We start from the raw sequence: 48,730 nt of genomic DNA, 5'->3' as shown, positions 1-48,730 counted from the left end.
CAAGGAGAGGGGTTGGGGGTGAGGTTCTGTATTTTATTAAATCCACATTCCTTAGTCATTATTCCTCCGTGAAGTTGGGATTTTTCACCATAGCATCATGTCTGTCAGGACAGTTTACTCTACAGCACAATTGACAATCAAATATGTCAAAGCATCGATCAAGCGATCGCTCTCCATTGGCATAATCTCTTTACCATGCATAATCTCTTGCGTAATCACAAAATGCACTAACGACCCAATGAGAATCCTCGCTGTTGCTTCTGGGTCAGGTATCTTCAATTCAGGACAAGAAGCTAAATATTTACTGATAGTCTCAATCGCTGGTTTGGCAATGCTGTAAATAAACACCTGCGCTAATTCCGGAAATCGCGCCGACTCTCCCATTAACAACCGTTCAAATGACTGATATTCCCGGTCATTGACCATCTGATCCAACGCCGTTGCTGCTAACCGTCGCAGGACAATATAGGGTTCTCCCTTCAGGGGTTGTGTCCCCAAAATTGAGTGAAATCGCTTTCTAGCCAGTTTTTCTATCAGTTCCTTAAAAAGTCTTTCTTTATCTTGAAAATGGCTATATACCGTTGCCTTAGAAACCCCCGCCGCTTCCGCAACCCGATCCATACTAGTAGCAGCATAGCCATTAGATAAAAACTCCTGCATTGCTCCTTGCAAAATCTGTTCCATTTTATCTGCTGAACTTGAGCGGTCGATTTCCCCAGCTTTTGAGCGTGCCATTTTCAAATCATCCTTATTTTTTATTCATTGGTCGTGGGGAAAATAATTTCACTCCATCTCCCAATATCACCACTTTCCACCGATCACTTGACTAAACTACTCGGTTTAGTATAATTCTATTATAGAACTATACAGTTTAGTTTTGTAGTCTACCGATCATTCTGTTGAGCATCTTAAAAGTAGCTGTAGCAATCACTTCTAATTAATTACGTATTTTCGCAACATCAGCCTTTAAATGTAAATGAAAAATCACGTTGCGATACTTACAATTAGTTCCCCATGCATCTACTCACAACCCATGATTATGTCTAAAATTCAGGACAATCATGAGATTTTTTTCTCTTTTGAGTGATAAAAGAGAGTTAGGCGGGACATTTACCAAAATTCAATTTTTGTTTCATTTAAATCAGCGTATTTGGAATTGCTTCAAAGGTATGCTATCGTGCAAAACTCAAAGCTAGACAGATCAATATCTCCGCAATCAATACTGCGTCCGCCCTTTTTTATCGCTGTCATTGTATCTTTGACTGTTGTTGGCAGTAGTGTTTATACCGTTTTAAAATTTCAAAATACAGCTAACCAACAGGCACAAGCACCAGCAGCACTCATCCCTGAGCTAAAAACGGTAACAGCCCTAGGTCGGATTGAGCCAAAGGGGAAAGTAATTAAACTTTCTGCTACCGCCTCTTCTGAAGGTAGCCGTGTCGAGCAACTTTTGGTGAGGGAGGGAGATAAAGTCAAAGCAGGACAGGTAATAGCAATTCTCGACAGCCGCAGCAGTGGGGAAGCCGCCTTCCAAGAGGCTCAAGAACAAGTGAAAGTGGAGCAGGCAAATCTCAACCGTATTCAAGCAGGCGCGCAACGGGGAGAAATTGCTGCACAACAAGCCACAATTGCGCGTTTAGAAGCAGAACGTCAAGGTGATATAGCTGCCCAGGAGGCAACTGTTGACCGATTACAAGCCGAAGTGCGTAACGCCCAAGCAGAAGATGAACGCTATCAGGTGTTGTATCAAGCAGGAGCCATATCTGCCTCCCAAAGAGACAGCAAGCGCTTAACTCTAGAAACAACCAGGAAAAATCTTCAAGAGGCACAAGCCCAGTTAAATCGTATCCAGACAAGCGGCCAGCAACAAATTAACGAAGCTAGAGCCACACTTGAGCGGATTTCTGAGGTACCGCAAGTTGATGTAGAAGCTGCCAAAGCCGAAATCAATCGAGCGATCGCCGCCATGAAACGGACACAAGTCAATTTGCAACAAGCTTATGTGCGATCGCCTCAAGATGGTCAGGTTTTTGAAATCCATACCCGTCCAGGAGAATTAATCTCTAATGATGGGATTGCTGATATTGGTCAAACCGACGAAATGTATGTCATTGCCGAGGTTTACGAAAGCGATATTAACAAAGTATCTCCAGGGCAGAAAGTGCAAATATTTGGTGATTTTCTCCCCATTGAATTGCAAGGTACAGTAGAGCGCAAAGCCTTACAAGTGCGTCGGCAGAATGTCATTAACACTGACCCTGCCAGCAATATTGATAACAGAGTAGTCGAGGTGAATATTCGACTAGATGAAATTTCCAGCCAGAAAGCTGCCAACTTAACGAATATGCAAGTCAAGACAGTCATTCAACTGTAGACGAAATCTCAATTCAGTGACATTTATGTTTTCTCTGGTGCTGACGGTGGCGAGGGCATCAAATTTCTGGGTGCAAATCTGCAATTTACTTTTACACTTACCGAACACTTAGCACTACGTATGATGGGTCTAATCAAACAACTGCGACGGCGAACACCTCTAGGATGGCTACAGCTAAGTCACGAAAAAAGTCGTTTGCTGGTGGCAATTTCCGGAATTGCTTTTGCGGATGTTTTGATGTTTATGCAGATAGGTTTTCAAACTGCATTATACGACAGTAACACTAGACTGCATCGCAGTTTGCAAGCAGATATTGTTCTGACAAGTCCCCAAGCTCGTAGCCTCCAAAATATGCCCACGTTTTCCCGTCGGCGACTGTATCAGGCAATGGATATTCCGGGGGTGAACTCAGCAGAGGCAATGTATGTTAATAACATCATCTGGAAAAATCCCCAAACGCGCCGCCAAACATCTGTGCAAGTAATCGGCTTCAATCCAGATAAGCCAGTTTTTGATCTACCGGATGTTAACCAACAATTACAGTCCATCAAACTGCCAGATACCGTCTTATTTGACCGTAGTGCTAGAGGCGAATATCACAAGGCCATCGCCCAAATAGATCAAGGCAAAAAACTGACCACCGAAATCGAAGGACGCACCATTACCATTAGTGGTTTATTCACCGTTGGCGCTTCTTTTGGTTCTGATGGTAGTTTGATGACCAGTGATCAGAACTTTTTAAGACTATTTCCCCGACGCCCCTCCAGTAGTATTAGTCTAGGTTTAATCAAAGTAAAACCAGGCCATGACCCCAAAAAGGTAGCGATCGCCCTCCAAGCCTACCTGCGAGATGATGTCAAAGTCATGACCCACGCAGAATTTATTGAATTTGAAAACAATTTTTGGCGCACCAACTCACCCATTGGGTTCATTTTCAGCCTTGGTGTATCGATGGGGTTTGCTGTGGGAGTCATTCTCGTGTATCAAGTTCTCTCCACCGATGTCAATGCCCATGTCAGAGAATATGCCACCTTCAAAGCCTTGGGATATCGCAATTATTATATGTTAAGTGTGGTCTTTGAACAAGCATTGATTTTGGCGGCATTGGGCTTTATTCCCGGCGTAGCAGTATCTTTGGGACTTTACCAAATGACACGCACTGCCACAAATTTGCCGATGTATATGACAGTATTACGGGGATTACAGGTATTAGTTTTAACTATTATCATGTGTTCTATTTCTGGAGCGATCGCTACTCGTAAACTGCGATCGGCTGACCCTGCTGATATGTTTTAGACCATGGGGCATCTGCGAAATTTAAAATCTCACATCTAAAATTTAAAATTGCAATGGTTCCAGTTATTTCCATTCAAAATCTCGACCACTACTTTGGGCAAGGTTCACTGCGTAGGCAAGTTTTATTTAACATTAACCTGGAGATTCGATCTGGCGAAATTATTATTTTGACTGGGCCTTCTGGTTCTGGGAAAACTACCCTACTGACTTTAGTGGGTGCTTTGCGTTCTCCTCAATCTGGTAGTTTGCGCGTTTTGACAAGAGAATTTTGCGGAGCTAGTACAGAGCAACTAGTACAGGCACGCAAACGTAACGGTTATATTTTTCAAGCACATAATCTGCATGGTAGTTTGACAGCACTGCAAAATGTCAGAATGGGCTTAGAACTGCATCAGCATATTGGCTTACGAGAAATGCAAGCTCGTTCAGCCTTGATGTTAGAGCAAGTAGGCTTAGGAAATCATCTCCATTATTATCCTGACAATCTTTCCGGCGGACAAAAACAACGAGTAGCGATCGCCCGCGCTTTAGTTAGTCATCCTCCCATTGTCTTAGCAGATGAACCTACCGCCGCCCTTGACAGTCAGTCAGGTCGTGATGTGGTCAACTTAATGCACAAACTAGCTCAAGAACAAGGTTGCACCATCCTCATGGTGACTCATGATTATCGCATTTTGGACATTGCTGACCGAATTGTGCAAATGGAAGATGGCAAACTCGTCGATACTGCTCCCGTAAAAGCACAAATCTAAAAAGCATAAATAATTAACGGTTTGTAGTGAGGACTTTAGTCCTCTCTATCTCCTGTAGGTACCGCCTAAAAAAAAGCACTAAAGCCGCTAACTAGAAAATAATTTGACATTGCTTAACATAAGTTGATTTATTCCCCCTGACTGACTTACCCCGTACCTGAAAAAATCAATAGATCATCAAAACCTACCACCCATAGACTTTTAACCCTTTTCCCTTTTCCTGAGGCGCGTTTCCACCTATGAATTTTTATTGCGGCTCAGTAATTTATTTTTTGACTTTTTGATACAAATTTTAAAGTTTGCGGTTTGAAACTTGGAGTACCAAGATGTATCGGTTAAGCTAAGAGGCAAATAATCTTACCATTATTTCTTTAATGGCACAATTGACCAAAATATGCTTTGCATCTGCTCTAATTGTTCAGATACGATAATTCCCCTTGGCCATTTTCTAGATTAAATTTAGTATGGTTTGGTCACCAGAATATTGCTTGACAATACTTAGTATCATTTCCTGTATTCAAAAACATCTGCTGCGGTTGGGAAACATCACTTTACATAAACTAGTCTGTTTGTCACCAGAAGCAAGGCCTTGATTTATAGCTCTATGACTATCGAGAATCACACCAGAAATCTTCCTCAACAGTTGCCTTCTTTGGGTTTCCAAGCCCCAAAGCACTTTCGCTCAATAACCTACTTATTCATTGGTATATTGGTATCGGTCTTGGTTGTCGTTTTGAATTTGCCTGCAAATGCTTTGCAAGCGCAGGTAACTCCCAGTAATCCTCAATTGGGGGATACACTGTCTGTGGTCATTAATGTTGATAATCCAGACAATGTTGGTACTCCCTCTGTGGCTATTGGTGACCAAACTTATCCGGCATTCCCCGTTGCCCCTAATAGATATCGGGCGTTAATACCAACGACTCCACTTGATAAACCGGGAACTAAAACCCTGAAAATTTCCGGTGGAGGTCAAGCGCAAAACTTGGCAGTAAATTTGCGTAATCGCACGTTTCCTTTACAACGCATTAATTTACCTCCAGGACGAGCCGGGGTGAAAGCAACTGAACATGAACTCCAGCGGGTAGCAGCTTTTAAAGAGTTACAAACACCGCAAAAGTATTGGAATGGTTCATTCCTGAAACCCAATGGCGGCAGAATTACTACCATCTATGGTGTACGTCGCTACTATAATGGTAAATTTGCAGAGAACTACTTCCATCGTGGCGTTGACTACGCTGGTGCTGCGGGTTCACCCGTAGTTGCCCCGGCTGCTGGTACAGTTGCCTTAGTTGGTAGGGTATCCGATGGTTTCCGGGTTCACGGCAACACAGTTGGTATTGACCACGGACAAGGAGTAACCAGTATTTTGCTGCACCTGAGAGACATTAAAGTCAAAGAAGGTGATGTCGTCAAAGCTGGTCAATTAGTTGGCACAGTTGGTTCCACAGGTGCCTCAACAGGGCCTCATTTACACTGGGGCTTGTATGTTAACGGACAAAGTGTTGATCCAGTACCCTGGAGATTTAGTGCATTGAATTAGTAGAGACGGCATTAATTGTCTCTGTGCATAACTTGTATTTTTTTGTCTGCTTATTAAGCAAAGTGAATTGAATTGTTACCGTCCCTACCTTGCTAGGCTAGTGTAAAGATAATGAGCCTTATGAGTATTGAAAAAATTGTAGAACAAGCCCTCCAGGATGGTTATCTGACACCAGTAATGGAAGCAGAAGTTGGTCGAATTTGCGATAATGCATCAGAACTCTCAATTGAGGAGTACATGGCGCTAGATCGATTGATGGGGGCATTATTGACCGGTGAGGTTGTGGCGGTACCTCGTAAACAATTCATTAACGTCATGGAAGAATTGGTATTAACTGAGGCGATCGCCAGAGTAGCAGAAATTGAAGCTACTAGTGAAAGCTCTCTGGATGTCGGGGATATAGCGGCTTATGCCCTCAACCGTTTGCCGCCTTTGTATGCCACTACAGAAGAAGGTGCTAGTTACCAGCGCTTACGTGCCAAGGCAGAATTGCAAGAATTAATTTCGCAGCAAATTAGCGAGTCTATCGGACGTAACCTCGACCAACCCAACGATAATAGAACACCCGTAGTAGGTAAAAGCACTGGCAATGAAGTGTTGCGTCAAGTAAGTACCCTACTCCAAGTCTATGCACCTAGCTTTGAGCAAAAGTTTTAATTTAATGACTACTAGGAACTCAAGTTTCCTGCCTAAATAATCTAGCGTAGAGACGGAGCATTGCTGCGTCTCTACAAATTTTTAGTCACGCACTGACACAAGTGTGCCAACTCCCACCTGTTCATACAATAAGCGGACATCTTCATTACGCATTCTCAAACAGCCATGAGAGATAGCAGCGCCCAAGAGGTGCGTATCTGGTGTGCCGTGAAAGCCAATTTCATTGCGACCATCTGACCAAAAACCAATCCAGCGTTCTCCTAAAGGACTATCAGCACCAGATGGAAATATTTTGCCAGTAATGGGATGACGCCAAATGGGATCGTGTTGCATATTCGTCACCCGGAAAGAACCAGTAGGAGTTTCCCAGCCTGTTTTGCCTATAGCAATAGGATAGCTGGCTATAACTTGATCTCTCTGATAAACATAAGTGCGGCGATCGCTTAAATTTACCACCACTTCTATGGGAGAAGTTTGGGAATTTTGTCTTAGTCCGGGAATAACTGAGCGTATTTTGGGCAATAACTCAGAAGATCCTGGATTTTGGCTGGCTGTGGCCGACAGGTTAGGGGTAGTGTTGTTCGAGGTAGTTTTATTAAAAGTTGATTTACTGGGTGTAGACGCGCCAAGAGAAGTTGCTTCTAGATTCTCATCAATTCCCTCATAGCGGTTTCCTGCGGCAGCAGCAGGCTGCTCAAATTGTCCTTGGGTTGCAGTAATGCGCCAATGGACAGCTAGCGAGAAAAGGGCTGTACCAAAGCAGAGAAACATGACCATCCGCGCTACAGATTCATTTCTTACCATTGCCATCGCCTATTATTTATCCCTGAAATTCCCAGCGGAATAATTGAATAATGAGTACATGCAAATTATCAAGAATTTATAATTACTTATCTGTTCCCTTATAACTCTGTTGATGATCCTGGGCAAACTAAGATTGTCAGGACATTTCGGCAACAAAATTCCTGGGACAACAAAATTTTATTTACAGGAACACTCCTAGGGCAACAATCCATCATTAACGGTGTGGGTGAGAGAAAAGTTATGTTTGAAAAATTATTGCTAGCAGTCACAATTACATTTTCCCTAAATTTCTTTGTTCAAGTCCGTGTACTTAATACAAGTGATGCTGGTGTTCATAATCCGCAAGAGACAGAAAATTCAACGACAATTTTAGTTAAAAAACCGGAAAAATAACCTTTTTCATGGCTACATCTGCCTATATTAACAAGAAGTAGAATTTTAGCCACTCTCGGCAAGACCCCTACGCATCTACAAAAATACAGCGGTTTGCCACACATTTCACCAATTCACCATTCAAAACTAAAGTCGAAAACATCGGTTGTCTGTCTCTCAGAAGACTGATATTTAGCCAATACCACGGCCAATAAAGGAGTTTCTCAGTTTGAGAATTGGTGTGGCAGTCCATACAAGCGTAAAATGTCTGTTGTCTGTCGAGAAAATTTAATACCTGATGACCACATATTCTTGTTTTTGTCAATAGTAAGTGTTCAGTTAGTGTTAGTTGTACAAACATCCGTAATATTGCTAAGTTACAGCCAGGAAAAATAATGGCTAAAAAGACTGCTAAATAATGAATTACGCCAAAAAAGACCTTAGTATTAGTTATTCATGTTTACCACTTTGATACCTCAATGTACCAGTCATGAATCCGGCACTACTCCAGGAACATTGTGTCTATTAGGATGTCTAATAGAAAGGGAGAAATTAAAGTTCAGTACGATCTATGAGCCAATCGATTACTGTATCCTGGTCAACGGTTGATGCAAGTTACCCAGAAGCATCGGTGCAAGTTGACAAACTCTCAAACCACGATCTAATTCTGCGCTGTCAAGTAGGACTGCGCCCGGAACGTGCTGCGTTTGCCGAGCTATTGCGCCGCTATCAATCTCAAGTTGATCGAGTTTTATACCACCTAGCTCCAGATTGGCCCGACAGAGCCGATTTGGCTCAAGAAGTTTGGATTCGCGTGTATCGGAATATTAATCGATTACAAGAACCACCCAAATTTCGCGGTTGGTTAAGCCGGATTGCTACCAACTTGTTTTATGACGAGTTGCGTAAACGTAAGCGGGTAGCCAGTCCCCTATCACTGGATGCTCCCCGTGCGGTAGAAGATGGCGAGATGGATTGGGAAATTGCAGGCGATACTCCCGGCCCTGAGGAAGAACTGACAACTAGAGAATTTTACGAGCAATTGCGAGAAGCGATCGCGGATTTACCAGAAGTGTTTCGGACTACCATCGTCCTTAGAGAAATCGAAGGTATGGCATACGAAGAAATTGCCGAAATTACCGGGGTTTCCTTGGGGACGGTCAAATCCAGAATCGCCAGGGCTAGATCGAGATTGCAAACTCAGTTGCAAAATTATCTAGATTCCTAATTGACAGCATCTTCACTCTGCCCTATGGCAGAATTTCCCCATTGATTAAAAATTTTGATGTCAGATTTAGAGTTCTGCTACAGTCAGGAAAAATTTGATAGACTTATTCAGGTCAGAATTTCTCGCTGTGTTTACCCGCGTATGAATTGGTAATAATGCTAAAATGAATACTGATTCTCCATTTTATGACCGTTCCTCTTTAGACAATCAGCCAGATTCGTTAGATGGAACAGGCCAGCATACCAAAGAATTAACGGGTGCTATAGATATGGTGAAGCGCGATCGCTTCGAGTTACTCAGTGCTTACCTCGATGGAGAGGTCACAGCCGCCGAAAGTAGACAAGTAGAAGAATGGCTGGCAAATGATGCCTCAGTGCAACGTTTGTATAATCGGCTGTTAAAGCTACGGCAAGGCTTGCGGACTTTCCCAGTACCCGCAGCCCCAGAGCCGCCAGAAGTGACAGCGCAGCAAGTATTTAAACGTATGCGTCGTCGTTCCCGACCGATTTGGGCTATGGGAGGCGTATCAGTGGCAGCCTTGGTGATCGGTGCCGTCTCTGGCCTATTGCCAGGAGGGGGATTCAGAGCGCAAATGGCACAACAACCAGTAAATGCTCCCCCAAGCATGACGACGCCTGTAGTCACAAATTCACCTTTAATGGTGGCCTTAAATAACCCGGTAATAGAAATTCCTAAAGCGAAAATAGTCTCTCCGGAACAATCAATCAATCTGGAGCAGCTGTTCCCAGGGGAAATTGAACCGAACATCAATTAATCGCCATTGCTCCAACAGCCATCTAGTAGGGCGACACCTTTTAGCTGGGAAACGCGCTCTAAAGACATAAAATAAGCCCAAGCTTTACCAAGTGATAGCTCTTGCAAATCAGATATCTCAACCTGCTGGCGATAGTATAAGTTTGCTGACATTTGTCTAGCAGGTTGGTAGTCTTCCAAATCGTCCAAGGCATCTAAAATCCCTAAGTCGGCAAAAGACAGTAGATATCCGTGAACAGAGTCCCCTCCAGGCGTCATGGCAGGATAACCCATTGGTAGAGCGAATAATTTACCTAATGTAACGGCTCTTTTGACATCCGTCACTTGGCCCGCACAATATTTTTGATAATTAGCTTCACCTGGTTTGAGCGTACCATACACAAAAACCCGTACTAAACCAGGAAATTTTGTATTTGATTTAATCATTACCATTTTTCACCAACCTAATTAGAGTGCCTAGCATCTACAATATGGAGGCAGACACGATTACAGTCCAGTAGGAGCATTCTCGGTGGATTCCCGATATAACCCAGCAGAAATTGAGGAAAAATGGCAAAAAACATGGTCAGAACTTGGCTTAGATAAAACCCCTGTAAATAGTAACAAGCCTAAATTCTACGCTCTTTCCATGTTCCCTTACCCGTCAGGCAGCCTGCATATGGGTCACGTCCGTAATTACACAATTACCGATGTGATTGCTCGCCTTAAGCGAATGCAAGGGTATAGGGTGCTGCACCCAATGGGTTGGGATGCCTTTGGTTTGCCAGCAGAAAATGCCGCCATTGACCGAGGAGTTCCTCCTGCAAAGTGGACTTATCAAAACATTGCCCAAATGCGGCAGCAGTTGCAACGTCTGGGTTTATCCATTGACTGGGACAGCGAAGTTGCCACCTGTTCACCAGATTATTACAAGTGGACACAATGGATTTTTTTGCAATTTTGGCAAGCGGGGTTGGCTTACCAAAAAGAAGCAGCAGTCAACTGGGACCCTATTGACCAAACTGTACTAGCCAACGAGCAAGTTGATAACGAAGGATGTTCTTGGCGTAGTGGGGCCAAAGTTGAGCGTAAACTATTGCGGCAGTGGTTTTTAAAGATTACTGACTATGCCGAAGAATTGCTCAATGACCTAGAAAAATTAACAGGTTGGCCAGAACGAGTCAAATTAATGCAGGCTAATTGGATTGGTAAATCCACAGGCGCGTATTTAGAATTTCCCATTGTGGGGATGGATGAAAAAATTGCTGTGTATACTACACGCCCCGATACAGTTTATGGCGTCAGCTATGTAGTATTAGCACCAGAACATCCCTTAACTAAGCTTGTTACCACCAAAGCCCAAACAACACCAGTAGAAGCCTTTATTCAAGAAGTTTCCCAACAAAGTGAGTTGGAACGTACCGCCGAAGATAAACCGAAGCGGGGTATCCCTACAGGTGGCAAAGTCATCAACCCATTTACAGGGGAAGAAGTGCCAATTTGGATTGCCGACTATGTACTGTATGAATATGGTACTGGGGCAGTCATGGGTGTACCTGCTCATGATGTGCGGGATTTTAAATTTGCCCAGGTTTATGATTTACCCATTGAGTTTGTCATTGCTTCTCCAGATGATGTGGCAGATTTTGATCTAACGCCAGCATCAGAAATTGATGAAATCACCACAGTTATTCAAGTTGACTACAACGAGGCATACACTGAACCAGGAATTTTGATTAATTCTGGGCCTTTTACGGGTATGACTTCCACAGATGCCAAAGAAGCCATAGTTAAATATGCCGAAGAACAAAGTTTTGGCAAACTGCGAATCCAGTATCGCTTGCGGGATTGGTTGATTTCTCGACAACGTTATTGGGGCGCACCCATACCAGTAATTCACTGTCCTAACTGTGGCATAGTACCAGTCCCAGACCAAGATTTGCCAGTTGAGTTACCAGAAGAAATAGAACTAAGCGGCCGTGGTGGTTCACCCTTGTCTCAGTTAGAAAGCTGGGTAAATGTACCTTGTCCCACTTGTGGCACTCCCGCCCAACGGGAAACCGATACAATGGATACCTTTATTGATTCCTCGTGGTATTTCTTGCGGTATCCTGACGCCCAAAATGAGCAACAAGTATTCGACCCCAGCAAAACTAATGACTGGATGCCTGTAGATCAGTATGTGGGTGGTATTGAACATGCGATTTTACACCTGCTGTATTCGCGGTTCTTTACTAAAGTTCTGCGGGATAGAGGCTTATTAAACTTTGATGAACCCTTTGAACGCCTGTTAACTCAAGGTATGGTACAGGGTTTAACTTACATGAACCCCAATAAGGGCGGTAAAGATAAATGGGTGCCTTCTAATTTGGTTAACCCAGCCGATCCCCGTGACCCCCAAACGGGTGAACCGCTACAACGCCTTTACGCCACCATGTCTAAATCTAAAGGCAATGGTGTGGCCCCAGAAGATGTTATTAGTAAATACGGCGTAGACACAGCGCGGATGTTCATCTTATTCAAAGCCCCCCCAGAAAAAGATTTGGAGTGGGATGAAGCCGATGTAGAAGGGCAATTCCGCTTTTTGAATCGGGTATGGCGCTTGGTGACAGATTATGCAGCTGCTGGGGTATCACGTAAACAAGCCCAACTTGCTGATTTAAGTAAGTCCGAAAAAGAATTACGGCGGGCAATTCACACGGCTATTCAAGCGGTGACAGAAGACTTAGAAGACGAATATCAATTCAATACAGCGGTTTCGGAATTGATGAAGTTAAGTAACGCCCTCACTGATGCTGACTGTAAAAATTCACCGATTTATGCTGAAGGTATTCAAACTTTAGTCATCATGCTGGCTCCTTTTGCACCACATATTGCTGATGAATTGTGGCATTCTTTAGGTAACAAGGACTCAATTCATACTCAAACTTGGCCATCTTTTGATTCGGCGGCTTTGGTAGCTGATGAAATTACCTTGGTAATTCAAATTAACGGCAAAAAGCGTGCTGATATTCCGGTTCCCGCACAAGCAGATAAAGCCGAGTTGGAAAAGTACGCCCGTGAATCTGAAGTAGTCCAGCGCTACATTCAGGATAAGGAGATTAAAAAGGTGATTGTGGTTCCTGGGAAGTTGGTGAATTTTGTAGTTGCACCTTAGCTTTCAGGCGTTGTGGCAAAGGTTTTAACGACCACTGAATTAGCCACAACGCGCGCCGCTAATTTTTCATCACGGCATCTAACAAGACGCCAGCACCAAAGCGCACAGGATCGATGCAAGGTAATCCTGTTTCGGCTGTAGTTTGAGCGATCGCCTCTTGGGCAGCAAATTCATCTAAATGGGCTGTGTTCAAAGCTATACCCACCACTGGCACATCACCAAAGGCTCCACCTGCACTAGCGACAGCTTCATACATTCTGATGACTTTTGGTAAAGACGGAATTACTACATGGGGATGATTCCGTACATGAATTTGTCCAGCCCGATGTACCAAAATGAGTTGGGTGGGTTGGGAACCACGGATTAAGGGTAAGGTGGCTGTTGAACCAGGATGCAGCAGTGAACCTTGTCCTTCTACGTGAAGAATGTCGTAGTTTTTACCATAACGCATGACTATCTGTTCCACAGCACCGGCGGCAAAATCTACTCGCACTGCATCTAAAGCTACGCCATCTCCTTCTAACATCACACCAGTTTGACCTGTAGCCAAAAATTTAGAACGCCAGCCCCGCAGTTTTGATGCCCAATGTAGTTCTAGACTAGTTGACATTTTACCGATGGCCATATCAGTTCCCACAGTCAGCACCCGCCGACAGGGGAGGGTACGGGCCATCCCACTAGCAATTTCTAAATTGCCTGGTTCTTTTCGCACATCCCAAATTAATTGTCCTGGTTTCAGCAATGCATTTAACTCTGACTTATTTGCCAATGGCGTGTGTAAACCATTTACCAAAGACATCCCAGCATCTAAAGCATTTTTAATTTCCAGCCAGTAATCATCAGGTACAGCACCACCTTTGGGCGCAATGCCAATTACCAAAACTTCAGGTTTATACTCCAGTGCTGCTGCTAACGATGCCACAATTGGCACATCACGCTTAATTCCAGTTATTTCTGATAGAGATTTGCCAGCGGATTCACGATCAATTACTGCTACTATCGGAGCCTCACTGTATCGTAAAAGTGATAGACCCGTTTTGCCCTGAGTCCCACTAATTCCTTCATGTAACAGAATTACTACTCTTTGATTAAGTGGCAAACGCACTGTGTTGTACCCCCAAGCCCGGTAAATCGTTTGGTAAAACTCGTCCTTCTTGTACTAATGCACCCGTGAAGGGGTCATCAATTAAGTTCAGGTGACTGTCTAAATCTAAATAATCAGCTAATGGCGCGAGTTGTGCTGCGGCTGTATTCGCTAGCGCACTGTCAGAATAACAACCAAACATGACTTGCAATCCATAGGCTCGCGCCGTATGTACCATCCGCATGGCTTCGGTTAGTCCCCCTGATTTCATGAGTTTGATATTAATCCCATCCACGTAATTAGCCAACTGGGGAATATCAAAGCTATTAAAACAACTTTCATCCACAAATATCGGCAGAGGCGATCGCTCTTTAAGTTGAGCTAAACTCTTTTCTTGCCCTCGTGGTAATGGCTGTTCTACATACTTTATACCTAAATCGGCTAGCCAATTACACATATATACAGCATCTTCCTCACTCCAACCGCCGTTGGCATCCACAAATAAGTCTAAATTTGGTGCTTCTTCTCGAACCGCTAACAGCATTTTTTGATCTGCATCTATGCCATCGGGATTTCCTAATTTCACTTTAAATAAGCGAACATCCATAAATTGTAACCAGTCTCGCGCCCTAGCTTTCGCTCCTGCTGGTGAATTAATGCCAATTGTCACTGAAGTCGGCACTATTATCTGGTGATTAAGTCCCCAAATTTGCCAAATAGGTAATCCTACACGCTTACCTAGCCAGTCATACATTGCCATATCTAGAGCAGCCCTGACAGCTGAAGGAATTTGCTGTTTTGTGAAAATTTCCTCAATTTGCTGGCGCTGTAACGGGTGAAATGGTTCTAAAACTGATGCGAGTTGCTGTAAGTGAGTTGTGGTTGTATCAGTTGATTGGGAAGTATTGCCTACACCAAATGGTGATGCTTCACCCCAGCCCTCAATCCCATCTTGTAAGATTTTTACCCACACATTTGTCGTCTGTGCTGTTGTCCCACGACTAATTGTTAAGGGAAATCGTTTGTTGACAGTAAATAACTTTACTTTTAATTGCATAAGTATGCTCAATGTTTCGTTAGAGCAAAAACAGTGTAAGTGCAAATTTTAGATTATTTGAGGTATCTGTTATACTTTTTTACATTCATAACTTTTTCGCCTAAGTTTTTATCTGATTTTATTTATGAGTAGCATCAAAAAATGGAATATATTAACCTCTAAAATGGTTTTAAATAATTTCTGGTGTCAAGTCAGGCAAGATGAAATAGAATTGCCTAATGGGGAAATCATCGATGATTTTTTTGTAATTGTTCGACCAGAAATTGCTTTAGTCTTACCAATTACAGTTAATCAAGAAATTATTTTTGTACGTCAATACAGGCATGGAGTCAGTGAAATTCTGTTAGAACTGCCTGCGGGGAGTTTCGACGCAACTAAAGAAGATGCTGAAACAGCAGCAATCAGAGAGCTGAAAGAAGAAACTGGTTATATATCTCAGAAAGTTATTAAATTAGCTACTTTATATGATAATCCGGTTAAAGATACTAACCAAATACATTTATTTTTAGCTGAAAATGTAAAAAAGGATGGAGAGCAAACATTAGATATTACAGAAGATATTGAAATTGTCTTAATTCCTATAGAATCAGTTTTAGATAAAATTTATCAAGGTGAAATCACTGTAACAGGAAGTATTGCGGCTATTTTTTTAGGTTTAAATTATCTCAATTCTATATAAGAGTTTTCTTGAATTTTTGTTGTACTAACCTGCGCTATAGGCTTAAAAATTAGAATAAAATTAAGAGTGATCGCATTTCATTTGGCGCCAATATCTTGCAAAATTAATAAAAATAGCATATCTAAGATTGGGATATGACCAATGCAATTGCTTTCTCGGCAAACATGATTAAAATAAATACGCAAATCGCGCTTTTATAGGAGTATTTAGCTGTGCAGCCGGACTTAATGGGTTTGGAAATTAGCAAAGGTGAATTGAGACGGTTAACAGGATTCGACCCTGATGATGTTTTCCGACCTTCTATGATCAAAAACAGCGAGAAGCGATTAGGGCTTTTGGTTAATGAACTGTTGGTAGCTTTGGCTTTAACTCCCATAGTGGTTGGCTTTATTTATACCTTAATTATTCTGCCAACTATTGGTTCTTCAATTACACTAGGAGTCCTGTTACTAATTTTAGTCCCAACTGTAATATTTGTAGGGCGATCGCTATGGCAATATTTGACCTGTCCCCACGGACTGACAGTACTTTTAGATGAAGTCGATAAGTATCATACTGTTGTCCAAGCTATAGACATTAATGACCAATTGGCAACATTGGGTAATTCTCAAAGTAGTCTCAATGACCGAGATAATGTGATTGCGGCACTCAAACTGATTAGAGAAGATTTAGTAGTAGCACTCAAAAGCGAACGTATTTTGCGAGATAATAAAAAACTACTGGCAAATAACCAAGATTTATTTATCAATAATTTAGCTCATTTACAAGCATTGCAACTTAGTAGTCAGACCAGTGAATATGCTCAACTTCTCAATCAATCTTTACAGATTGCTTTGGATGTGCAAGCAGAAATGAAAAAATTGCAGAAAATTTGAGACAGATTTTTCGATACGACAGTCGTCACCGTTGATTTATGAGCAATAAACCCAAAATTATTGTCCTAGATGATGATCCGACAGGATCACAAACAGTTCATAGCTGCTTGTTGTTAATGCACTGGGATGTAGAAACTTTACGCATCGGCTTGCGAGATGATTCACCCATTTTCTTTGTGCTGACAAATACTAGGTCTTTACCTCCAGAGTCAGCAACATCGGTGACTAGAGAAGTTTGCCAAAATTTAAAACAGGCATTAGCCGCTGAAAATATTACTGATTTCTTAATTGTCAGTCGTTCTGATTCTACATTACGGGGACATTACCCCATTGAAACCGATGCGATCGCCCAAGAACTGGGGCCATTTGATGCTCATTTTTTATTACCGGCATTTTTTGAGGGTGGACGTATCACCATTGACAGTGTGCATTACTTGATCATCGATGGTGTACCTACCCCAGTACATGAAACCGAATTTGCCCGCGATTCAGTGTTCGGCTACCATCACAGTTATTTACCTAAGTATGTCAATGAAAAAACTCAAGGGCGTATTAGTACAGAATCAGTAGTCAGATTTGTCCTTGATGATATCCGTGGGGGTAGTTTAGAACGGTTATTACAACTTAGTGGAAATCAGTGTGCAGTGGTAGATGGTGAAACCCAAGCTGATCTCAACTTGTTTGCAGTAGATGTACTCACAGCCGCCAGTCAAGGAAAACGCTTTTTATTTCGTAGTGCTGCTAGTATTTTAACGGCTTTGGCTGCCTTACCTCCCCAGCCCATCGCTGCCGAAAACATGGCAGAATATGTGCGTCAAGGTAAACCTGGTGCGTTCATTGTGGGTTCCCATGTCAAGAAAACGACTCAGCAATTAGAGGCGCTATTACAAGTAGAAGGGACGACGGGGATCGAAATAGATGTGGCGCGCTTACTAGATGATCCAGTCAATCAACCCGCTAAATTGTTAACCGAAATCACAGAAAAGACACAGGCGGCACATCAAGCCGGGAAAACACCCGTAGTTTATACTAGCCGTCAGGAACTAACTTTTAAGGATGTCAAGACACGATTAGATTTTGGGGTGAAAGTTTCCCATTTATTAATGGATATTGTGCGAAGTTTGCCCAATGATATCGGATTTTTGATTAGCAAAGGTGGAATTACGTCAAACGATGTCTTAAGTACAGGACTGGCTTTAAATTCGGCACGATTACTCGGTCAAATATTAGCTGGTTGTTCAATGGTAATCACAACTCCCGAACATCCCCAGTTTCCTAATTTGCCAGTGGTGCTGTTTCCTGGTAATGTTGGCGATGCTGATGCATTGGTGACTGTTTACAAAAGACTAACTAAAAATACATAGTAGAAATATGTGGTTGCTTTGGCAACTCATCGAATATTAGTAATTACTCAGAGTATCTGTTGTATTTTGGCTGGTGCTGCATGACTTCTGATTCTAATATTCCCGATCTAGAGTCAAATTCTGCACTCCCCGATGCAGGGTCAATCTCTCACACTGCGGATGTAGAGCAAAAATCTACCGTTTATGATCATATGGAGCAAAATTTTGCTATTTCTGATACAGAATCTAATGATATTATTCCGGATGCAGAGCTAAATTCTGTTCTTCTTTATTTACAATCAAATTCTCCCCCTGATAATGCCGAGTCGAATGCAGTGATCCCCAATGTAGAGTCAAATTCTGTGCCTACGGTTCCAGAGTCCACACATCTGGTTGAGGGTTTAGAATCAAGTTCTCATCTTTTAGATATTAATTCTACTGAGTTAATCAAAGCCGACAATAAAATAAAAAACCATATTCAAGTCCAGTTTAAAAATGAGGCAGGTAGACTGTTAGTAATTTTACCAACAGAGTCTCAATTACCAGCCTCAGAACTCGCTTGGTCTGATATGTGGCAACAATTGAAGTTTCGCTTAAGAGCAGGCGATCGCTTACGTGTAGATAATACACCAGTACATTTGCTGGCCCAAGACCGTTTGTTGGATAGCAGACAACTACAAGAATTTGCCGAAGCCTTTAGCGAAGTGCAACTGCAATTAAAATCTGTGGCTACTAGCCGCCGACAAACTGCCATCGCCGCTGTCACATCTGGCTATTCTGTAGAACAACTACAACCCATAACCTCCCTAAGTTCACAGATCCCAGCAGCCGCTTCCACCCAAGCAGAAGCCCTGTATCTGGAAATGACAGTACGTTCTGGAGTAGAAATTCGCCATCCCGGTACAGTAATTCTTTTAGGAGATTTAAATCCAGGTGGTATCGTAGTGGCAGAAGGAGATATTCTAGTATGGGGTCGCTTACGTGGAATTGCCCATGCGGGTGCCGGGGGCAATAGCGAGTGTCTGATTATGGCCTTGCAAATGGAACCAACCCAGTTGCGGATCGCAGATGCTGTAGCTAGGGCACCAGAGAAATCACCGTTGCAGTTTTTTCCAGAGGTGGCGCATATTACGCCCCAAGGAATTCGCATCGCTAGGGCTACTGATTTTTCCCGAAATCTTTTACCCAGGATCAATCAGGCGCCATAAGTATTTATTATAATTTCCTGAACCCTAATCGAGCGCAACTCTTATCATGACTCGCATTATTGTGATTACCTCCGGGAAAGGAGGGGTGGGAAAAACCACAGTTTCGGCAAATTTAGGCATGACTTTAGCCAAAATTGGGCGTCAAGTTGCCTTAGTTGATGCGGATTTTGGTCTAAGAAATTTGGATTTGCTGCTAGGTCTAGAAAACCGCATCGTTTATACTGCGGTGGAAGTCCTAGCAAGGGAGTGCCGATTAGAACAGGCCTTGGTAAAAGATAAGCGACAACCTAACCTTGTACTCTTGCCAGCAGCCCAAAACCGCTCTAAAGATGCCGTCACTCCTGAACAAATGAAGTTGCTGGTGAATGCCCTGGCACAAAAATATCAGTATGTGATTATTGATAGTCCCGCTGGTATTGAAAATGGCTTTAAAAATGCGATCGCGCCAGCCAAAGAAGCCCTGATTGTCACCACACCAGAAATTTCCGCAGTTCGTGACGCTGACCGAGTAGTAGGTTTACTAGAAGCACAGGGGATTAAGCGTGCTCATTTAATCATTAACCGTATCAGACCTGCAATGGTTCGGGCAAATGATATGATGTCTGTGCAAGATGTTCAAGAACTTCTAGCAATACCTCTAATTGGGGTAATCCCCGATGACGAGCGTGTTATTGTTTCTACCAATCGCGGCGAACCTTTAGTATTAGGGGACACTCCCTCTTTAGCTGCCATAGCCTTTGATAATATTGCCCGTAGATTGGAAGGAGAAAAGGTCGAATTTTTAGACCTTGACTCACCCCATGACAGCATCTTCGCCCGTCTGCGAAGGTTGTTGTGGACAAAGATTGTTTAACTTATGTTCCAGTCTCCGCACACCTATTGGCAATGATCCTTGAACTTATAGAACGAATTTTCTTGCGTAGTCCAGACAACAGTCGCAATCAAGTAAAACGTCGTCTGCAACTGGTGATTGCCCACGACCGCGCTGATTTAGACCCTCAAAGGCTAGAAAAGATGCGGAAAGAAATTCTCGAAGTTGTCTGTCGCTATGTAGAAATAGATACAGAAGGTTTAGAGTTTTCTCTAGAAAGCAATCAAAGAACTACGGCATTAATTGCTAATTTGCCCATCCGTCGGATCAAAGAAACTACACCGGAATTAGAAAGTAGCGAACAACCATAGTAACGTTAGTAACTGGTAAATATTTGGCGGAAATATTATTGGAAACTAAAGATTTAACAGTTAAATAATTAAAACATTGGTTTAATTAAACTCTTGTGGCGCGGGCATCTTGCCCGCATCTTACTGGTGACCTGCGTACATTGGTTTCAAATGGTCTGTTTATTTACGCCACAGAATACTAATTGAAATCAATGAAAAGCCTATAAAATAAGCTTTTTGACTTTTGACTTCCGACTTGCGGTATTAGTGCCTCTGATGACAAAAAATCCCGTTGTTTTTGGATTTGACAACGGGAGTTGATAATATTTTCAGTACACTAGCGATAAGCAACTTGTGGATCTGCCCAAATATCTTTAACTTTTTGACCGAAAGTAATAGGCTGATCTGCATCTGTTGTATCTAAAGACTTACCATCACTAGCAACTTGCACTAAAGGCCAGTTTTCTTCTCCAATTTCGCCAGCCCGGAACAGTGCATGATCTGGTCGGTTCTTACTCCAACCTAGCAACACAGCTATCTTTTCATGCTCATGCTCTTCACGAGGAGGCGCAACGGTATTAATGTGATCTCTTTGTCGATCCCAAATCACTGCATGATCTGTGGAATCGCCCGTATTAAACTTGCCTCCAAACTTGCGTGCTAAGAAGCGATCGCTTTTTTGCGACCAGCTAACAGGAACTAAAACCCCTATGTTGCCATCCTGAATGTTATTAACTGGTTCTGCTGGAGAAGTGTATCTATTTAACAGAGGATCACTTAGGGGAGCAGTGGTCGCCATTACCCGCAACTTCCTAGTTTGTGTATCTTCAACAAACATTACACTAGTGACTGTGCTGTTATACATTTCAGGTCTTACTTCTAGTTGCACCCGACTATAAACTACATACCTACCATCAGGAGAAGTCACAGGTAAGCTGCGATAATGACGCACTCCCGAACCCCCATTAGCACTAATAGCCTCCTGAGTTGCCATAATCCATTGCCAGGGAATAGGATGAGGGCTACCTATGGGATCTACTTGTGCTATTAGCGCTTCATCTGGTTGTTCAACAACTGGTACTTCTTGAGTTAACCGGGGTTGTAATTTTCTAGGAGTTGCTGCCAATGATTTAGCTGTAGACTCTTCTTGTGAGAGCAAATTCTCTTCTTGTGTCCACGACTGATTATTAGCAGTTTTAAATTTTTGCCCTAAATTTAAATTACTCCCATGTACATCTGGAATTGGTGCGAGTTCCACTGCTGCTAATAAATCATTAGCCACTTTATCGCTGCTTGAGAGATAATCATCTGCGACTAAAGAGTCAAATTTGTCCGCTGGTAAAATTTGCGGCTCTTCAATATTAGCCATGACTAATGGCACAGAGTCATATTCTCCAGTTAGGGAGTTTATTTGAGATGTGATTAATTTTTCTACTAAATCGGGTTCATTATCACTAATAGTAGCTGTTTCCTCTGACACAGAGTCTAATTCTCTGGCTTTGGAATCAATTTTTGTGACTATTTTTGATTGTTTGGCGGAGGTAGAGTGACCTGATGCTGCTACTAAAGGAGCAATCAGCATCACAATAACAAGATAATTAACAAATGGTTGAACGCGGAACCATCCTGACAGCAAGAAGAGTTTGAGCATGAGTGGACTCTCTAGGGGAGGGCGGGTGCTGTGTGAGGAGCAATGCCTATGCAGCAAGGGAGTAGGCAATAACTATAGGTATAACAACAAACTCAAAGATTTAACGAATAAAACCAGATAATTTCTTGAAAGTTTGCACAGTTTTACAAAAATTTAGTGTCATTAATTCACACCTGATTATTTGTAACTTATTGGCTTTTGAGGAAAATTTGCCAATACAAAAATATGCAGACTAATTAAAAAATTAGTGCATAAATAATAGACTGTTGCCGCTAATACTATTACCTGACTGAAACAGACAATCAGTAACAGTGATAGATTATTCAACCTATCATTTGGGCTAAAGATATTGGCAGCACAAAGGTAGAGCAGAATAGATGAACTATTGCGAATAGCATTAGCAAAGGCTAAACCGCAAGAAGCTCTTGGTGGTTATTCCTGCTACAACAGTGCAAAACCTGATAACGGTGCAAGTGAGGCGTTATTTTAAAAGTTGAGCAAACTGACGCACAACTCATAATACTAAAAAAAGCCGTTAGCATCCATCCTCAGGTAGAAATTGCTATCTCAACTGGGAAAATTGCGGGATCGCAATCTAGGTTGATTAACGCAACTACACTTAATGACCGAGTACTGGGTAAATAATGAACAAAACAGTTGACTTATGATGCTGAACTAAAGTGGCTGGTCGTGAAACATCACCACATAGTTTAGCTAGCACTTAGTGCATTTTATATCAGCTTATTAGCTGGTCAACTTATTATTAAGTCTATCAACTCTCCCTGGGTTTCGCCAATATCACACCACCTTAACATCAAAAAATTTCGTTTGGCACTATTTGATGGAAATTATGTTCGTTTTGCGGTAAATGCTTGGGATAAGGGGGTTGAAGGGTTTCTTTGTGGGTAATTCCTTAGTAATGTTACTTAGAAGTGTTTTAACGAGATCCACAAACCTGCTGTTTTACTTAGCCCCTAGTAACTATTGATTGAAATCTAATGAAAATAGTATTTTTTGGTACTCCTCAATTTGCCGTTCCCACTCTAGAAAAATTACTGAATCGACCAGAGTTTGAGGTTTTGGCAATTGTCACCCAACCTGATAAACGTCGGGAACGAGGTAATAAACTTATTCCTTCAGCAGTGAAAAATGTAGCACTTACACATGATTTACCTGTATGGCAACCCCAACGAATTAAAAAGGATGCAGAAACTCTCGCCCTACTTCAACAATCAGGTGCAGATGCGTTTGTTGTTGTGGCCTACGGACAGATTTTGTCTCCAGAAATCTTGGATATGCCAAAGTTGGGTTGCATTAACGTGCATGGCTCGATTTTGCCCCAATATCGAGGTGCAGCACCGATTCAGTGGTGTTTGTATAACGGGGAAAGGGAAACGGGGATCACTACAATGTTAATGGATGCGGGAATGGATACCGGCGCTATGCTTTTAAAAGCAACTACACCCATTGGATTGCTAGATAATGCCCCAGATTTAGCCCAAAGACTGTCTATGATTGGCGGAGATTTATTGGTAGAAACTTTATTGCAACTGGAACGCCAGGAAATTACACCAGTTAGTCAAGATAATTCCGCAGCGACTCATGCACCTTTAATTAAAAAGCAAGATTATGGTTTGGATTGGTCAAAGAGTGCTATTCAATTACATAATCAAATCAGAGGTTTTTACCCAAACTGCGTGGCTACTTTTCGTAACCAAACGCTGAAAATTACAGCATCCCTGCCCCTTGGTGATACTTACGGTTATGAGCTAACGCCTGAATTAATAGAAATATCCCAAAAATTGCCTGATTTATCGACTATATCAGGTAGCTCAGGAGAAGTGGTCAGCATAGCCAAGGGACTAGGAGCGATCGCCCACACTGGTGAGGGTTTGTTACTTTTAACAGAGGTGCAACTAGCTGGCAAACGTCCTCAATCGGGATGGGATTTTGTCAATGGTAATCGCTTAACTGTGGGAGAAGTTTTAGGTAATGGAGTATAAGAAATATCAGGGGCTAAATCCTAACTTTTACTCTTGATTTGTTCATAAAAACGGCAAGACTCACAAGGGCCATTTGGGTTGACGGCACAACGCATAATTTCCGAATGAGCATTGTAGCTACAGGTAGCATCACCAATAACCCAACGTCCCTTGACTAAAGTTTTTTCTGCTGGTCTTTGAGCAGATTGCACGTAAAGGGCAATATTATGCAAGTGGTAACGCCCTGATTTCAATTGATATCTATGGCGGCGTTCTAAAACTGCATAAGTTTTACCTTCAAAATCGACGTAGTTTCCCGGTTGGGGAGTCCAATCGAGTTGGACTCTACCAAGGGACTGACTGGGATGCGTCAGAATCACCTCGGTTGGTAAAGAGTCTGGCTCCATAAGCTTATGTGACGTGGTTTACATATAAAAATAGTATCGCAGTAGACTACTTTAGCTGACCGATTTTAGATTATGATTAATAGTTAACTAAATTTGTATTCAATAAATCTGTAGATAGCGATCGCTCCTTCAAGGTAACGAGGGAAGCGATCGCCCACCAGAAAATTAGCTAAAAGCATTCAAATTGATGGTGTATTCTTCCATAGGTAGCAACCGCCAACTAGAAGTACCATCTAGCTCTAACACATACTCATGGTACTGCAACAAGCTAGGGCGGTGTCCCACGCTAATTAATGTAGTTTGTTTAGCTTTCAGTTGTTGATAAAGACTCTTTTCATTAGCCAAATCCAGCGCACTTGTAGCTTCATCGAGGATGACATAGTTTGGTGTATTCAAAAGCAATCGTGCAAAAGCCAAGCGCTGTTGTTCACCTAAAGAAAGCACGCTGGCCCAGTCTAACTCGATCTCGAAACCACCCACTCGTTCGGGTAACTCTGTCAAGTTTACCTCTTGTAAGACATGGCGCATTTTTGTTTCGCTGATATCATTGTCGGGGTTGGGGTAAAGTAACTGACTTCGCAAAGAACCCAACACCATATAAGGACGCTGAGGTAAAAACATCATCTCTGACAACGCAGGACGGATAATTTGACCAGTACCTGCATTCCATAATCCGGCGATCGCTCTTAATAATGAACTCTTACCGCTACCACTATTACCGACAATTACTAAACCATCTCCTGGCTGTAAGCTAAAGGGTAGATCCCGTATCAAGGTGCGTTCATAGTTGGGAGTCAGTAGGGTAACATGACGTAAAGCCAACTGCGAATCTTCCGTCACATCGATAGTTGTCATTCCTGGTTGTTGGGGAACTGGTGCTTCCAGCGCCTCAGCTAAGTCTCCCATCCGTTCAATACCAGCAGCAAAAGCAGTTAAATTTTCAAATTGACCCACCACCACAGATAAGGCCCTAAAAATTTGACCGAAGGCGATCGCCGCTTGGGTGAATGTCCCAAAATCAGTTTGTCCCGCAAAATAGATTGGTGCAATTACCAGGTATGGTAATGCAGAAACAAAATAATTATAACTTTGAGTAAAGAAACCGAGATTTCGCTGCCAATTAATCAAAAAATCAAAGTTGCGAATTGCCAGAATAAATCGCTGTTTCAGTTGCAGTATTTCTTCTGTTTCACCTTGATAGAAGGCAATAGATTCAGCATTATCGCGCACATGAATTAATCCGTAACGAAAATCAGCTTCTCGTTTGAGTTGATTGAAATTGATGCCAATTAAGCGTTGACCAATCCACGCCGTAACTACTGTCCCAAAAATTGCATAAACTAACAGTGCTATCGATAGAGACACTGAAATAGATAATAAAACCCCTGTAAAAGAAATTAAAGTAATAATTGATGTCAGAATCAACAACGAAAAAGACAAACTAGTACGAGTAAATGACCTGACATCTTCAGCAATCCGCTGGTCTGGGTTATCAATCTTTTGATTAAAATTAATTTGGTAATAAGCACGATTTTTAAAATATTTATCCAAAAACCGATTTGTCAGCCACTCCCGCCATTGCAATCCCAATTTATCTTGGAGATAGCCATACATGACAACAATTGGAGTTCCCACAACCAATAACCCAGTATAAACCGCGATAAATCTCCAAAAAACGGAAGCATCTTGTGTTTGGGGAAAGGTTGCCAATGAAGTATCAATTCTGCGAAAAATAAAACTAATAGCGACATTAATTGCATTCACTGCTAATGCCAAAAATAGTAATAGTAGTAGCAGTCCCCTAGCTTGCCACTTTTTTTCCGAAAACCAGTAGGGTTTGGCTAACTTGATAAATTTGTGCCACAACTGCGGATCTAATCGTTTCTGCGGTGTTGTTGTTGTACTCATTACTAATGTCGTTGAGAAAAGCTAACTCTAATATAAAAACATAGCCTGCCACTTGTGGGCAGGCTGAATTGTTCGTAGTCAGGACTTCAGTCCTTCATATAAGCCTCAAACTTTGACTACTAACCCTTAATTACTTACATTATTTTGCTCGACTTTTGCCACTTCCAACATCGTCTTTAAAACCGAATCTGGATTCAGACTAATAGAATCAATTCCCTGTTCTACTAAAAATTGGGCAAATTCTGGGTAATCACTGGGTGCTTGCCCACAAATACCAATTTTGCGATTATGCTTTTTCGCAGCTTCTATGGCCATTTGCACCATGCGCTTCACGGCTGGGTTGCGTTCATCAAATAAATGTGCCACTAATGCCGAATCTCTATCCAGTCCCAGAGTTAACTGTGTTAAATCATTAGAACCAATGGAGAAGCCATCAAATACACCAGCAAATTCTTCAGCCATCATCACATTACTGGGCAACTCACACATCACATAAACTTGCAAGCCGTTCACGCCTTGTTTTAAATTATTTTTGGCCATTTCTGCTAACACCAAACGTCCTTCTTCGGGAGTGCGACAAAAGGGAATCATGGGGATAACATTAGTCAAACCCATGTCGTCGCGGACTCGTTTGATGGACTGACATTCTAAGGCAAAAGCTTCTCTATAACCTGGATCATAATAACGTGCGGCCCCGCGCCAACCCAGCATGGGGTTTTCTTCTTTGGGTTCAAATTGTTGACCACCTAACAGATTGGCATATTCATTACTTTTGAAATCTGACATTCGTACAATCACTGGTTTCGGATAAAAAGCCGCCGCAATTTTTCCTATACCTTGGGCTAATTTATCGACAAAATACTGGGGCTTGTGATCATAAAGTGCAGTAACTTGATTAATTTTGGTTTTGACAAATTCATCTGTTAACTTTTCATAGTGAATCAACGCCATTGGATGAACTTGGATTTGATTGGCAATAATAAACTCTGTCCGTGCTAAACCTACGCCATCGTTGGGAATTGCAGATAAACTCAAGGCTTCTTGGGGATTACCTACATTCATAAGAATTTGAGTATGGGTACGGGGTAGGTTCTCTAGGGCTACTTCTTTAACTTCAAATGGTAATAATCCCTCATAAACCTTACCTTCATCTCCCTCGGCGCAAGAAATCGTCACCTCTTGCCCAGATTTTAAAATTTCCGTAGCATTACCGCAGCCGACAATTGCCGGTACTCCCAATTCTCTAGCAATAATCGCTGCATGACAGGTACGTCCCCCAGCATTAGTGACAATCGCACTGGCGCGTTTCATAATCGGTTCCCAGTCGGGGTCAGTTCTTTCTGTTACCAACACGTCCCCAGCTTGGAATTGGTCGATTTTATTCACATCTAAAATTAGGTTGACTTTACCTTGACTAATTGCTTCCCCGATGGCGCGACCAGTGACTAAGGGATGAGGTGATGTAGACGCGTTAGCGACTTCCCGCAGGGTGGAGGGTGAGGAAGATTTTTCACCATTACCTATTCCCCATTCCTTATTCCCAAATACCAAATGATAACTCCGCAATATGTTTCCTTGTTTCTGCGATTGCACGGTTTCGGGACGGGCTTGGACAATAAATAGTTGATTGGTAATGCCATCTTTAGCCCACTCAATATCCATTGGGGAGTAATTACCGTGGGTTTGGGAATAATGGTCTTCTATTAAACAAGCCCAATGTGCTAGTTGTAAGATTTCTGCATCACTCAGGGCAAATTTACCTTGTTCGGCGCTTGATACGGAGATGTTTTTAGTAAATTTAGAACCGTCATCATAGATCATTTTTAGTTCTTTACTGCCCAGTTTTTTATCAATAATGGGGCGAAAACCTGCTTTTAAGGTTGGTTTAAAAACATAGTATTCATCTGGGTTGACGGTTCCTTGAACAACGTTTTCGCCTAAACCATAGGCGGCGGTAATGAGTGCAGCATCTTTAAAACCGGTTTCTGTGTCAATGGAAAACATGACTCCAGAAGTAGCTAAGTCTGAACGCACCATTTTTTGCACACCGACGGCGAGGGCAATGCTAAAGTGGTCAAATCCTTTGGTGTGGCGATAGGATATGGCGCGGTCGGTAAATATAGACGCAAAACATTTATGACAGGCTGCTAAAACTTCTTCGACACCGACAACGTTCAAATAACTTTCTTGCTGTCCAGCAAAACTAGCATCGGGGAGGTCTTCGGCGGTGGCGCTGGAACGGACGGCTACATCTGTATCTGTGTTGTATGTTTCACAGAGTTTTTGATAAGCTGTGGCGATCGCCTGACGCAATTCTACCGGAAATGGTGTGTGCATCAGTAGCGATCGCGCTTTTTTTCCCCGCAATTTAAGATTTTTCACATCCTCGACATCCAAATCAGCAAACAGTGTGCGTAACTTGGCTTCTAAGCCGGCTGATTGGATGAAATAGCGATAAGCATAAGCAGTTGTAGCAAATCCTGTGGGGACGTTCACGCCTTGGGGTGTCAATTGTTGAATCATTTCCCCTAATGAGGCGTTCTTTCCACCCACTAACGGTATATCAGCAATCCCCACTTCATCAAACCAGAGAATCAGCGATCGCTCTTTGGTAGATTGAGCCACGGTGTTTTGAGATACTGTAACCATCTGTATTACCTCTCAAGTATATGCTCTGGTTGAAAGTTTGTATTGCTGGGTATTATCCCCATGTCTCATTTTAGGTTTGGGTTTGAGGATTGTGCTATTAAATGCAACACTATAGTTAGGAAAATTTAACTTTCTTTGAAATCAAAGCTGTACTAAAATCCCGAAATCACAAGTGAAATGGCGCAACTAGAAAGACTCTTAAAAATGGCGGAAGATGAACTCACTCAATACAGTACTGATGCCCGAAAAATTGAGAAATTGCGCCGTAAAATTGGTTTATCGGTATCAGCAGTAGAACAAAGGCAAGTTAAGGACGAGCTATTGGCTACTATGAAGCCTAGTATATTTACTAATATTGTAGAAGAACAAAGACAAGCAGCGGCTTTACCGTTTTGGGGAATTGCGGGATTGGGTTTATTATTTGGGATTTCTCTGAATCAACCTGTGGTTTTATTGGTAGGTGTAGTGGGAACTGTGGCGGCTTTTAGGATTCAGAAGTGGGGTTGGCAATTACAAGCCAAGCGTTTATTGTTACAAACGTTGGAAGATATCGAGGCGCGGATTTCTCAACCCCAGAATCATTGATATTGATGTAGAAGTTGTAGCATAGAGATCTAAGATCAACACTAAATTTTTTATGTCTGCTACGCCTTTTACTCCTCCAGTTGACTCACCCAATGCTGAGAAACTTCAATTAATTCCTCCTTTACTCGGTGCTTCGGTGACTGAGTTAACTGCTTGGGTACAGCAGCAGGGACAACCGGCTTATAGAGGTAAGCAACTGCATGAGTGGATTTATCAAAAGGGTGTGCGATCGCTTGCTGATATTTCTGTGTTTTCTAAACAATGGCGGGCGGAAGTTGCAGAAATACCTATTGGTCGTTCCACTATACATCACCGCGCTGTTGCGCCTGATGGTACGGTAAAATATCTTTTGAAACTCGCTGACGGTCAAATCATTGAAACTGTTGGCATTCCTACCGCAAAACGTCTGACAGTTTGTGTGTCAACTCAGGTGGGTTGTCCAATGGCGTGTGATTTTTGTGCTACTGGTAAAGGTGGATATATCCGCAATTTAGGCAGACATGAAATTGTTGATCAAGTATTGACTGTCCAAGAGGATTTTCAGCAACGTGTGAGCCATGTGGTATTTATGGGCATGGGTGAACCGTTATTGAATACTGAGAATGTGTTAGCAGCTTTGAAATCCTTAAATCAAGATGTGGGAATTGGACAGCGATCGCTGACTGTTTCTACAGTAGGGATACGCGATCGCATCCGTCAGTTTGCCAAGCACAATTTACAAGTCACTTTGGCGGTGAGTCTCCACGCACCTAACCAAGCACTACGTGAACAGCTTATTCCCAGCGCCCGCCCCTATCCTCTAGAAGATTTGCTAGATGAATGTCGGGAATATGTGGAAATAACTAGACGACGCATCTCTTTTGAATATGTCCTGTTGGCTGGGTTCAACGACTTACCACAACACGCTGTGCAATTGGCAAAATGTCTGCGCGGGTTTCAAAGTCATGTGAATTTAATTCCCTACAATCCCATCGATGAAGTAGATTATCAACGCCCTAGTAGCGATCGCATTCAAGCTTTTGTAAATGTCCTCAAACAAAAACAAATAGCTGTTAGTGTCCGCTACTCTCGTGGTTTAGAAGCTGATGCTGCTTGTGGACAACTCCGCGCTAGTCATTAAGATTCAGTACTTACGCTCACTTGCTTTTTGACATATGCTTGAATCCCTGGGGCGTAAGCCTCAATTACTCTGCCTGTCCGAGTGCAAGTGATCATTAAATAATCGCAACTTGGACATTGTGTCCGGGTTATTTGACTATCAGAAATATAATGACGTTCTGCTTCACTGCCACAATTTGGACAGTGAATTTTTTGTAATATATGCATTTTCAAATCCCTGGTTGTGCTGTTTTCTAATTTGACAAAATGGCGAATTAAATCAACAAAGATTTTAATTTGGTTGGCTTAAGTTAACAAAGAGTTTTGATATAGTCCGATGATTTTAAACAAAAATTTAGATTTGATTGTTTTTATATGCTATCCCTCATTATCTTCATATTTATGTAAGGTTTCCATCCCACTTTGGATATATAAACTCGTTTTTCCATTATGTATCGTTTAGAAATTTAGTGATCCCTATGACTAATGCCTTGAGATAACGTAATTCTTTGGTTATGCTAGCCAAGTATTAAAAGCCGTTCTTGTATTGAAAAATTAACAGCAAGAAAATACTGTATCTTTAGTCACATAATTTTTATTTTAAGATTTAGTTAATATTTAATTGGGGAGTATGGGTTTTGTGTCTTTAATTATACAAAAGCTAAAGTTAAACACGTAAAATAATAGAATAATCTTTTGAATTATATGAAAAACAGCTAAGTCTATGAATAAAAAATACTAAAAATAGTGAGAGTTTGCTATGATATATACTTTGACTATTTAAAGAATGTTTTACTGATTTTTATGGAGGAATTAAAACTAAAGTTTGCTGATTTATTTGCTGGTATTGGAGGTTTTAGATTAGCATTTGAAAAGGCTGACTATAAGTGTGTATTTTCTTGTGAGATTGATGAGGCGTGTCAACAGGTTTATTTCAATAATTTTGGGGAAAAGCCCGAATCTGATATTAGAAAACTTGATTTAAAAAATTTACCTTATTTTGATGTTTTAACAGCTGGTTTTCCTTGTCAACCTTTCAGTATTTGTGGACGCAGAAAAGGTTTCCATGACACTAGGGGTACTTTATTTTTTCATATTTGTGAAATTATTGAACATATTAATCCTCCTGTCGTTCTCCTAGAGAATGTTAAACATATATTACATCACGATCAAGGTAGAACATTAGAAGTAATACTATATTCTTTAGAAGATATGGGTTATGTGGTTAACTACGAAATAGTTAACTCTAGAGACTTTGGATTACCACAAAATAGAGAAAGAGTAATATTTGTAGCTACAAAAGATAAGAAATTTAATTTTAACAATCTTCAAAAATCTAAAAGATTTCCAAAATTGAGGGAATTTTTGTGTCCTTCTGGAAAATTTGAATACTTAAATACTGAAGAATACACAATGATAGATAATCCTAAACAACAAGCATCAGGTTTGATTTTTGTAGGATATCGTAATAAAAGTATTTGGAAAACAGGTATTAGGCCAAACACAGAACATTTATCGCGGGTTCATCATCAACCAAATAGAATTTATTCTATAGAAGGAGTACATCCCACAATACCTTCTCAAGAGACTTCGGGAAGATTTTTTATTTACATACCAGAAGAAGATGTAGTCCGCAAATTAACCCTTGGAGAGTGTTATAAAATTATGGGGTTTCCTGATGATTTCAAAACCCATAGCAATTTAGCAGAGTGCTATAAACAGATAGGTAACTCTGTGTGTGTACCAGTAATTTATGAACTAGCAAATCAAATTAAAAATCAAGTTTTTTCATATCAAAATAGGGCGTTACAACAAGTAGATTTTAATCAAACTTGTGACTTTAAGCAACTTATTCAAGCAGACATATCTTTGAATATGAATCATAAAGAAAAACTTATACAAATTTATAAAAACATATCTGACTTTGAAATTAATCAAACTGAATTACCACAAAGATATCAAGATTATGTTGTGCATATTAGTAAAAATTGCTTTACTAGAAAGGCAGTTTTTACAGTACTAGTTACTCTTTTAGTACATAAAATTTTATATCCATCTCAAGATATTAGATATCATCAAGTTGACCTTCAGGGTGGGTTTTCAGGAAGAACTATAGATACAAAATATATTACCCCTACATTAACCGAGTTAGGCTTACCGGCAATGGCTGAAAGTGGTTGGTTAACTCGTTCTTTAGAACAACCTTACCCTTATACGTTAAATTATGAGGGTAATATAAGTCCTAAGTCTTTAAAATTAGCATTTCTCAATATTATTGATTTCGTGCAGATACATCCCTATAAAGCAGAAAATGTTTTAAAATTGCTTCTAAAATTGGTTAAATCAGTTAAAGATAATAATTTAGTTGAAATTATTAAATTAAGTAATCCAGAAAAGTTAGATTTAAAGAGTTTAGTCAATGCTTTAGATGAGCATTTTAACTATAACTATAAAACTGATGGTGGATCAAAATTGCCTGTTATTGCCTTCTATGGCCTTTATCAAATTTTAGTGAAGGAAATATCTAGATATAATTCATGTACACTGAAAAAATTAGGCAGTCATACAGCTTCTGATAGAACTTCTAAAACTGCTGGAGATATTGAAATTTTTGATAATAATTCTCATCTTATTGAAGCTATAGAAATCAAATATGGGCAAGAAATTACTCTGCAAATGGTTTACCGTGCCAAAAATAAAATTACTATACATAATCCTCAAAGATACTATATTTTTGCGTCAAAAGATGTTAAACAATTAGAAGCTGAACAGATTAATAAACTTATTAAAGAAATTTCATCAGAACATGGATGTCAAGTAATTCTTAATGGAATTATTCCGACAATTAAATATTACTTAAGATTAATCATGTCTATCACAGATTTTGTTGATTTATATTCACAATTGATAGAGTCAGATAATGAAATCCGCAAAATTCACAAAGAGAAATGGAATGAAATTTTAGGTAGATTAATGATTGAGGAATAAAGTTCAACTTCCGGAACCAGGATGAAAATAATCATAAATTTCTTGAGCTAATCTCGGCCCAATTCCCGCAACCTCGGCTAACTGTGTAGGTGTGGCTTGCCGAATGTAATCAACTGAGCGAAAATGTCCTAATAGTTGCTTTTGGCGATGATGTCCTAAACCGGGAATTTCATCTAAACGCGATCGCTTCAATTTATCACTACGTTGCTGACGATGGAAACTCACAGCAAAGCGATGGGCTTCATCTCGTAACCGCCGCAATAACTGGACTCCTGGTTGTTCTGCATCGGTTTCCAAAGGTTGAGATTCTCCCGGTAAAAAAATCTCTTCTTGTCGCTTCGCCAAACTGACAACTCGCAAGTCTTCTAATAAATTCATTTCTTGTAAAACGGCGACAACCGATGATAACTGACCTTTACCGCCATCAATCATAATTAAATCAGGCCAGTCAGGATTACCAACTCTCGGTAATTGTGTATCTTCGCCATACTTGCGAAACCGTCTTTGGATAACTTCAGCCAAACTAGCAAAATCATCGGAATGTCCTGCTGTCACATGGGGATTTTTAATTTTGTAGTGGCGATAATGTTGCTTTCCTGGTAACCCATCGATAAACACAACTTGGGAAGCCACAGCATTTGACCCTTGAATGTGAGAAATATCGTAACCTTCAATGCGGTGGGGTAAGTCGGGTAAATCGAGAATAGTCGCCAAATCTTGCATTGCTTGATGATTGCGATCGCTTAATTTTTGCGTTCTTTGCAATTCATACTCAGCATTGCGTTCTACCATCTCAATTAATTCTGCCTTGGTTTGGCGTTGTGGATGTAAAATTGTGACTTTTTTACCCTTGCGCTGAGTTAAAATATCTGCCAAAATTTCGCTATCTGGTAACTCATGCTGTACCAAAATTTCTGTGGGAATTTCCACTGTATCAGCAGTTTGGTAATGTTCCTCTAAAACTCGTTGTAAAATAGCACCTGGTTCGGCTTGAGTATCTGCAATAAAGGCTAAACTTCCTACCAGTTGACCAGCCCGAATTTGGAATAATTGAATGCAAGCCCGTTGTTCATCGGCTGCTAGTGCTAAAGCATCCCGTGACACTGTATCGTCTGGTAAGGAAACTTTTTGATTAGCAGTCAGGGAATTTAATCCAGCAATTTGATCACGAATGCGCGCCGCCGATTCAAAGTTCAACGCCTCGGCTGCGGTTTGCATTTGTTCTGTGAGGATATCAATCAGTTCTTGACTACGACCTTGAAATACCATCGCCACCTTTTGCACAGTTTTGCGGTATTCTTCTGGTGAAATCAACTTTTGACAGACACCAGGACAGCGTCCTAAGTCATAATTCAAACAAGGACGGTCTTTAAATAAAGGTTGGGGTCGTTGTCGCAAGCTAAAGATGCGTTTAGATATGCGTAATATTTCCCGCAATAAACCTGCATCAGTGTACGGCCCGTAAAATTTATCTTTTTCTTTACCGAGTTGACGTTTGCGGGTAATGAAAATGCGGGGATAGTCTTCTGACCAAGTGATACAAACGTAGGGATATTTTTTATCATCTTTCAGCAGCACATTAAAGTAAGGCTGATGCTGCTTGATTAAGTTGGCTTCCAAGGCTAAGGCTTCAGCTTCCGTATCGGTGACAATAAATTCAATATCTGTCACCTGCTTGGCCATTGTGGCTATACGTTCGCTTTTATTGTAGCCGTCCCGAAAATAGGAACGTACACGCGATCGCAGTTTCCGTGACTTGCCTATATATATAATGCGATCGCTCCCATCCCGCATGAAATAAACTCCCGGTTCTGGCGGAATTTCCGCTAGACGACTGGCCAGACGTTCTGCGTCTTTAAGCAGTGGTAGTATTGGAGTAGATGTAGATATTGTCACAGTTTAATTTAGGTAATTTAACGAATTTACCTATTCTTATTTTAAGAAAAATAAATTTTTTGTGTTGATGGCCCAGGTAATTGATCAAATCCAGATGAAGCCTCAATCACCTGAAGCCTTAGATGATACATCACTTGACTACTATTATTTGCGGTCATAGTTTTTATTAACTTACTTACATATATTTAGTTTATTTCATAAAAAAATAACTAATTTTTCAAGAATTTTACAAATTTTTCAGAAATTTGACATGACTAATATTTATAATTTCGGATTTTTAATAAAATTTCTATACACTAACTTTAAATCATATTTTTTCAGGTTACTCAAACTAGCTCTATATCTCGATTATTTAATTGAATAAAAAATTCCTTATTTTGGTATGCATAAGCAATCTTCCTGATTATTAATTGAATTTAAACATTAGGCGAATTAACGGTTTTAATAATTTGTTTCTATGATTATCATTAAGATTAACAACATAAATCAGTACAACTTGATTACCTGTCTACGCAGGCTATTAAAAATCGCAGCGGATTACTCTCTATCTGATGATCAAATAGAAAACTCATGAATATCCAAGATTTTGAATCTAATTACCGTGAAGCTATGGCTGAAACTCTTAACGAACTACAAACAGCGGTTTTATTAATAGCACAATTACAACGCAAGCTTGATAGCATTGGTAATTCTGTGCAAATCATGAATGAAAGGGTTGAAGATTATATTAATAATGAAACTGATGAATAAATTTACATCAAATACAAATAAACTATCAATATTTATATTTGATGATGACAGGCTAACTTTTCTTCTATTTTAATAATTAAAGCGGTAAGATTTACAGGCTTGACAAAATAATAACTAGCACCTAAAGCCATAGCTCGTTCTTGATCAGCTTTAAAAGCAAATGCTGAAACTACAATAACAGGTATCTTTGATATCTCTGGTTGCTGCTGAATTTGCTCTAGAATAGAATAACCATCAATATCGGGTAATTTTAAATCTAATAATATTAATTGAGGTTTGAATTTTTCTATATTTGCAAAAACATTAGTTCCATGTGACAAACTTTTGACATGATATCCACAGTAACTCAGATAATCACTCATCAACATTCTGTTAATATCATTATCTTCAATTAGTAAAAGTCTTTTTAATAGGAGCAAATGTAATTGTTGATTTATAGTGAGTAAGTGTGTTGACATTTCAGCTCACAAAGAAACATTGATAAGTGAAAATTTTACAGAACTCTTGAACAAATTCTTTAAGAATTGTGACTATAGCAATACTAAAGAGCAATGACAGCTAGTTATGGAGAGCGGGCAATGTGCGCTCAGGTTGGCCGCATTTATCAGAGTTTCCTGTAGCAAGTGCGGTACTAGTCTATTATTACCTTAATAACTAAAAATTAGCAAAAATTTGGGCGTTGCTGATTAATGGGATGATTTTTGCCTCACGCAAAGGCAACCCAGTGCGTTGGGCGGGTTCCCTGACTTGTAGCAACTGGCGCGCAAAGGCGCAGAGGGTAAGAGATGCAAAGGTTGAATTTTATGATTTCATCCCGCATTTATGCAACGCCAAAATTTCAATTTATATTGATCGATGTTTATCTGTAGTTTTTTGCTGATTCGCATTTTTGCCACAAGTCGATTATGGGAAATTTCTCAGCTATTGGTTTAAAAATTCAGCAATTCTTGCTACAGCAGTTTCTAATACAGGTGGTTCATGTACTAAAGCAAAGCGAACATATCCTTCTCCAGATTTGCCAAAGCCAGCACCAGGAGAAGCCGCTACACCCGTTTGTTTGACTAGCTGAGTACAAAATTCTACAGAATTTTCCTGCCACGGTGAGGGTAACTTAGCCCAAATGTACATTGTGGCTTTGGGTGTGGGAACTTGCCAACCAATACGATGCAAAGCGTTAATAAAAGCATCACGACGTTTACGAAAAGTGGTAACGGCTTCGATAACTCCTGTTTGTGGCCCCGTGAGGGCAGCGATCGCCCCGTTCAAAATTCCCCGATACTGGTTAAAATCAACTGCTGCTTTGACTTGGCGTAAAGCTTGAATTAATTGAGCATTACCGATGGCGTAGCCAATACGGAATCCGCCCATATTGTAAGACTTAGAAAGAGTAAAAAATTCAATGGCAACGCTTTTATCTGGATCAGCTTGCAGAATAGAAGGAACTAAAGATGGGGAATGGGGCTGGTTGTTTCCCCACTCTCTATTTACTTCAAATACCAAGTCTGCGTAGGGAAAATCGTGAACTAAAGCCAGATTATGCTGCTGACAAAAGGCCACAGCTTCTTGGAAAAAAGATAAAGGAGCGATCGCGGCAGTAGGATTGTGAGGATAACTCAATACCATCATCCGCGATTGAGCTAAAACATCTGGGGGAATGTCAGCAAGTACTGGTAAGAAATCATTTTCTACCAATAATGGCATAGGGTAAATTTGACCACTAGCCAAGTAGACACCTCCAGCGTGGGAGGGGTAGCCAGGATCAAGCAATAAAGCAAAATCCCCAGGGTTGAGCAATGCTAAAGGTAGATGAGCAGTCCCTTCCTGGGAACCAATCAGGGGTAGCACCTCAGTTTCTGGATCGACGGCGATGCCAAATTTTTGTTCGTACCAGTTAGCTGCGGCTTGGCGAAACGCTTGAGTACCATGAAACAATAAGTAGCCGTGGGTACTTGGGTCATCGAGAGACTGGGCGATGGCTGCGGTGACGTGGGACTGGGCTGGTAAATCAGAAGATCCTAGTGACAGATCGATTAACTGTCTTCCTGCTGATAAAGCCACAGCTTTGGCTTTGTCCATATCAGCAAATACATTAAATTGCAGGGGTTGTAAACGCTTCGCAAACTGCATGTTAGTCATTGGTCATTAGTCATTAGTCGTTAGTCGTTAGTTTTAGCTGTGGACTAATTACTATTTAAGTGCGTATCTAAGAGGCTGAGTAATTTTTCTTTGCCAATTGCTCCCTCGGTGGAGATTAATAACTTCTCTCCTTCAACTAGCCTCAGAGCTGGTACACCTTCTACTTGGAAATGTTTCACCGAAACAGGGTTAGGATCGACTTCCATTTTCACGACCTTTAGGCGATCGCTGTATTTAGTAGCAACAAGATTCATTAGTGGCGACATCAATTGACAAGGGCCACACCAAGAAGCCCAAAAGTAAACTAGTACAGGCTGCTCGGCTTTCAATACTTCGGTTTCAAACTCACCATCGGTTATGGTGATTACACCCTTACTCATGACAGTCTCCATTAAGTGGCATCGATCAAAGTTGGCACACACAATACTCTATCGTGAAATACCCAATACTAGAAGAAGGGAGTGGGGATAGGGGACAGGGGGACAAGAACAGAAATTCTGCCTCATTACCCCATTCTTTGTTGCTTAGTGAAACAAAATCCCACAACCATCAGGTGTGGGACTAGCTTGGAAAAATGTGTTACCAAAATTACAATTGATCTAATTGCTTACGTAGGGATTCCAGTTCAGAGTCAACCACTTCATTCGATTGTGCAGGGCTGCTTTTTTGTTCTGGTGGTAATTGGGGTTGGTTAGGTGCAGCCGCCGGCGGTAGCATCTGGGCTTTTAATGCGGCTAATTCATCATCAACGTCGCTACCACTTTCCAACTGAGCAAATTGGGTTTCTAAATCTGCGCCTGCTAATTCTGCTGCTGATTGGGCGCGAGCTTCTTGCATCATGACTTTTTCTTCCATGCGCTCGAAAGCCGCCATAGCGCTGCTGCTATTCATTCCGCGCACCATACCTTCAAGTTGCTCTTGGGCTTTGGCGGTTGTAATCCGCGCTTTGAGCATTTCTTTTTTGGTTTTGGCCTCAGAAATCTTGCTTTCTAGCTGAATCAAGTTGCGCTTGAGGGTTTCTACCTGAGTGGATTGCTGATCGAGGCTAGTTTTCAGTGCGCCGCTGGTATCAGTAAATGTCTTTTTGCGTTCTAGGGCTTGTCGTGCTAGGTTTTCATCGCCTTTTTGCAGTGCTAATTGAGCATTGCGTTGCCACTTATTAATTTCATTTTGGGCATCATTATACTGCTTCTCAGTTCGTTTTTGGGCGGCGATCGCCTGGGCTACTCCCTGACGCAACTGTACCAAGTCTTCCTGCATTTCCAGGATGGCTTGCTCTAGCATTTTTTCGGGGTCTTCAGCTTTATTAACTAAGTCGTTGAGGTTAGCACCGACTACTCGTCTAATACGATCAAATAATCCCATAACTTTGTTTTTCCTTTTAGATTTGACGCACTTTGGGGGAAAGTTCGCTTTTTTACTATTTAATAACTTCCTCTTTCAATGTAATCTTTCCGCTTTGGTTCGGTACCTGCCGACACCTATTAATTTTTAAGATATCTCCTAAATTTGGTAATTGCCCAATTTTTAAGGCTCTGGACTCTTGGGTAACTGCTGTTGCTGAGTGTTGCTACCGTCCAGAATTTGCCCTTTCATGGCTGCTAGTTCGGTATCAATGTCAGTTGCCCCTTCTAGAGAGTCAAATTGTTTTTGCAGGTCATCAGTACCTAGTAGGGCGATGGCTTCTGATTGTGCTTCGATTTGTAAAACTTTATCTTCCATGCGCTCAAAAGCACCGAGACTGCTAGTGGCAGAAGAATTATCGAGCATTTCCTGGAGTCGATAAGAAGCTTCAGCCGAACGGGCCCGGGCAATGTACATATCTTTTTTGGTTTTGGCTTCGCTGATTTTTAACTCTAGCGATCGCATATCTTTTTTTAGCCTGGCGACTACTTCATTTTGTTGCTCTATCTGATTATAAAGAGCTGTAGCAGTTTCCTGATAGGCTTTGCGTTTCGTCAAAGCTTCTCGTGCTAAAGGTTCATTACCTTGTTGCAGGGCCAGTTGGGCGCGACGATACCATTCTTCTGCTGTTGATTGGGCAGCCGCAGCCTGTCGTTCGGTGCGTTTTTGGGTAGCGATGGCCTGTGCTACCCCCTGTCGCAATCGCACTAAGTTTTCCTGCATTTCCAGGACAGCTTGTTCGAGAATCTTTTCTGGATCTTCTGCACTGCCTATCAGACTATTAAGATTGGCGCGAATTATCCGCAGGATACGTTGAATCAGTCCCATATCGGCTCTCCATTTATTTATTGCCAGTCAACAGGCAGGGCATTTTGTAGATGTTTTCCTCATCCTATCGTAGATTTTTGCCACTCATGGCTGCTGAATTCTGGCTTTAAGGCCTTGGGATTGTAGCTCTTGAACCCTTTGTTTTGCCTCCTCTGGGGTCTTAACTGAACCCAAATAAATCACTGTTTGTCCGGGTGATAAATAAGCATCAGGAACTACTTTCCTCGCAGCGGTGAGCGCGCGATCGCCTTGATTATCCATCACTATATGATAAAACCCATCTGCTGCTGGTTTGAGTTCGACATTGCTAGTGGGTGGAGTTGGAGTAGGTTCAGGCGAAGGTTGTACCGTGGGAATTGCAGGTAAATTTACCGGGGGTGCAGGCTGTAATTCTGGCAACGACTCAACCACAGGCGGAACTACCGGTTGTGGGGGTGGTTGTGGGGTTACTGTTGGTTGGACTTTGGGTTGTAAACCGACTATATCAGTCGGTTCTCTCACTTCTGGAAATTCTTGAGCAGCTAAATTGGGATACTTGGGTATGGGAGTGAGTTCCGGTTCCACCTGAGGTTGAGTGCTATTTCCCACTGCTTCTGTACTGTCTGTAGTAGTAGATGGATCGCTGTTAAATAATCTCCCAAAATTAAACTGAGGCCAATCTTGAGAGTTAGGATTAAATACTATATACCCCAGGGTAAGACTGGCCACTAATAACAACAACATCGAGCCAATACCCAAAGGTGATAGCAGGCTGTCATTTGAATGACTTGGCTTCTGTGCCGGCTGCTGTTGTTCATCTGTTAAGCTTCGTAGTAGTGCTTCGCTTGATTCTAAGTAATCATCTGGCTGTGAAGGCGTATCGTTGGTTTGGGCAATATTTTCACTGGAATTAGTTTTAGCGATGGACGGGACAATGCTACTCCCAGAATTTACTGAGGATTGAGGAATTTGAGTATTAATAGATTCGGTATTGGCGGCTAAGTTGAGATGATTAAGTTCCTCTGTTTTTGCAGTAGTGGGAACTGGGTTTTCTTGAGGAGTTTCATTGAATACAAACCCAGGTGGGGTAGGAAGATTAACTTCTCCTACAGATGGGGAATTTTGCTCTTCTGTAGCAGTAGCGTCTGTCAAATCTTGTGATTGACTAATGTAATTTCCCGCACGGTATTGATTCGGTATCCTCAGTGCTATGCGTGTACGACGATATCGGGCTAACTCTTGATCTAGCGGCACTTCTAAACTCGCCAGTGCTGCCGCTAATGCTGGTTTTAACCCAGATGCTGGAGATGATGAAGTACCAGAATCTATCAGGGGGTTTTGACTCATTACCTCTTTGCCTCAAACCTAGACTGCTGGATTAACTTTATATACATTTGAGCCAATAGTAGCGAAAATTGTTTAATCCGTAGGGTAGATTACAAAGTTCTATGATTGTGAAATGGCATTAAAATCAGTCAATGATATTTTAGGCGTTCTAGAACAGCAAGCTCAATGGCGAGAACAACCATTACAGAAGTTGTTGCAGAATTGGGCAGACGTTGTTGGCTCTAAGGTAGCTGCTCATACAAGACCATTATCGATTCAACGTCAAGTTTTATGGGTGGCAACTTCTAGCGCTGCTTGGGCGCAGAACATGACTTTTAGTCGCCAGACACTCATGGTTAAGTTAAATCAAAAACTGCCCGAACCTTTGTTAGATATTCGCTTTTCTACCGCTGGTTGGGCAGTACCTCCAGAATTGCCAAAACAAAAATTAGTGGTTCCACAGGATCATCCTAGTTATCTGGGTAGTCTCAGTAGCTCCCGGCGTCAGATGCATCCCCATATCCAAAATGTCGATACTGCCTTTGGATCTTGGGCGCAAAAAATACAAGTGCGATCGCATAACTTACCTCTTTGCCCTCAATGTCAATGTCCTACGCCTCCGGGCGAACTCCAGCGCTGGCATGTCTGTTCTATTTGTGCTGCCAAGCAGTTTGCCAATACCGACAAAAATTCACTATTTTGACCAGAAAAGAGGGCTGGGGGAGATTGCCCTCTGTACATTCATGTATGGAAAAAAGAAAAAACCTCAGGCGATCGCCCATAACCAAGCAGCCGCTAATTAGCCTCTACCATTTGAGAACATAAAAATTAAAAAATTATTAAAAATATAATTTTTACCTTAAAATCTGCTCAAAACTATTTCATAATACAATCAACAATAGAATCCACTTTAGCACTCTAACTCAATAAGTGCTAACTTATTTCAAAGTTTGCTTTTGATGACATAGATAAAAAAATCTACTTTTCATTGCTGTTTTTATGTCCATTGAATAACAAAATTTATTACCAAAATCTATCTTTTTCAGACAACTAATTAATTGTTGGGAGGATTGGTATGAAATACACCTTTGATATTGTAGGTGTGTCTCCAGTTTGGCAATTTTTTAATCAGCAACAGCAGACCATAAACCAACTAGAGAATTTAGGTGTTGAATATCTAGGAACTCATAAATGTACACTAGATGCCTTATTAGAAACCGTGGAACCATTACCAGTTAAATGGGGTTGGAATACCGAACAAGTGATAGATACCGTAGTACAGTTTTGGATGAACAACGCCGAAAGTGTGGGTTACTGGAAAGCACGTTTAAATAACGCTGGTAATCATGACAATATACTCGTGGCTAGAGTGGCAGATATCACTTCTTTACAAGCTGAATTTGAAGCTTTGTTAGGTAAGTGATGGGAGATACTTTGACTACGCAAGAAGGATAAACAGCATTGGCGACCAAAAGCTTTCAAAAATTGTGTTGCTGACTTTTTACAACCATAAAGAAAGCCCTCATAAATTCTATAAGGGCATTCGTTTATATCTATGTTATTCCTTAGGTGCGGAACCGTCTCTTACTCTGCTTGTGCTTGGCAATTTCTTTGCGCTTGCGTTTTTCAATAGGCGTTTCAAAGTGACGATGCTTCCTCATATCTTGAAAAATTCCCGCCTTAGAAACTTCTCGCTTAAATCTGCGTAAGGCTGACTCAATGTGTTCATTGTCGCCTACTACTATTTGGGTCATTATCTCTCCTGCTAATTTGACTTAACTTAATTGCTCATAATGGTAAGCTGACCAGTTGACTAAAGTGCAAAAAAGACCAACTTTTTGTCTAAATTTCAGATTTCAAAGCTTAGTAGCGGTTACGTCCACCGCCTCCACCTCCACCGTATCCCCCCCGGTTACCACCAGAAGGGCCTCTGTCTTCTCTGGGCTTGGCTTTGTTAACTTTGAGGTCACGGCCCATCCATTCAGCACCATCAAGCGCTTCAATGGCAGCTGCTTCTTCAGCTTCAGTTCCCATTTCTACAAATCCGAAACCGCGTAGTTGTCCGGTTTCGCGGTCAGTAGGTAGTTGAACACGTCTTACGGTGCCGTATTCGGCAAAAACAGCGCTCAAGGTATCTTGAGTAACTTCGTAAGAGAGGTTGCCTACATAAATTGACATCGATTTTCTCCAAAATTATCAGTGTGTAGAGATTTAAATTTCGGAGAGAAGCCTGTGAATACTAAAAACAAACACTGTCACCGAATTAATTCTCACTTTTAAGGATGACATAGAAACCATCTCTATGCATCCAGTATAAAGATTAATCGATGGAATATTCAAAAATCGCATTACCAGTTATATGCCTGAGTAGGGTGCTAGGGCTAAAGTTTTTGTCATATCAGCAACGAGAAAGCGATCGCAAAGGTTAAACAATTCTACCTCGGTCTGCGTCTGTCGCATCAGCCGGAGGAAATCACCTTCAGCGTCAACACTCAGGGCAATATAGTTGAGGAACCTTTTGAGGTAGCCTATACGCGATCGCTCTGACATACTTGGGGCTGTGGGGGTCTGCCACAAACGCTCAATATAGTCGCGTACTTCTACTAAAGGAACGGGCGTAATCGGTTCACAGCGCAAAGCTTGCCGAATTTGATTAAAAAGCCAAGGATTCCCGATGGCCCATCGTCCCACCATCACACCTGCTGCACCCGTTTGAGCAAGCACTTCCAGGGCATTTTTCGCCGAGTGGATATTGCCATTAGCAAGCACTGGACAATGAACCCGTTGCACCGCTTCCGCAATCAAATCATATTTCACTGCTCCGTGGTACATATCTTTTACCGTGCGACCATGTAAACTTAACAAATCAATACTATGGCGATTGATGATATCTAGTATTTCGTAAAAGTTATCTGTATTTTCAAAGCCTACACGCATCTTGACAGTCAAAGGTCGATCATTCACCGCCTGGCGCAGTTCTCCCAAAATCCGATTCACTTTTTCTGGGGAGAGCAACAATCCACCCCCAACATTTTTGCGATAGATTCTCGGTGCTGGACAGCCCATGTTCAAGTCAACTCCAGCAATATTATAGTTACAGAGTTCCTGTGCTGTTCTTACTAAGTGTGGAATGCTTTCACCAATCATTTGAGCAAAAACGGGGCGACCTGTGTCGTTTTCGGTGATTGCTGCCAGAATGCTACGATTTAGTCGTGAGGTATCATTAACGCGGAAATACTCGGTGAAGAAGTAGTCAGGACTGCCGTAGTGGGCAATAACTTTCATAAACCAGAGGTTTGTCACATCCTGCATGGGCGCAAGAGCGGTGAGGGGTAGGTCTTTCTGGAGTGATTGGGGGAGCATATTTACGCCCTGGAGGATTAGGGAATAGGGGCTAGGGGCTAGAAATTACTCTAACCTTACAACACGGCGGAAAAACAAAAATTCTGAGACTTCCTCACGGTTATCACGAATCAATTCGACGCTCACAAATTCTTGGTCACGTGGCATAAATGACTTGTGCAGATGCCAAAATATTTTTACGTCTGAGCCAGTTTTCACTGCGCTCAATCGCTGCTTTTACAATCAAATCTACAGGGCGGTTAAAAATAGCTTGCAGTTCATCGCGCATTTGCAGAGTTTCGGTTAACCCCCGTTTCGCAGTTGGAGAAAAGGCGATCAACACATCAATATCGCTTTCGGGGCGAAAATCATCGCGTAAGACAGAGCCGAACAGGGCAAATTCGGTAACTTGCCACTTGTGACAAAACTCACGAATCCGATCCATTGGTATATCTATTGCAGTAATCGTCATGACAGTTCTACCTCCAAGGCTTCAAGTTGCTGGTTAATCCAAGTTATTGCTGCGGTTTCATTAGTTTCTATCGCCTGTTCTACTCCTGTTTTAGCAATTTCTACTATGACTCAAATTCAACACTTTCATAGATATCTGCTAAACGAATTTCAAAGGGAATCGATGAGAGTGAAATATACGATTCTGGATCGTCATATTCAGTAAAGATCCATTTGTGAGAGTCTGTTTTAGAGTATTGCTCAACATGAGCAGTATATTGATCAATTAATAAATATTCTTGAAATGTTGGAATGGTACGATACGCTGAAAACTTTTCATCCCTATCGTAGCTTTTAGTTGATTTTGAAAGCACTTCGGCGATCATCACTGGGTTAGTAATCGTATCAGTTCGTCCCTGTTGTCGTTCAAGTGGACGGGGAACAACCATAACATCCGGGTAGGTATAAAGCTTGCGTTCAGGAATCCAAAGCCGTTGATCCGCTACAAAAATACTGTAGGGTTTACCTTTCAAACTGACTCTTAAGGCGGCATTAAGAATACTGGCAATTTCATTATGTTCGGGAGTACCGCCAGTCATAGGGATTATTTCTCCATTGATATACTCATGCCGAATATCTGAATTTACCTCGAAATCGAGATACTCTTCGGTTGTATGGATTTTCTTTGCTTCAGCCTGCATAATCATGTTAGTCTTACCCCCAAGGCTTCAAGTTGTTGGTTTATCCAAGTCGTTGCTGTTGCTTCATCAGTTTCTATCGCCTGTTCTACTCCTGTTTTAGCAATTTCTAGCAGTTGTTTGGATTTTAGTTCAGCTTGATAAAAATCCTCGACTTTCGATTTAATTAACATTCCAAGTTCTTGCATTCTACTTTCAGCAAAAATTGGGATGCTCAACTTTCTCAAAGCCCAAGGCTTAAAAATGGATTAATTTGTCCCGCGCAAAATTCGTAAATATAGTTGTCGAATTGCCTCCTCTGGCGTGAGCTTAATTGCTTTTTGGCGCACCAAACAAACCGTATAAGGAACCTCACCGTTTTTGGTTGCCTTGAGGGTAATTGTCTGTTCTAACTGCTCAATTTCAGCGATCGTAAACTGCGACAGCTTGTAATTTGAGTCTTTGAGGATATCGGCTAATTTCATCAGGAGCTATCAAGTTGACTCTAAGGGCTGCTTCGTCATAAGAGTTTAGCGTTATTGTAGTCACTGCCTGATAAATTTTTTTAACTCTTTAATGGCGATCGCTGGCTAATGCACCTTCGTGTAATGAACTCCTGATCTGCCTGCTAAAATTTCTCACGCCCACGGCGCTGTCTCCCCAACGCATTGGCTGCTTTTGACTTCCAAGGCCGCAGTACTAGCCTCTTATAACCAATTTCCAATTAATACATAGGTAGACCAAAAACTTGGTGCTTTGTAATTGGGATGTTGCAATAATTCTAATTGAGCGTGGCGGAGGGCTGCGGCTTTGGTGATGTTGCCTTTGTGGAGTTCTTGATAAAATTTACCTACGAAGAAGGCTGTGGATTCATCATCAATTTGCCATAAGGAAGCTAAGGTACTTTGCGCTCCTGCACGTACTGCGGCTCCTGCTAGTCCTAGGGCTGCATGGTTGTCTCCGCTTGCTGTTTGGCAGGCACTCAATACTAATAGTTCTACGGCTTGTGCTTGGGTTTCATGGCGGTTACGCAGGATACTATCAAATTGTCTGACGTTGATGGGGCCGTCGGCTGCCAAAATAAAGGTGTCTTTGGCGTTAGAGCTAAATTGCCCATGAGTTGCCAGATGTACCACATTGTAGGGAGTGGTATTTACTTGCTTTTCTAGTGCCTTGCTGGTGAACTGCTGATCTAATAAACTCGTTGTTGATACTCCAGCGCTGGCAATGAGATTGACTTCAGATTTGATGGCGGGTAATGGTGACCAGTGGGAGTAATCTGGGGGAGGCTGAGTTAGCCCAGCAGTTAATGCTCTGAGATGTTGTCTTAATAAGGGTTTGGGGTTTTGCAGTTGCAGACCAATGCTGAGAGCGATCGCATATTTTTCTACTAAGAATTGCTGACCGTCGTAAAGTGCAGCCATTGGTAAATTACGTAACGCTCCATCTAGTACAAATACTAAGGTATTCACTTTACTAGCTGACAATTCTGACTCAACAGGTTGAATTAGCCATTCATAAACTTGTTGCGACTGTTTTTTGATGGCATTGGTAGCAGAGGGATTAACCAGCTGATATCGCAATTTGTTTAAAGCTTGCTCTACATCTGTTTGGCTAATATTGGTACTGTAATGCCTTAAGGATCGGTGGGGAATTTTGGCAATTACGTGAATTTGTTCGGGGAGAATAATCGGATAAAAAATGGCAGCATTTGCATTATCTTGCTCTACCACTTGATCCAGGGATACTACATTACCTTGTAAACAAGCTTCCCGAAAGAAGTTATCTAATTCTGCTAACTGCAATGTCTCAATTCGTTGTCGGACTTTATTTAAAGTGCTGTCATTGAGGGTTCCGCCTGGGGATTGCAGTAATAAATCTACTGATTGGCGATAAACCGGTTCTACACTATCCCGAAAGTTAAATTGCACATCTTGATTGATGGCTACTAAGTCATTGCGAAGAGAATTGAGGATATCTACAGCCGTATCATAAGCTGCGATCGCTCCGGGAATATCTTTTTGCGCCCTGAGCAATCTACCCAATTGCCACTGCAAGCGATAGGCAATTTCTGGGGCATGACTCGTCTGAGCTAAAATTAATCCTTGTTGGGTGAGATCTTGGGCCTCTGACAACTGGTTCATCTGCTCGTACAAACTACCCAAACTCAAAAGCGCGTAAGCTTCGGCTCGTTGATCACCCAAATTACGCGATTGTTGGACAGTTGTGGCGAGTAATTTGGCTAGGTGATGGGGATTGGGTACTGGGGGGGATATTAGGGTGTTGACTTTGAGAGCTTAAGGGTGGTAGCTTCTCAGGCAAGAACTATGT

47 protein-coding genes and 1 pseudogene are annotated in these 48,730 nt (G+C 41.5%); 22 read left to right on the top strand and 26 right to left on the bottom strand.

Annotated features, from left to right (window positions below; all coding sequences use genetic code 11):
* Positions 1-114: 114 nt before the first annotated feature.
* Entirely contained in the window at positions 115-735 is a 621-nt protein-coding gene (locus ACM0OS_RS15630; protein WP_414544107.1) for a TetR/AcrR family transcriptional regulator, read from the bottom strand.
* A 442-nt stretch (positions 736-1,177) separates the two neighbouring features.
* Between ACM0OS_RS15630 and ACM0OS_RS15625 the strand changes: the two genes are divergently transcribed.
* The 5 genes from ACM0OS_RS15625 (at position 1,178) to ACM0OS_RS15605 (ending at position 6,622) form a co-directional block, all read left to right on the top strand.
* The gene (locus ACM0OS_RS15625) at positions 1,178-2,374 is read left to right on the top strand and encodes an ABC exporter membrane fusion protein (RefSeq protein ID WP_414544106.1); all 1,197 of its coding nucleotides are present in this window, start codon (positions 1,178-1,180) and stop codon (positions 2,372-2,374) included.
* 123 nt (positions 2,375-2,497) lie between these two features.
* Positions 2,498-3,670 (top strand): ABC transporter permease DevC, encoded by a 1,173-nt coding sequence (gene devC / locus ACM0OS_RS15620; RefSeq protein ID WP_414544111.1) that lies wholly within the window; start codon positions 2,498-2,500, stop codon positions 3,668-3,670.
* A gap of 53 nt (positions 3,671-3,723) precedes the next feature.
* Positions 3,724-4,422, top strand: coding sequence for a DevA family ABC transporter ATP-binding protein (locus tag ACM0OS_RS15615; protein WP_414544105.1), 699 nt, complete (start codon positions 3,724-3,726; stop codon positions 4,420-4,422).
* A 604-nt stretch (positions 4,423-5,026) separates the two neighbouring features.
* Positions 5,027-5,965, top strand: a complete 939-nt coding sequence (locus ACM0OS_RS15610; RefSeq protein WP_414544104.1) for a M23 family metallopeptidase — start codon at positions 5,027-5,029, stop codon at positions 5,963-5,965.
* A gap of 120 nt (positions 5,966-6,085) precedes the next feature.
* Positions 6,086-6,622: a late competence development ComFB family protein gene (locus ACM0OS_RS15605; RefSeq protein ID WP_414544103.1), complete on the top strand. Its 537-nt coding sequence runs from the start codon at positions 6,086-6,088 to the stop codon at positions 6,620-6,622.
* 81 nt (positions 6,623-6,703) lie between these two features.
* On the opposite strand, the gene ACM0OS_RS15600 is transcribed toward ACM0OS_RS15605, so the two are convergent.
* On the bottom strand, positions 6,704-7,432 hold the full coding sequence (locus tag ACM0OS_RS15600) for a L,D-transpeptidase (RefSeq protein ID WP_414544102.1): 729 nt from the start codon (positions 7,430-7,432) through the stop codon (positions 6,704-6,706).
* Positions 7,433-7,666: 234 nt separating this feature from the next.
* Between ACM0OS_RS15600 and ACM0OS_RS15595 the strand changes: the two genes are divergently transcribed.
* The gene (locus ACM0OS_RS15595) at positions 7,667-7,819 is read left to right on the top strand and encodes a hypothetical protein (protein ID WP_414544101.1); all 153 of its coding nucleotides are present in this window, start codon (positions 7,667-7,669) and stop codon (positions 7,817-7,819) included.
* 67 nt (positions 7,820-7,886) lie between these two features.
* Here ACM0OS_RS15595 and ACM0OS_RS15590 read toward each other — a convergent pair whose 3' ends face one another.
* The gene (locus tag ACM0OS_RS15590) at positions 7,887-8,159 is read right to left on the bottom strand and encodes a hypothetical protein (protein WP_414544100.1); all 273 of its coding nucleotides are present in this window, start codon (positions 8,157-8,159) and stop codon (positions 7,887-7,889) included.
* Positions 8,160-8,369: 210 nt separating this feature from the next.
* Between ACM0OS_RS15590 and ACM0OS_RS15585 the strand changes: the two genes are divergently transcribed.
* Both ACM0OS_RS15585 and ACM0OS_RS15580 read left to right on the top strand, forming a co-directional pair.
* Entirely contained in the window at positions 8,370-9,026 is a 657-nt protein-coding gene (locus ACM0OS_RS15585; protein WP_414544099.1) for a sigma-70 family RNA polymerase sigma factor, read from the top strand.
* 163 nt (positions 9,027-9,189) lie between these two features.
* On the top strand, positions 9,190-9,801 hold the full coding sequence (locus tag ACM0OS_RS15580; RefSeq protein WP_414544098.1) for a transcriptional regulator: 612 nt from the start codon (positions 9,190-9,192) through the stop codon (positions 9,799-9,801).
* Here ACM0OS_RS15580 and ACM0OS_RS15575 read toward each other — a convergent pair.
* Entirely contained in the window at positions 9,798-10,226 is a 429-nt protein-coding gene (locus tag ACM0OS_RS15575) for a gamma-glutamylcyclotransferase (RefSeq protein ID WP_414544097.1), read from the bottom strand. The genes ACM0OS_RS15580 and ACM0OS_RS15575 overlap by 4 nt on opposite strands.
* Positions 10,227-10,311: 85 nt before the next feature.
* On the opposite strand from ACM0OS_RS15575, the gene leuS reads away from it, so the two are divergent.
* Positions 10,312-12,936 (top strand): leucine--tRNA ligase, encoded by a 2,625-nt coding sequence (gene leuS, locus ACM0OS_RS15570; protein ID WP_414544096.1) that lies wholly within the window; start codon positions 10,312-10,314, stop codon positions 12,934-12,936.
* 58 nt (positions 12,937-12,994) lie between these two features.
* Here the strand turns inward: leuS and ACM0OS_RS15565 are convergent, their stop codons facing one another.
* Both ACM0OS_RS15565 and ACM0OS_RS15560 read right to left on the bottom strand, forming a co-directional pair.
* Entirely contained in the window at positions 12,995-14,041 is a 1,047-nt protein-coding gene (locus ACM0OS_RS15565) for a DUF1611 domain-containing protein (protein WP_414544095.1), read from the bottom strand.
* Positions 14,025-15,077, bottom strand: a complete 1,053-nt coding sequence (locus tag ACM0OS_RS15560; RefSeq protein ID WP_414544094.1) for a dipeptide epimerase — start codon at positions 15,075-15,077, stop codon at positions 14,025-14,027. The genes ACM0OS_RS15565 and ACM0OS_RS15560 overlap by 17 nt, the downstream gene beginning before the upstream one ends.
* A gap of 124 nt (positions 15,078-15,201) precedes the next feature.
* Here ACM0OS_RS15560 and ACM0OS_RS15555 point away from each other — a divergent pair, with 124 nt between their 5' ends.
* The 6 genes from ACM0OS_RS15555 (at position 15,202) to minE (ending at position 20,364) form a co-directional block, all read left to right on the top strand.
* Positions 15,202-15,756 carry an NUDIX hydrolase gene (locus tag ACM0OS_RS15555; protein WP_414544093.1) on the top strand — a complete coding sequence of 185 codons (555 nt, stop codon included), beginning with the start codon at positions 15,202-15,204 and terminating at the stop codon, positions 15,754-15,756.
* 212 nt (positions 15,757-15,968) lie between these two features.
* On the top strand, positions 15,969-16,631 hold the full coding sequence (locus ACM0OS_RS15550) for a hypothetical protein (protein ID WP_414544092.1): 663 nt from the start codon (positions 15,969-15,971) through the stop codon (positions 16,629-16,631).
* Between the two features lie 38 nt (positions 16,632-16,669).
* On the top strand, positions 16,670-17,995 hold the full coding sequence (locus ACM0OS_RS15545; RefSeq protein ID WP_414544091.1) for a four-carbon acid sugar kinase family protein: 1,326 nt from the start codon (positions 16,670-16,672) through the stop codon (positions 17,993-17,995).
* 80 nt (positions 17,996-18,075) lie between these two features.
* Positions 18,076-19,182: a septum site-determining protein MinC gene (gene minC, locus ACM0OS_RS15540; RefSeq protein WP_414544090.1), complete on the top strand. Its 1,107-nt coding sequence runs from the start codon at positions 18,076-18,078 to the stop codon at positions 19,180-19,182.
* A gap of 46 nt (positions 19,183-19,228) precedes the next feature.
* Positions 19,229-20,035 (top strand): septum site-determining protein MinD, encoded by an 807-nt coding sequence (minD, locus tag ACM0OS_RS15535; protein WP_414544089.1) that lies wholly within the window; start codon positions 19,229-19,231, stop codon positions 20,033-20,035.
* A gap of 32 nt (positions 20,036-20,067) precedes the next feature.
* Positions 20,068-20,364 (top strand): cell division topological specificity factor MinE, encoded by a 297-nt coding sequence (gene minE / locus ACM0OS_RS15530; RefSeq protein WP_414544110.1) that lies wholly within the window; start codon positions 20,068-20,070, stop codon positions 20,362-20,364.
* 316 nt (positions 20,365-20,680) lie between these two features.
* Here minE and ACM0OS_RS15525 read toward each other — a convergent pair whose 3' ends face one another.
* A complete protein-coding gene (locus ACM0OS_RS15525; protein WP_414544088.1) occupies positions 20,681-21,994 on the bottom strand; it encodes a hypothetical protein in 1,314 nt (437 codons plus the stop codon).
* A 998-nt stretch (positions 21,995-22,992) separates the two neighbouring features.
* On the opposite strand from ACM0OS_RS15525, the gene fmt reads away from it, so the two are divergent.
* The gene (gene fmt, locus ACM0OS_RS15520) at positions 22,993-23,997 is read left to right on the top strand and encodes a methionyl-tRNA formyltransferase (RefSeq protein ID WP_414544087.1); all 1,005 of its coding nucleotides are present in this window, start codon (positions 22,993-22,995) and stop codon (positions 23,995-23,997) included.
* 20 nt (positions 23,998-24,017) lie between these two features.
* Here the strand turns inward: fmt and ACM0OS_RS15515 are convergent, their stop codons facing one another.
* From ACM0OS_RS15515 to ppsA, 3 genes are all read right to left on the bottom strand, one after another.
* Positions 24,018-24,383 carry a DUF6464 family protein gene (locus tag ACM0OS_RS15515; RefSeq protein WP_414544086.1) on the bottom strand — a complete coding sequence of 122 codons (366 nt, stop codon included), beginning with the start codon at positions 24,381-24,383 and terminating at the stop codon, positions 24,018-24,020.
* Positions 24,384-24,548: 165 nt separating this feature from the next.
* Positions 24,549-26,291 carry an ABC transporter ATP-binding protein/permease gene (locus ACM0OS_RS15510; protein ID WP_414544085.1) on the bottom strand — a complete coding sequence of 581 codons (1,743 nt, stop codon included), beginning with the start codon at positions 26,289-26,291 and terminating at the stop codon, positions 24,549-24,551.
* A 126-nt stretch (positions 26,292-26,417) separates the two neighbouring features.
* Complete coding sequence (ppsA, locus tag ACM0OS_RS15505; protein WP_414544084.1) at positions 26,418-28,940, bottom strand: phosphoenolpyruvate synthase; 2,523 nt, start codon at positions 28,938-28,940, stop codon at positions 26,418-26,420.
* Positions 28,941-29,117: 177 nt separating this feature from the next.
* Between ppsA and ACM0OS_RS15500 the strand changes: the two genes are divergently transcribed.
* Positions 29,118-29,525 carry a hypothetical protein gene (locus tag ACM0OS_RS15500; protein ID WP_414544083.1) on the top strand — a complete coding sequence of 136 codons (408 nt, stop codon included), beginning with the start codon at positions 29,118-29,120 and terminating at the stop codon, positions 29,523-29,525.
* Between the two features lie 52 nt (positions 29,526-29,577).
* The gene (rlmN, locus tag ACM0OS_RS15495; protein ID WP_414544082.1) at positions 29,578-30,645 is read left to right on the top strand and encodes a 23S rRNA (adenine(2503)-C(2))-methyltransferase RlmN; all 1,068 of its coding nucleotides are present in this window, start codon (positions 29,578-29,580) and stop codon (positions 30,643-30,645) included.
* Here the strand turns inward: rlmN and ACM0OS_RS15490 are convergent.
* Complete coding sequence (locus ACM0OS_RS15490; RefSeq protein ID WP_414544081.1) at positions 30,642-30,851, bottom strand: replication restart DNA helicase PriA; 210 nt, start codon at positions 30,849-30,851, stop codon at positions 30,642-30,644. The two genes, rlmN and ACM0OS_RS15490, sit on opposite strands and share 4 nt — an antisense overlap.
* 576 nt (positions 30,852-31,427) lie before the next feature.
* On the opposite strand from ACM0OS_RS15490, the gene ACM0OS_RS15485 reads away from it, so the two are divergent.
* Complete coding sequence (locus ACM0OS_RS15485; RefSeq protein WP_414544080.1) at positions 31,428-33,611, top strand: DNA cytosine methyltransferase; 2,184 nt, start codon at positions 31,428-31,430, stop codon at positions 33,609-33,611.
* A 3-nt stretch (positions 33,612-33,614) separates the two neighbouring features.
* Here the strand turns inward: ACM0OS_RS15485 and uvrC are convergent, their stop codons facing one another.
* Complete coding sequence (gene uvrC / locus ACM0OS_RS15480; protein ID WP_414544109.1) at positions 33,615-35,501, bottom strand: excinuclease ABC subunit UvrC; 1,887 nt, start codon at positions 35,499-35,501, stop codon at positions 33,615-33,617.
* A gap of 576 nt (positions 35,502-36,077) precedes the next feature.
* Between uvrC and ACM0OS_RS15475 the strand changes: the two genes are divergently transcribed.
* The gene (locus ACM0OS_RS15475; RefSeq protein WP_414544079.1) at positions 36,078-36,257 is read left to right on the top strand and encodes a hypothetical protein; all 180 of its coding nucleotides are present in this window, start codon (positions 36,078-36,080) and stop codon (positions 36,255-36,257) included.
* Between the two features lie 32 nt (positions 36,258-36,289).
* On the opposite strand, the gene ACM0OS_RS15470 is transcribed toward ACM0OS_RS15475, so the two are convergent.
* The 6 genes from ACM0OS_RS15470 to ACM0OS_RS15445 all read right to left on the bottom strand — a co-directional run bounded on the left by ACM0OS_RS15470 (position 36,290) and on the right by ACM0OS_RS15445 (position 41,951).
* On the bottom strand, positions 36,290-36,715 hold the full coding sequence (locus tag ACM0OS_RS15470; protein ID WP_414544078.1) for a response regulator: 426 nt from the start codon (positions 36,713-36,715) through the stop codon (positions 36,290-36,292).
* A gap of 463 nt (positions 36,716-37,178) precedes the next feature.
* A complete protein-coding gene (locus ACM0OS_RS15465; RefSeq protein ID WP_414544108.1) occupies positions 37,179-38,384 on the bottom strand; it encodes an LL-diaminopimelate aminotransferase in 1,206 nt (401 codons plus the stop codon).
* 53 nt (positions 38,385-38,437) lie between these two features.
* The gene (locus ACM0OS_RS15460) at positions 38,438-38,773 is read right to left on the bottom strand and encodes a thioredoxin family protein (protein ID WP_414544077.1); all 336 of its coding nucleotides are present in this window, start codon (positions 38,771-38,773) and stop codon (positions 38,438-38,440) included.
* Positions 38,774-38,981: 208 nt separating this feature from the next.
* Positions 38,982-39,758 (bottom strand): PspA/IM30 family protein, encoded by a 777-nt coding sequence (locus ACM0OS_RS15455; protein ID WP_414544076.1) that lies wholly within the window; start codon positions 39,756-39,758, stop codon positions 38,982-38,984.
* A 162-nt stretch (positions 39,759-39,920) separates the two neighbouring features.
* Entirely contained in the window at positions 39,921-40,625 is a 705-nt protein-coding gene (locus ACM0OS_RS15450; protein ID WP_414544075.1) for a PspA/IM30 family protein, read from the bottom strand.
* 84 nt (positions 40,626-40,709) lie between these two features.
* Positions 40,710-41,951, bottom strand: coding sequence for a hypothetical protein (locus ACM0OS_RS15445; RefSeq protein ID WP_414544074.1), 1,242 nt, complete (start codon positions 41,949-41,951; stop codon positions 40,710-40,712).
* Positions 41,952-42,063: 112 nt separating this feature from the next.
* On the opposite strand from ACM0OS_RS15445, the gene ACM0OS_RS15440 reads away from it, so the two are divergent.
* Positions 42,064-42,633: a DUF721 domain-containing protein gene (locus tag ACM0OS_RS15440; protein WP_414544073.1), complete on the top strand. Its 570-nt coding sequence runs from the start codon at positions 42,064-42,066 to the stop codon at positions 42,631-42,633.
* Between the two features lie 372 nt (positions 42,634-43,005).
* Positions 43,006-43,353 (top strand): hypothetical protein, encoded by a 348-nt coding sequence (locus tag ACM0OS_RS15435; RefSeq protein ID WP_414544072.1) that lies wholly within the window; start codon positions 43,006-43,008, stop codon positions 43,351-43,353.
* A gap of 142 nt (positions 43,354-43,495) precedes the next feature.
* Here the strand turns inward: ACM0OS_RS15435 and rpsU are convergent, their stop codons facing one another.
* From rpsU to ACM0OS_RS15395, 8 genes and pseudogenes are all read right to left on the bottom strand, one after another.
* On the bottom strand, positions 43,496-43,684 hold the full coding sequence (gene rpsU / locus ACM0OS_RS15430) for a 30S ribosomal protein S21 (RefSeq protein WP_414544071.1): 189 nt from the start codon (positions 43,682-43,684) through the stop codon (positions 43,496-43,498).
* A 109-nt stretch (positions 43,685-43,793) separates the two neighbouring features.
* A complete protein-coding gene (locus ACM0OS_RS15425) occupies positions 43,794-44,108 on the bottom strand; it encodes an RNA recognition motif domain-containing protein (protein ID WP_414544070.1) in 315 nt (104 codons plus the stop codon).
* A gap of 177 nt (positions 44,109-44,285) precedes the next feature.
* Complete coding sequence (locus ACM0OS_RS15420) at positions 44,286-45,293, bottom strand: tRNA-dihydrouridine synthase family protein (protein WP_414544069.1); 1,008 nt, start codon at positions 45,291-45,293, stop codon at positions 44,286-44,288.
* Positions 45,294-45,429: 136 nt separating this feature from the next.
* On the bottom strand, positions 45,430-45,744 hold the full coding sequence (locus tag ACM0OS_RS15415) for a nucleotidyltransferase family protein (RefSeq protein ID WP_414544068.1): 315 nt from the start codon (positions 45,742-45,744) through the stop codon (positions 45,430-45,432).
* Between the two features lie 103 nt (positions 45,745-45,847).
* Positions 45,848-46,429 carry a Uma2 family endonuclease gene (locus ACM0OS_RS15410; protein ID WP_414544067.1) on the bottom strand — a complete coding sequence of 194 codons (582 nt, stop codon included), beginning with the start codon at positions 46,427-46,429 and terminating at the stop codon, positions 45,848-45,850.
* Positions 46,426-46,593: a hypothetical protein gene (locus ACM0OS_RS15405; RefSeq protein WP_414544066.1), complete on the bottom strand. Its 168-nt coding sequence runs from the start codon at positions 46,591-46,593 to the stop codon at positions 46,426-46,428. Before ACM0OS_RS15405 ends, ACM0OS_RS15410 begins: the two co-directional genes overlap by 4 nt.
* A 75-nt stretch (positions 46,594-46,668) precedes the next feature.
* Positions 46,669-46,884 carry a hypothetical protein gene (locus ACM0OS_RS15400; RefSeq protein WP_414544065.1) on the bottom strand — a complete coding sequence of 72 codons (216 nt, stop codon included), beginning with the start codon at positions 46,882-46,884 and terminating at the stop codon, positions 46,669-46,671.
* A 222-nt stretch (positions 46,885-47,106) separates the two neighbouring features.
* Positions 47,107-48,645 (bottom strand): annotated as a pseudogene (locus tag ACM0OS_RS15395) (CHAT domain-containing protein); the annotation flags it as partial.
* Positions 48,646-48,730: the final 85 nt, after the last annotated feature.

The sequence above is a fragment of the Nostoc sp. CCY0012 genome (genome assembly GCF_963920855.1).
In the GTDB taxonomy this organism is placed as follows: Bacteria; Cyanobacteriota; Cyanobacteriia; order Cyanobacteriales; family Nostocaceae; genus Cyanocohniella.
This window is presented reverse-complemented; position numbering and strand designations above follow the sequence as displayed.

Coding starts and splice junctions, on each gene's coding strand:
- ACM0OS_RS15630 (WP_414544107.1), bottom strand. CDS start 735: ATGGCACGCTCAAAAGCTGGGGAAATCGACCGCTCAAGTTCAGCAGAT.
- ACM0OS_RS15420 (WP_414544069.1), bottom strand. CDS start 45,293: ATGCTCCCCCAATCACTCCAGAAAGACCTACCCCTCACCGCTCTTGCG.
- rpsU (WP_414544071.1), bottom strand. CDS start 43,684: ATGACCCAAATAGTAGTAGGCGACAATGAACACATTGAGTCAGCCTTA.
- ACM0OS_RS15585 (WP_414544099.1), top strand. CDS start 8,370: ATGAGCCAATCGATTACTGTATCCTGGTCAACGGTTGATGCAAGTTAC.
- ACM0OS_RS15465 (WP_414544108.1), bottom strand. CDS start 38,384: ATGCAGTTTGCGAAGCGTTTACAACCCCTGCAATTTAATGTATTTGCT.
- ACM0OS_RS15440 (WP_414544073.1), top strand. CDS start 42,064: ATGGCATTAAAATCAGTCAATGATATTTTAGGCGTTCTAGAACAGCAA.
- ACM0OS_RS15610 (WP_414544104.1), top strand. CDS start 5,027: ATGACTATCGAGAATCACACCAGAAATCTTCCTCAACAGTTGCCTTCT.
- rlmN (WP_414544082.1), top strand. CDS start 29,578: ATGTCTGCTACGCCTTTTACTCCTCCAGTTGACTCACCCAATGCTGAG.
- ACM0OS_RS15500 (WP_414544083.1), top strand. CDS start 29,118: ATGGCGCAACTAGAAAGACTCTTAAAAATGGCGGAAGATGAACTCACT.
- ACM0OS_RS15415 (WP_414544068.1), bottom strand. CDS start 45,744: ATGACGATTACTGCAATAGATATACCAATGGATCGGATTCGTGAGTTT.
- ACM0OS_RS15580 (WP_414544098.1), top strand. CDS start 9,190: ATGAATACTGATTCTCCATTTTATGACCGTTCCTCTTTAGACAATCAG.
- ACM0OS_RS15525 (WP_414544088.1), bottom strand. CDS start 21,994: ATGCTCAAACTCTTCTTGCTGTCAGGATGGTTCCGCGTTCAACCATTT.
- ACM0OS_RS15545 (WP_414544091.1), top strand. CDS start 16,670: ATGAGCAATAAACCCAAAATTATTGTCCTAGATGATGATCCGACAGGA.
- ACM0OS_RS15455 (WP_414544076.1), bottom strand. CDS start 39,758: ATGGGATTATTTGATCGTATTAGACGAGTAGTCGGTGCTAACCTCAAC.
- ACM0OS_RS15485 (WP_414544080.1), top strand. CDS start 31,428: ATGGAGGAATTAAAACTAAAGTTTGCTGATTTATTTGCTGGTATTGGA.
- ACM0OS_RS15515 (WP_414544086.1), bottom strand. CDS start 24,383: ATGGAGCCAGACTCTTTACCAACCGAGGTGATTCTGACGCATCCCAGT.
- ACM0OS_RS15445 (WP_414544074.1), bottom strand. CDS start 41,951: ATGAGTCAAAACCCCCTGATAGATTCTGGTACTTCATCATCTCCAGCA.
- ACM0OS_RS15560 (WP_414544094.1), bottom strand. CDS start 15,077: ATGCAATTAAAAGTAAAGTTATTTACTGTCAACAAACGATTTCCCTTA.
- ACM0OS_RS15460 (WP_414544077.1), bottom strand. CDS start 38,773: ATGAGTAAGGGTGTAATCACCATAACCGATGGTGAGTTTGAAACCGAA.
- ACM0OS_RS15410 (WP_414544067.1), bottom strand. CDS start 46,429: ATGATTATGCAGGCTGAAGCAAAGAAAATCCATACAACCGAAGAGTAT.
- minC (WP_414544090.1), top strand. CDS start 18,076: ATGACTTCTGATTCTAATATTCCCGATCTAGAGTCAAATTCTGCACTC.
- devC (WP_414544111.1), top strand. CDS start 2,498: ATGGGTCTAATCAAACAACTGCGACGGCGAACACCTCTAGGATGGCTA.
- ACM0OS_RS15605 (WP_414544103.1), top strand. CDS start 6,086: ATGAGTATTGAAAAAATTGTAGAACAAGCCCTCCAGGATGGTTATCTG.
- ACM0OS_RS15490 (WP_414544081.1), bottom strand. CDS start 30,851: ATGCATATATTACAAAAAATTCACTGTCCAAATTGTGGCAGTGAAGCA.
- ACM0OS_RS15555 (WP_414544093.1), top strand. CDS start 15,202: ATGAGTAGCATCAAAAAATGGAATATATTAACCTCTAAAATGGTTTTA.
- ACM0OS_RS15450 (WP_414544075.1), bottom strand. CDS start 40,625: ATGGGACTGATTCAACGTATCCTGCGGATAATTCGCGCCAATCTTAAT.
- ppsA (WP_414544084.1), bottom strand. CDS start 28,940: ATGGTTACAGTATCTCAAAACACCGTGGCTCAATCTACCAAAGAGCGA.
- ACM0OS_RS15435 (WP_414544072.1), top strand. CDS start 43,006: ATGAAATACACCTTTGATATTGTAGGTGTGTCTCCAGTTTGGCAATTT.
- ACM0OS_RS15575 (WP_414544097.1), bottom strand. CDS start 10,226: ATGATTAAATCAAATACAAAATTTCCTGGTTTAGTACGGGTTTTTGTG.
- ACM0OS_RS15590 (WP_414544100.1), bottom strand. CDS start 8,159: ATGTTTGTACAACTAACACTAACTGAACACTTACTATTGACAAAAACA.
- minE (WP_414544110.1), top strand. CDS start 20,068: ATGATCCTTGAACTTATAGAACGAATTTTCTTGCGTAGTCCAGACAAC.
- ACM0OS_RS15400 (WP_414544065.1), bottom strand. CDS start 46,884: ATGAAATTAGCCGATATCCTCAAAGACTCAAATTACAAGCTGTCGCAG.
- ACM0OS_RS15470 (WP_414544078.1), bottom strand. CDS start 36,715: ATGTCAACACACTTACTCACTATAAATCAACAATTACATTTGCTCCTA.
- ACM0OS_RS15405 (WP_414544066.1), bottom strand. CDS start 46,593: ATGTTAATTAAATCGAAAGTCGAGGATTTTTATCAAGCTGAACTAAAA.
- ACM0OS_RS15510 (WP_414544085.1), bottom strand. CDS start 26,291: ATGAGTACAACAACAACACCGCAGAAACGATTAGATCCGCAGTTGTGG.
- ACM0OS_RS15615 (WP_414544105.1), top strand. CDS start 3,724: ATGGTTCCAGTTATTTCCATTCAAAATCTCGACCACTACTTTGGGCAA.
- ACM0OS_RS15600 (WP_414544102.1), bottom strand. CDS start 7,432: ATGGCAATGGTAAGAAATGAATCTGTAGCGCGGATGGTCATGTTTCTC.
- ACM0OS_RS15425 (WP_414544070.1), bottom strand. CDS start 44,108: ATGTCAATTTATGTAGGCAACCTCTCTTACGAAGTTACTCAAGATACC.
- fmt (WP_414544087.1), top strand. CDS start 22,993: ATGAAAATAGTATTTTTTGGTACTCCTCAATTTGCCGTTCCCACTCTA.
- ACM0OS_RS15595 (WP_414544101.1), top strand. CDS start 7,667: ATGTTTGAAAAATTATTGCTAGCAGTCACAATTACATTTTCCCTAAAT.
- ACM0OS_RS15475 (WP_414544079.1), top strand. CDS start 36,078: ATGAATATCCAAGATTTTGAATCTAATTACCGTGAAGCTATGGCTGAA.
- minD (WP_414544089.1), top strand. CDS start 19,229: ATGACTCGCATTATTGTGATTACCTCCGGGAAAGGAGGGGTGGGAAAA.